The organism is Fodinibius sp. GM21 (genome assembly GCF_058386955.1).
In genome coordinates this window covers 575,416-633,086 of record NZ_JBYEIQ010000002.1, presented here as the reverse complement: position 1 = coordinate 633,086, position 57,671 = coordinate 575,416, and the positions used below count along the sequence as shown (strand labels likewise).

At 43.8% G+C, this 57,671-nt stretch carries 47 protein-coding genes, 1 tRNA gene and 1 riboswitch (2 of these 49 only partly in view); of the genes, 30 read left to right on the top strand and 18 right to left on the bottom strand.

Annotated elements, in window-relative coordinates:
- Positions 1–1,773 carry the 5' portion of a PP2C family protein-serine/threonine phosphatase gene (locus ACT3IB_RS06650; RefSeq protein WP_491538221.1) on the bottom strand. 840 nt of this gene lie to the left of the window's left edge, so 1,773 of the gene's 2,613 nt are visible here — the first part of the coding sequence; the start codon lies at positions 1,771–1,773; its stop codon lies beyond the left edge, outside the window.
- 95 nt (positions 1,774–1,868) lie between these two features.
- Between ACT3IB_RS06650 and ACT3IB_RS06645 the strand changes: the two genes are divergently transcribed.
- Both ACT3IB_RS06645 and ACT3IB_RS06640 read left to right on the top strand, forming a co-directional pair.
- Complete coding sequence (locus ACT3IB_RS06645; RefSeq protein WP_491538220.1) at positions 1,869–2,639, top strand: NRDE family protein; 771 nt, start codon at positions 1,869–1,871, stop codon at positions 2,637–2,639.
- Between the two features lie 50 nt (positions 2,640–2,689).
- On the top strand, positions 2,690–2,947 hold the full coding sequence (locus ACT3IB_RS06640; RefSeq protein ID WP_491538219.1) for a hypothetical protein: 258 nt from the start codon (positions 2,690–2,692) through the stop codon (positions 2,945–2,947).
- Between the two features lie 73 nt (positions 2,948–3,020).
- Here the strand turns inward: ACT3IB_RS06640 and ACT3IB_RS06635 are convergent, their stop codons facing one another.
- Together ACT3IB_RS06635 and gltX are read right to left on the bottom strand one after the other, a co-directional pair.
- A complete protein-coding gene (locus tag ACT3IB_RS06635; RefSeq protein ID WP_491538218.1) occupies positions 3,021–4,751 on the bottom strand; it encodes a Na+/H+ antiporter NhaC family protein in 1,731 nt (576 codons plus the stop codon).
- A 164-nt stretch (positions 4,752–4,915) separates the two neighbouring features.
- Complete coding sequence (gene gltX, locus ACT3IB_RS06630) at positions 4,916–6,400, bottom strand: glutamate--tRNA ligase (protein WP_491538217.1); 1,485 nt, start codon at positions 6,398–6,400, stop codon at positions 4,916–4,918.
- A 198-nt stretch (positions 6,401–6,598) separates the two neighbouring features.
- On the opposite strand from gltX, the gene ACT3IB_RS06625 reads away from it, so the two are divergent.
- From ACT3IB_RS06625 to ACT3IB_RS06615, 3 genes are all read left to right on the top strand, one after another.
- Positions 6,599–7,276, top strand: coding sequence for a WbqC family protein (locus ACT3IB_RS06625; RefSeq protein ID WP_491538216.1), 678 nt, complete (start codon positions 6,599–6,601; stop codon positions 7,274–7,276).
- Positions 7,277–7,336: 60 nt separating this feature from the next.
- Entirely contained in the window at positions 7,337–8,497 is a 1,161-nt protein-coding gene (locus ACT3IB_RS06620) for an aminotransferase class V-fold PLP-dependent enzyme (RefSeq protein WP_491538215.1), read from the top strand.
- A 148-nt stretch (positions 8,498–8,645) separates the two neighbouring features.
- Positions 8,646–10,379: a sodium:solute symporter family protein gene (locus ACT3IB_RS06615; protein ID WP_491538214.1), complete on the top strand. Its 1,734-nt coding sequence runs from the start codon at positions 8,646–8,648 to the stop codon at positions 10,377–10,379.
- A gap of 95 nt (positions 10,380–10,474) precedes the next feature.
- Here the strand turns inward: ACT3IB_RS06615 and ACT3IB_RS06610 are convergent, their stop codons facing one another.
- Positions 10,475–12,967, bottom strand: a complete 2,493-nt coding sequence (locus ACT3IB_RS06610) for a zinc-dependent metalloprotease (protein ID WP_491538213.1) — start codon at positions 12,965–12,967, stop codon at positions 10,475–10,477.
- Between the two features lie 230 nt (positions 12,968–13,197).
- Here ACT3IB_RS06610 and ACT3IB_RS06605 point away from each other — a divergent pair, with 230 nt between their 5' ends.
- Positions 13,198–13,815: a class I SAM-dependent methyltransferase gene (locus ACT3IB_RS06605; RefSeq protein ID WP_491538212.1), complete on the top strand. Its 618-nt coding sequence runs from the start codon at positions 13,198–13,200 to the stop codon at positions 13,813–13,815.
- On the opposite strand, the gene ACT3IB_RS06600 is transcribed toward ACT3IB_RS06605, so the two are convergent.
- The 5 genes from ACT3IB_RS06600 to glmS all read right to left on the bottom strand — a co-directional run bounded on the left by ACT3IB_RS06600 (position 13,816) and on the right by glmS (position 19,852).
- Positions 13,816–14,133: a phage holin family protein gene (locus ACT3IB_RS06600; protein ID WP_491538211.1), complete on the bottom strand. Its 318-nt coding sequence runs from the start codon at positions 14,131–14,133 to the stop codon at positions 13,816–13,818.
- A gap of 65 nt (positions 14,134–14,198) precedes the next feature.
- Positions 14,199–14,558 (bottom strand): Hpt domain-containing protein, encoded by a 360-nt coding sequence (locus ACT3IB_RS06595; RefSeq protein ID WP_491538210.1) that lies wholly within the window; start codon positions 14,556–14,558, stop codon positions 14,199–14,201.
- A 407-nt stretch (positions 14,559–14,965) separates the two neighbouring features.
- On the bottom strand, positions 14,966–17,224 hold the full coding sequence (locus ACT3IB_RS06590; protein WP_491538209.1) for a heavy metal translocating P-type ATPase: 2,259 nt from the start codon (positions 17,222–17,224) through the stop codon (positions 14,966–14,968).
- A 106-nt stretch (positions 17,225–17,330) separates the two neighbouring features.
- The gene (locus tag ACT3IB_RS06585; RefSeq protein ID WP_491538208.1) at positions 17,331–17,900 is read right to left on the bottom strand and encodes a helix-turn-helix domain-containing protein; all 570 of its coding nucleotides are present in this window, start codon (positions 17,898–17,900) and stop codon (positions 17,331–17,333) included.
- Between the two features lie 107 nt (positions 17,901–18,007).
- Complete coding sequence (gene glmS, locus ACT3IB_RS06580) at positions 18,008–19,852, bottom strand: glutamine--fructose-6-phosphate transaminase (isomerizing) (RefSeq protein ID WP_491538207.1); 1,845 nt, start codon at positions 19,850–19,852, stop codon at positions 18,008–18,010.
- 134 nt (positions 19,853–19,986) lie between these two features.
- On the opposite strand from glmS, the gene ACT3IB_RS06575 reads away from it, so the two are divergent.
- From ACT3IB_RS06575 to ACT3IB_RS06560, 4 genes are all read left to right on the top strand, one after another.
- Positions 19,987–21,192, top strand: coding sequence for a GlmU family protein (locus tag ACT3IB_RS06575; RefSeq protein ID WP_491538206.1), 1,206 nt, complete (start codon positions 19,987–19,989; stop codon positions 21,190–21,192).
- A 173-nt stretch (positions 21,193–21,365) separates the two neighbouring features.
- Entirely contained in the window at positions 21,366–21,581 is a 216-nt protein-coding gene (locus ACT3IB_RS06570) for a cold-shock protein (RefSeq protein WP_095606012.1), read from the top strand.
- A gap of 318 nt (positions 21,582–21,899) precedes the next feature.
- Positions 21,900–23,033, top strand: coding sequence for an Ig-like domain-containing domain (locus tag ACT3IB_RS06565; RefSeq protein ID WP_491538205.1), 1,134 nt, complete (start codon positions 21,900–21,902; stop codon positions 23,031–23,033).
- 121 nt (positions 23,034–23,154) lie between these two features.
- Positions 23,155–23,239, top strand: a tRNA-Leu gene (locus tag ACT3IB_RS06560).
- A 486-nt stretch (positions 23,240–23,725) separates the two neighbouring features.
- Here the strand turns inward: ACT3IB_RS06560 and ACT3IB_RS06555 are convergent.
- Positions 23,726–24,997, bottom strand: a complete 1,272-nt coding sequence (locus ACT3IB_RS06555; RefSeq protein WP_491538204.1) for a PKD domain-containing protein — start codon at positions 24,995–24,997, stop codon at positions 23,726–23,728.
- Between the two features lie 277 nt (positions 24,998–25,274).
- Between ACT3IB_RS06555 and ACT3IB_RS06550 the strand changes: the two genes are divergently transcribed.
- Positions 25,275–25,724 (top strand): hypothetical protein, encoded by a 450-nt coding sequence (locus ACT3IB_RS06550; protein WP_491538203.1) that lies wholly within the window; start codon positions 25,275–25,277, stop codon positions 25,722–25,724.
- 5 nt (positions 25,725–25,729) lie between these two features.
- On the opposite strand, the gene ACT3IB_RS06545 is transcribed toward ACT3IB_RS06550, so the two are convergent.
- The gene (locus ACT3IB_RS06545) at positions 25,730–27,319 is read right to left on the bottom strand and encodes a bifunctional aminoglycoside phosphotransferase/ATP-binding protein (RefSeq protein WP_491538202.1); all 1,590 of its coding nucleotides are present in this window, start codon (positions 27,317–27,319) and stop codon (positions 25,730–25,732) included.
- A 236-nt stretch (positions 27,320–27,555) separates the two neighbouring features.
- On the opposite strand from ACT3IB_RS06545, the gene ACT3IB_RS06540 reads away from it, so the two are divergent.
- Together ACT3IB_RS06540 and ACT3IB_RS06535 are read left to right on the top strand one after the other, a co-directional pair.
- A complete protein-coding gene (locus ACT3IB_RS06540) occupies positions 27,556–28,485 on the top strand; it encodes a DUF4412 domain-containing protein (protein WP_491538201.1) in 930 nt (309 codons plus the stop codon).
- Between the two features lie 80 nt (positions 28,486–28,565).
- A complete protein-coding gene (locus ACT3IB_RS06535) occupies positions 28,566–28,916 on the top strand; it encodes a DUF3127 domain-containing protein (protein ID WP_491538200.1) in 351 nt (116 codons plus the stop codon).
- 3 nt (positions 28,917–28,919) lie between these two features.
- Here ACT3IB_RS06535 and ACT3IB_RS06530 read toward each other — a convergent pair whose 3' ends face one another.
- On the bottom strand, positions 28,920–29,192 hold the full coding sequence (locus ACT3IB_RS06530) for a hypothetical protein (RefSeq protein WP_491538199.1): 273 nt from the start codon (positions 29,190–29,192) through the stop codon (positions 28,920–28,922).
- 83 nt (positions 29,193–29,275) lie between these two features.
- On the opposite strand from ACT3IB_RS06530, the gene ACT3IB_RS06525 reads away from it, so the two are divergent.
- A complete protein-coding gene (locus tag ACT3IB_RS06525; protein WP_491538198.1) occupies positions 29,276–29,668 on the top strand; it encodes a DUF805 domain-containing protein in 393 nt (130 codons plus the stop codon).
- A gap of 82 nt (positions 29,669–29,750) precedes the next feature.
- Here the strand turns inward: ACT3IB_RS06525 and ACT3IB_RS06520 are convergent, their stop codons facing one another.
- The 6 genes from ACT3IB_RS06520 to ACT3IB_RS06495 form a co-directional block, all read right to left on the bottom strand.
- Positions 29,751–31,199 (bottom strand): amidohydrolase family protein, encoded by a 1,449-nt coding sequence (locus ACT3IB_RS06520; protein ID WP_491538197.1) that lies wholly within the window; start codon positions 31,197–31,199, stop codon positions 29,751–29,753.
- A 91-nt stretch (positions 31,200–31,290) separates the two neighbouring features.
- Positions 31,291–32,679: a RagB/SusD family nutrient uptake outer membrane protein gene (locus tag ACT3IB_RS06515; RefSeq protein ID WP_491538196.1), complete on the bottom strand. Its 1,389-nt coding sequence runs from the start codon at positions 32,677–32,679 to the stop codon at positions 31,291–31,293.
- A gap of 18 nt (positions 32,680–32,697) precedes the next feature.
- The gene (locus tag ACT3IB_RS06510) at positions 32,698–35,985 is read right to left on the bottom strand and encodes a SusC/RagA family TonB-linked outer membrane protein (RefSeq protein WP_491538195.1); all 3,288 of its coding nucleotides are present in this window, start codon (positions 35,983–35,985) and stop codon (positions 32,698–32,700) included.
- A gap of 11 nt (positions 35,986–35,996) precedes the next feature.
- A complete protein-coding gene (locus tag ACT3IB_RS06505) occupies positions 35,997–37,109 on the bottom strand; it encodes a FecR family protein (RefSeq protein ID WP_491538194.1) in 1,113 nt (370 codons plus the stop codon).
- Between the two features lie 164 nt (positions 37,110–37,273).
- Complete coding sequence (locus ACT3IB_RS06500) at positions 37,274–37,876, bottom strand: RNA polymerase sigma factor (RefSeq protein WP_491538193.1); 603 nt, start codon at positions 37,874–37,876, stop codon at positions 37,274–37,276.
- A gap of 131 nt (positions 37,877–38,007) precedes the next feature.
- A complete protein-coding gene (locus ACT3IB_RS06495; protein WP_491538192.1) occupies positions 38,008–38,592 on the bottom strand; it encodes an NlpC/P60 family protein in 585 nt (194 codons plus the stop codon).
- 94 nt (positions 38,593–38,686) lie between these two features.
- Between ACT3IB_RS06495 and ACT3IB_RS06490 the strand changes: the two genes are divergently transcribed.
- The 16 genes from ACT3IB_RS06490 to murG all read left to right on the top strand — a co-directional run.
- The gene (locus ACT3IB_RS06490; RefSeq protein WP_491538191.1) at positions 38,687–39,415 is read left to right on the top strand and encodes a pyridoxine 5'-phosphate synthase; all 729 of its coding nucleotides are present in this window, start codon (positions 38,687–38,689) and stop codon (positions 39,413–39,415) included.
- Between the two features lie 43 nt (positions 39,416–39,458).
- Entirely contained in the window at positions 39,459–40,346 is an 888-nt protein-coding gene (gene era / locus ACT3IB_RS06485; RefSeq protein ID WP_491538190.1) for a GTPase Era, read from the top strand.
- Positions 40,347–40,358: 12 nt separating this feature from the next.
- Positions 40,359–42,074 (top strand): M1 family metallopeptidase, encoded by a 1,716-nt coding sequence (locus ACT3IB_RS06480; RefSeq protein WP_491538189.1) that lies wholly within the window; start codon positions 40,359–40,361, stop codon positions 42,072–42,074.
- Positions 42,075–42,311: 237 nt separating this feature from the next.
- A riboswitch (SAM riboswitch) is annotated at positions 42,312–42,428 on the top strand.
- Positions 42,429–42,566: 138 nt separating this feature from the next.
- Positions 42,567–43,898 (top strand): O-acetylhomoserine aminocarboxypropyltransferase/cysteine synthase family protein, encoded by a 1,332-nt coding sequence (locus ACT3IB_RS06475; protein ID WP_491538188.1) that lies wholly within the window; start codon positions 42,567–42,569, stop codon positions 43,896–43,898.
- A 17-nt stretch (positions 43,899–43,915) separates the two neighbouring features.
- Positions 43,916–45,019 (top strand): homoserine O-acetyltransferase MetX, encoded by a 1,104-nt coding sequence (gene metX / locus ACT3IB_RS06470; protein ID WP_491538187.1) that lies wholly within the window; start codon positions 43,916–43,918, stop codon positions 45,017–45,019.
- 6 nt (positions 45,020–45,025) lie between these two features.
- A complete protein-coding gene (locus tag ACT3IB_RS06465) occupies positions 45,026–47,437 on the top strand; it encodes an aspartate kinase (protein WP_491538186.1) in 2,412 nt (803 codons plus the stop codon).
- A gap of 144 nt (positions 47,438–47,581) precedes the next feature.
- Entirely contained in the window at positions 47,582–47,704 is a 123-nt protein-coding gene (locus ACT3IB_RS06460; RefSeq protein ID WP_491538185.1) for a hypothetical protein, read from the top strand.
- Positions 47,705–48,140: 436 nt separating this feature from the next.
- Positions 48,141–48,611 carry a division/cell wall cluster transcriptional repressor MraZ gene (mraZ, locus tag ACT3IB_RS06455; protein WP_095606035.1) on the top strand — a complete coding sequence of 157 codons (471 nt, stop codon included), beginning with the start codon at positions 48,141–48,143 and terminating at the stop codon, positions 48,609–48,611.
- Positions 48,586–49,536 carry a 16S rRNA (cytosine(1402)-N(4))-methyltransferase RsmH gene (gene rsmH, locus ACT3IB_RS06450; RefSeq protein WP_491538184.1) on the top strand — a complete coding sequence of 317 codons (951 nt, stop codon included), beginning with the start codon at positions 48,586–48,588 and terminating at the stop codon, positions 49,534–49,536. The genes mraZ and rsmH overlap by 26 nt, the downstream gene beginning before the upstream one ends.
- A gap of 19 nt (positions 49,537–49,555) precedes the next feature.
- Entirely contained in the window at positions 49,556–49,966 is a 411-nt protein-coding gene (locus ACT3IB_RS06445; RefSeq protein ID WP_491538183.1) for a hypothetical protein, read from the top strand.
- Positions 49,967–52,132 (top strand): penicillin-binding transpeptidase domain-containing protein, encoded by a 2,166-nt coding sequence (locus ACT3IB_RS06440; RefSeq protein ID WP_491538182.1) that lies wholly within the window; start codon positions 49,967–49,969, stop codon positions 52,130–52,132. It abuts the gene before it with no gap.
- Positions 52,129–53,610, top strand: coding sequence for a UDP-N-acetylmuramoyl-L-alanyl-D-glutamate--2,6-diaminopimelate ligase (locus ACT3IB_RS06435; RefSeq protein ID WP_491538181.1), 1,482 nt, complete (start codon positions 52,129–52,131; stop codon positions 53,608–53,610). The genes ACT3IB_RS06440 and ACT3IB_RS06435 overlap by 4 nt, the downstream gene beginning before the upstream one ends.
- Positions 53,610–54,746: a phospho-N-acetylmuramoyl-pentapeptide-transferase gene (mraY, locus tag ACT3IB_RS06430; RefSeq protein ID WP_491538180.1), complete on the top strand. Its 1,137-nt coding sequence runs from the start codon at positions 53,610–53,612 to the stop codon at positions 54,744–54,746. The genes ACT3IB_RS06435 and mraY overlap by 1 nt, the downstream gene beginning before the upstream one ends.
- Complete coding sequence (gene murD, locus ACT3IB_RS06425) at positions 54,743–56,110, top strand: UDP-N-acetylmuramoyl-L-alanine--D-glutamate ligase (protein WP_491538179.1); 1,368 nt, start codon at positions 54,743–54,745, stop codon at positions 56,108–56,110. The genes mraY and murD overlap by 4 nt, the downstream gene beginning before the upstream one ends.
- A gap of 72 nt (positions 56,111–56,182) precedes the next feature.
- A complete protein-coding gene (locus tag ACT3IB_RS06420) occupies positions 56,183–57,373 on the top strand; it encodes an FtsW/RodA/SpoVE family cell cycle protein (RefSeq protein ID WP_491538178.1) in 1,191 nt (396 codons plus the stop codon).
- 49 nt (positions 57,374–57,422) lie between these two features.
- On the top strand, positions 57,423–57,671 hold the beginning of the coding sequence (murG, locus tag ACT3IB_RS06415) for an undecaprenyldiphospho-muramoylpentapeptide beta-N-acetylglucosaminyltransferase (RefSeq protein ID WP_491538177.1). Its footprint extends 864 nt past the window's final position; the window shows 249 of its 1,113 coding nt (coding positions 1–249); it begins with the start codon at positions 57,423–57,425; its stop codon lies off the right edge, out of view.

Here is a 57,671-nt window from a genome sequence, read left to right as displayed (position 1 = left end):
TGCAACAATGTTTCCCAGAAGGAAGATTAACAGCAGAATAAATACAGGAAGATCAGGAGAACCATTTACAATCCAACCGCTTGAAGACTCAAGTAGTAAGACAAAAAGAAAATGGGTAAAAAAGACAGTCAGAATATCCCACTTCAGAAAAATAACAGTAAAAACGATACCTAAAATACCAAAAAGCACCACTTCGGGAATGACCGGGCCAATATTTTGGTATGTAGGTGCAATTAAAATAACACCAAGACCAATGGTTAGCGAAGCAAGCCACTTTCGCTTATTAGAACCATAGAGTTGCGTTGCTGCAACAGAAAAGATGCATAAAGCAAACAGTAAGCTAAACCAAAAACTATTTAGCAAGAGATAAATAGGCGCCCAAGCAGCTTCGTGGGAAAGAAAAGTGCGTTCGATTTCGAAAAACAAATTAGGAGCCAAAGAAAGAGCACCCGTCAAAATTCCACATAAAATAAATGCCAGTACCATTGACCGAAGAATCATTTCCCCTATAGGCTTGTTAAAAAACTTTCCCTGTCGTAGATAGTCATAACTATACAATTTTTGGGGCCAGTATTGACGCATAATTGAGTCCCCGACTGCAAATAGAGCAAACACTCCTACTGAAGTAAAAGCACCCGAAAATCCCATCTGAAGGGCCAACCCGAGCAAATCCATCGATTGCAGATTGCCCCCAACCAATGTACTTGTTCCCCATTCCCGCAAAAATATTGTAGCCGACACAACGATTCCTGTCAAAATACCGGCAATTAATGCTGATTGGGTATCAATGGCCCGTGAACGAATACGAAAGTAGAACAGGATGATCAGGGCAAGAGCGAAAATGGGCACCATTGATATCCTGCTAATATCTAACAGACCGGGCATATTTGATTCGGTGCTATCCGGATTATATGTCGCGTCAAGATTTACCAATGCCCCACTGGATAAAAGACGGGCATTAATCCGGAGGTCTTGTCCCATTATTGGAGCTGCAGCGTCTAACGTCACATCTGCAACAGCTTTGGAATGAATAGTTTCAATCTGAATTTCCGTTAATTCGAATTGCGTGGACTCCCAACCTCCGTTTTGCAAGTAGTAATTCATCAATCCCTCGATATTAGCGCGCCTAAAGGTATGTGACCGCTCGGTATCAGTAATATTCACTGAATCGGAAGCCGAACCACTGTTGTAATCTTCATCAAAATCAAACCGTAGGACATTGTCCCAGGCCGAATCAGGTAACGTTTTCCATAGGTCCAAATCGGCATTTGATTCAAAAGCATGAATTAGGGCCTTGCGTTGCACAGGACGTTCCGGCAGTCGATTCCCGTTATTTAATAATTCGATCAAGCGTCCCTGCTCATCGAGCCGGATAACAATATTTTGACTGGCATCCTCTTCAGCTTGAGCGCTATTACCGGTACTAAAAAAACGGACATCCCAATAATAAGGGTGTAATCCCGGTGGCATGGATTCTGATGCTGCCTGAATAAACGCCTGGCGACCGTTTTCGTACTGTAAGCTATCAAGTAAGTCGGTATTACTCTCCAGACTGATATCGGTCGCCTGCAGACCATCAAGAGAATACCCCAAATCACGAATAACTTGGTTCGCTGTTACAGCGACCGAATCTTCGGATATTGTTGTATTAATAAGACTGCGTGGTTCCTGTGATGGATAACTCAAGAAAAATCCAAATACACATAACAATCCCACTGCAACAAAAACAAAGTCCCCGACTCCAAACGCAGTATTTTTATGAATAATCGACATGCAGTTTTTTTGCGGTAAAAAATTCCTTTTGTGTTCACGCACGAATATGCCAAATTGTTACGTAAATTTCTGCTTTCTACTTTAGTCAGTTTAAAATGTGTCTGATTGTATTCTCATATAAGCAACATCCACAATATCCGCTAATTTTTGCTGCTAACCGGGATGAACACTATGAACGTCCGTCACGAGCAGCCCAGTTTTGGGATGATAATCCAAACATCTTAGCCGGCAAAGATTTAAAAGCAGGCGGAACCTGGATGGGAATTAACAAACGGGGAGAGTTTTCAGCCATAACCAATTATCGTGATCCTAATATCCAAAAAGAACATCCGCCCAGTAGGGGACAGTTAGTGTTCGATTTTTTACAAACCGATAAAAATGCTCAGGTTTACCTTTCAGAACTGCAATCCCAGGCTGACCAATATATGGGCTTTAACTTATTGGCGGGATCGTTAGATCAGCTGGGTTATTATTCCAACCAACAAGGCGATATTTTTTTCTTAGATTCGGGCCTATACGGACTCAGCAATCACCTTTTGGAAACATCATGGCCAAAAGTGAGGCGTGCAAAAAGAAAATTGCAGCGAATAATGCAGACTGATTCAGTCGCCCCGGAACCGCTTTTTGATCTATTATCTGACGACCGTGAGGCCCCCGAGGAAGAACTGCCCGACACCGGAATCCCAAAAGACATCGAAAAGAAAGTTTCCCCAATCTTTATAAAGAGTGATGGATACGGCACCCGCTGCTCTACAGTTTTACTGATTGATAGTAATGGGAAAGCAACCTTTGCCGAGCGACGATTTAAGCCTGGCACTATGGATATTGAAGAGGAAAATCGTTACCAGTTTTCTATTGCAAAATAACCGTTAACTCACCTTTAGTTCATATTTATACTAATAAGAAGTTTATCCTAATGGATTATAAAAAAATCGATCAGTTAACTGAATATGTAGTACTATTTTTTGTTGCCTTAGGTCTTCTTTTTCTTTACGCTCAACCTGAAAGTATTATGTTGGGTTTCTGGATTAGTGGAACAATTGCAGTCTTAACAGCAGGTATAGCTATCTATAATGACATTCGACATAAAAAATATAATAGGTTAATTCGACGTGGTGCTTCACTAAGTTTAGTTATCCTTTTAACAATTGCCTACTTTTTGTTTATCGGATAGATTAAAAAATAACAGAAGTCAGTAAAAAGCGGATCTATATTGGATTCGCTTTTGCTTTGTTGTGTCCAATCCATCAATCCAACGAAGTGCTGGCTGCTTCTTTACCCTCAGGAGTATACTCTTCGGGATCAGGAATTTTACCAAATTGAAAGATGATAGCCACGATAATCAACACGCCAGTTGGGTAGATAATCCATGCCGGAACACCAACCACCATAATTGCTATTAAGCTTATAACGCTAATTGTCCCAACTATCATTGCATAGGGCAATTGAGTATTCACGTGCTCCACGTGATCGCACTGGGTCGCAATGGAGCTTAGAATAGTCGTATCCGAAATAGGCGAACAGTGATCGCCCCAGACCGAACCAGCCAATACCGAACTGACGCTTGCATAAATTATCTCATGCGTCATTTCAAAAGGCAGGCCGGTATTATTGCCAATTTCCCAAGCCAGAGGCACAACAAGCGGCATCAAAATTCCCATGGTCCCCCAGCTGGACCCCGTTGCAAAAGCTGTTAATGCCGATAGTACAAAGACAATAGCAGGTAACCAGAAAGGGTTCAATGTTTCACCAAACACATTCATCAAATAATCAGCGGTGCCAAGCTCTACCGTTATAGCACTAAGGGCCCATGCCAAAACCAAAATAAGCAGTCCATCAAACATCGTATGCATGCCCTCCATCATGCCTTCGAGCATATCTTCTATATCGAGCAGATTTCGATATAACGTCATAATAATAGCGATGGTAATCGAAATGAGAGACCCCCAGAGCAATGCCTTATACGAATCTGCTGTTTCGATAATAGACTGTATGGTATCACCCGAACCCGTAATAAATAACCCACCAATAGTTCCGAAAATAAGCGTCACAATTGGAATAGCCGCATTCGTCCAGTGCGAAACCTTCTTTGTTTCCTCATCATCCTCGATCTTATCCTTCCACAAATTGTAGGTATCCAGCTTGGGATTATGCTTGGCTTTATAAAGGTTAATGCGGGCCTTAAGCATCGTTGAAAAATCACGTCCCGACCACGCGATTATAATCACAAATAGAATGGTAAAAAAGGCATAGAAGTTATACGGCAGCGAACCTATAAAAACGGCATAGGCCGACTCATTGAAATTGGGCATCTTTGATTCCGCATCAGCAATAAAGCCGACCATGGCCCCAATCCATGTACTCACCAAAGCTATGGTTGCCACCGGTGCTGCAGTGGCATCTACCAGGTAAGCAAGTTTAGCCCGAGAAATTCGAAGCCTATCCGTAAGTGGACGCATGGTATTGCCCACCACCATGGTGTTGGCATAATCATCAAAAAAAACAACGAAGCCCATTAAAGCGGTCATCAGTTGACCGTGTACTTTTGTACGAACAAATTTTGTAACCTTCGAAATTACTCCTCTCGTGCCGCCGTTATCGGTAATAATTCCAACCATCCCGCCTATCAGAATGGTAAAGATGATAATACTCATGTGACTTTCATCAGCTGTAGCAGGTACGATGTATCCATCAAGTGTCGCAAAAAAACTGGTGAAAACACCGCCAAACGACAGATCCCCAGCTAAAAAGGCACCGCACCAAATCCCCACAAACAAGGCAAAAAGCACCTGTCGAAAAATAAGCGCAATACCAATAGCTACGAGCGGAGGCAAAATGCTAAGCCAACTGCCTGTTTTGATGCCTGTATTAGCCGCTTCTTCAGCAGCTTGGGCGGCATCGGGGGAAGCGTATCCAAAATTGATTAACAGTAATACTGAAAATAGTCCGGCAATAACAAACAGTGCTTTCCGCTTCATCGAATCAATTTTTGATTAGCTTTTCTACTGACCACTACCAAACGCACAATTGAGCAATGAAAATACAATCTCTGTAATAATTTGCCAGATTTTTTTTCGCAATAAAAAAAGCCCTGAGAATTTTGACAATCCTCAGGACTTAAATTCTCAAAAAGAAAGTTGAGTTAACCCAACTTTTCAATGGCTGTATTAATACGACGGATAGTCGTCTCTTTGCCAAGTAATTCAATCGTTGGGGTTAAATCGGGTCCGTAACCCATTCCCGATACCGCAACCCGCAAGGGCATCATTACCGGCCCAAAACCAACATCATATTCGTCAATCACTTCTTTAATCTTGTCTTTCAAAGTCTTGGCCTCAAACTCATCCTCGTCAAGGTCTTCAATTTTATCGATATAAGCTTCCAGAAGCTCAGCGCTGTCATCTTTCCACTTCTTAACCGCTTTGTCTTCGTACTCTTCGGGATCCTCAAAAAAGAATCGCCCCATTGTTACGAAGTCCTCAACCTTGCTGACGCGTTCTTTCATCAGCGGAATAATCTGCTTCATGTATTCCTCATCGGGATCGAGACCGTGTTCTTTGGCAATCTCCTGTACGCGTGGCCAAAGTTTATCAGCCGGCTTTTCTCGCAGGTAGTGCTCATTATACCAGATCAGCTTCTGATAATCGAATACGGCCCCGCCTTTGCTTACGCGGTCAAGAGAAAATAGGTCGCAGAGTTCTTCCAGTGAGTGGAGCTCCGAATCGTCGCCCGGGCTCCATCCAAGATACGCCAAAAAGTTAACCAGCGCTTCCGGCTCAAAATCCTGATCGATATAGTCTTTGGTGTTGATGGGAATGCCCTCCGTTTCGGCTTTACGCTTGGAAAGCTTTCCACCACTTGGCGACATAATCAACGGCAAGTGCGCCATCTTGGGTGGCTCCCAGCCGAAATATTCATACATCAAAATGTGTTTGGGCGTACTGCTGAGCCATTCTTCCCCGCGAATAACGTGCGAAATCTTCATCAGGTGGTCATCCACTACATTCGCCAGATGGTAAGTCGGCATGCCGTCGGATTTGAGCAGCACCTGGTCGTCAAGCCCCTTGCTTTCGAAGGATACAAAGCCACGCACTTCATCTTCAAAACGAATGGTTTCGCGACGCGGTACTTTCAGTCGAATTACGTACTCTTCGCCTTCTTCCAGCTTGCGCTCGACTTCCTCTTCGGGAAGGGTGAGACTGTTTTTCATCGACATGCGGGTAATGGCGTCGTACTTGGGCGATGGATTTCCGGATTTTTTCAGCCGTTCCCGCATTTGGTCAAGTTCTTCGGTGGTATCAAAAGCATAATACGCATTGCCCTGCTCTACGAGCTGCTCGGCATAATCTTCATACATATCTTTACGCTCACTCTGTCGATAGGGTCCAACATCGCCGGGATTTTCAGGTCCTTCATCCACGTTCATACCCGCCCAGCTTAATGAGCGGTGAATATCTTCTTCAGCCCCTTCTACGTAGCGAGCCTGATCAGTGTCTTCAATACGGAGCACAAACGTTCCGTCGTTGCCCTTCGCAAATAAATAATTATAAAGTGCCGTCCGAAGTCCACCAATATGCAGCAAACCTGTGGGGGACGGCGCAAAACGTACACGTACACTACCTTCCATAATCTGGGTAATTGGTTTAAAATAATTTCTGTTCAATGCGTCGAAAAATAAGGCTTATGGTGCACTTGTGCTAATTGTTAACGAGTGATTAGTAATGAGTAAAAAGTAATTTTAAATTCTTAATTTTTAATTCTTAATTCCATCCACGTCATAAACAAATTGTTAGCGTCCTAAGTAACTTAGTGGTAAATAAAAAAAATGAAGCTTGGTCTTTTAACTCCGCAATTTGCACCCAATCTCTATGATTTGGCCGCCATGCTGCAGGCCGACCAAATTATTTTGCAGGATGTGGAGCGCTGGTCGCGCAAGAGTCGCATTCACCGCGCTCAAATTCGCACCCCCAAAGGCACGCAGTGGATTAATATTCCGATCCGTACCGAAGACCGAAAAAAGGCTATCAAAGATGTTCGCATGGATCATTCCGAGGACTGGATTACTCCACTATTACGTACGCTGGAATACAATTACCGCAACAGTATCTACTACGACTTTTATGAACCTGAAATTGAAGCGGACTGGCAATCGGCTTACGACTATACCTACCTGATGGATTTTATTCTCTACATCCAAAAGCGGCTTTTTCGTTTTATGAATATCAGCATTGATTATCAGCTGGCCAGTGAACTTCCGGCCTATGATTCCAATCCCGATTTGCTTGCACAACAGTTAGATGCCGATGTGCTTTTTCAAGAACATGACAGCCGCCACTATCAGCGACAGGCCGAGCAAAAAATAGATCCTGACTTTGATCACCCCGAGTACCACCAACATTTTGAGGGATTTGAACCCTGGTGCTGTATTTTAGATGTGCTCTTTCAATTTGGACCGGAAAGTTTTCGAATTACCGATCAGCTTGTTGAAAAAGTTGAAGGTTGAACACGAAAAGTTTACCCTTAAAAACCTTCAACATTTAATTATGTCATAATGAACTTTAACATGGACTGTCAGAAACATCTGTTTTCATTGCCCGACAATCATCATTACCTCAACTGTTCATACTTGTCACCATTGTTAAAAAGTGTACAAGAAGCGGGTATTCAGGGAATGAAAGGGAAAAATCGCCCCTGGCGAACAACTCCTGACCACTTTTTTGAAGACAGCAAGGTATTACGATCGTATTTTGCCAAACTCGTCAATGCACCACATGATCAAGATATTGCTATCATACCTGCCGTTTCATATGGTCTGGCTACAGTAGCAAAAAATATCGATCCGGCAAAGGGGAATTCGATTGTCATAAGCGGGGAGCAATTTCCCAGCAATGTGTATGCCTGGAAACGGTTTTGCAAGGAACACGACTGTCAGCTAACGGTTGTTGATCCACCAGAAAAATTTAAAAATCGCGGTCAACAGTGGAATGAAAAAATATTAAATGCTATCGACTCAGATACATTATTAGTTGCCCTTGGCAATGTTCACTGGACTGACGGAACGCTATTTGACCTAAAAACCATTGGTGCGAAGACCCGAAATAACGATGCCTATTTTGCAATTGACGGTACACAATCGGTTGGTGCTATGCCGATCGACGTACAAGAAATCAAGGCCGATGCCCTGATCTGTGCGGGTTATAAATGGCTGATGGGTCCCTATGCCATAACGCTCGGCTATTTGGGATCACGACTGCAAGACGGCATTCCTCTTGAAGAGGGCTGGATCGTCCGCAAAAACAGTGAGGATTTTAGCGGCCTTGTGGATTACGAAGAGGAGTACCAGCCGGGTGCTGTACGATTTGACATGGGAGAACGGAGCAATTTTATTTTGGTGCCCATGATGATTGAAGCACTTAAACAGATTTTGGACTGGGAACCCCAAAACATCCAAGTGTATTGCGAGCAATTGACAAGCGATCTGGAGAAAGATTTACCCGACTACGGATATCAAATTGAAGACTCTGACTGGCGGGCCGGGCATATGTTTGGCATCCGGCTGCCGGCATCTGTATCCCTCCAAAAACTACAGCACCAACTTGACGAACATAACATCCATGTTTCGGTGCGGGGCTCGGCAGTGCGTATTTCGCCCAATGTTTATAATGATGAGCAAGATATTGCTATGTTATATGATGTCCTTAAAAAGGTAGCAAGAGATGCATAACGAACAATGTTAAGCCGGAGTTGAGTATGACAGAACAAAAATCAGACAAACCACAACCAAACTATTTGCGTGTCTTCTGGATTGGCCTTGCTTATATCTTACTGCTCGGCCTGTTCACCTATTTTTTTAACTTTCCCATTTAACTGTTATGCACTGGATTGACTGGCTTGTTCTGATCGCATTTTTGGGATACACCATCTGGGATGGTACGCGACACGGCAAGGAAAGTGAAAATATTGAGGGATTTTTCCTTGCCAATCGATCGATGCCCTGGTGGGCCATGGGCCTTTCTGTGATGGCAACCCAGGCCTCGGCTATTACCTTTATCGGCACAACGGGCCAAGCATATGTTGAGGATATGCGGTTTGTACAGATCTACCTGGCGGTACCTTTTGCCATGATTATTCTGTGCATGACGCTGGTTCCCTTTTTTAATAAGCTGCAAAATTTTAGCGCTTATGAAGTGTTGGAAGAACGCTTCGGCCTTTCTACCCGACTTTTTACCAGTTTTCTTTTCCTAATGTCTCGCGGACTGGGTTTGGGGATTATTATTGCGGCACCGTCGTATGTGCTTGCCATTTTACTTAACCTGCCGCTCTCAACGACCATCCTTATTATCGGAATTACCGCAACTCTTTATACGATGGTTGGCGGCATCAGTGGGGTTATTCGCACGGATGTAAAACAGATGGCGGTGATGATGTTTGGGCTTGGATTTTGCTTTTACTGGATCCACTACCAGTTGCCCCCCGATGTGGATTTCAGCGACTCGCTATACCTTGCCGGTACGCTGGGCAAGCTGGATGCCCTTGATATAAGCTTCGATATCAGCGAAAAGTACAATATCTGGACGGGCGTTTTTGCCGCGCTCTTTTTGATGCTCTCCTATTTTGGTACGGATCAAAGTCAGGTACAGCGCTATCTTACGGCAAAATCACTGAATGATGCCCGGAAATCACTGCTGCTTTCTGCTTATGCCAAAGTGCCGATGCAGTTTTTTATCCTCTTGCTGGGCGTAATGCTCTATGTATTCTACATTTTTGGGTCAGCACCCATAACTTTTCACAGTACCGATCCGGTAGCCCAGACAGAGCAAACCGAAGTTGCCCGAGAGATGTTGCAACAGGAATATCAGGCCACCCATATGCAGCGCCGGCAAGCTGCTTTAGATCTGCTTGACAACAAAACGCAGGAAAACGCCGAGGCTTTTCGGGCGGCGGATCGCCATCTCAACGAAGTGCGCGAATCTGAACTTGAACGGCAGGAAAAGATTACCGAATCCAGCCGAAACGATACAAACTATATTCTGCCCTATTTTATTCTACATGAGATTCCCATTGGTATTATTGGGCTCATTGTAGCCGGAATTTTTGCGGCCGCCCTCTCAAGCATCGACAGTGAGCTCAATGCCCTTGCCACCATCTCCATTGTAGATTGGTATAAGCGACTAGACTCCAAAGATCGTAGTGCGGCATGGTATCTGAAGTCGTCGCGATTCACAACCGTGCTCTGGGGATTGCTGGCAACCGGGGCTGCCCTGGCTCTGGGCGAAACCCGATCTATTATTGAACTGGTTAACAAAATAGGTAGTTATTTCTACGGATCTATTCTGGGCGTTTTTGTTCTGCTGCTCTGGGTGAAACGCGCCAACGGAGTCGGAGCATTGACGGGCCTTATTTCGGGAATGGTGACCGTCTTTTTCTTTGATCGCTTCTTTGAACATCCTGAAACAGGCAGCTGGCAGTTAATTTTTCCTTGGCAAGAAACCCCGGAAGGATTTACCAAAGCCATTGAATATTTATGGCTAAATCCGGTGGGGACGGTAGTCGTTGTTATTGTGGGGGTGTCTGTAAGTATGCTTTGGGATCAGGTGAGCGACTAATCCATACGTTGACAATTCCAACTTGGCAATATGATCCCAATAAAAAAGCCCCGGCTATAAACCGAGGCTTTCTAATTAATTAGATGCTAGCGCTTTTAGTCATCTGGATTAAGGATATTCTCAATCCGTACTTCTACGTCAGCCAAGTGTGCACCTGTCGCACGATCTTGCACACGATTTTGTGTATTCTGAACATCGTCTAACAGTATCTGCAGCTGGTTTCGAACAATCGGACGAATATCAGACTGGCTGACATCCACATCAGTCCAGCCTAAAAATTCTTTGAATGCTGATGGAATATCGGGAAGCTCTTCAGTCATCAGATACTCCATGCGTTCGAGGTATGCACGCTGCAGGTTGCGGCGGTGCACTCCAATTTCACTGTTATTATCGAGCTCCGACCAGATACCGTTTCTAACATCATCCATCATTTCAAAAGCATCGTATGTATCTTCTGATGATCGGGCATCAAATTCAATAAGCCGAGCAATGCGCTGCGGATCGGTGAGATCGTTAAGGACACGCACCTGGGTGCTTCGCATATTATCAACAACCGTCGATTGATTGATGCGGCTCAGAACATCTTCATTTAATAACCAATCAGGGGTCATAAAGCCATAGTCAACCAGAAAGTCCATCGCTCGCTGCTGTGTTTTCTGGGGAACAAATGTGTAAACCGGGCCATCCTGGTTATAGGTTTTATGATTTTCGTACACTCCACCTACGTTTTTGGTAACGTGTCCCATATAACGGTTCCACTGCCCAACAACATTGTTGTAAAGCTCTTCGAGCTCAGCAAAGTTTGCGCCGTCGCGTTCTGTCCACTCAACCAGGTTCGAGGTAATACGCTTCAAGTTTGCAATACCAAGCTCACTGGCTTTCATTGCGTCATTTCCGAGGTCTTCGTTTTGCGAACGCGGATCAATTTTGTTACCGGTTTGCTGCCCATAGAAGTAACGGGGATCATCGGCTCGTTCTCTTGTCCACTCGTTAAGTTTGGCAACCTTTTCCTCTTCACTCATATCCTCGGGAAACCAGGTATAGCCCCATTTTATTGACCATTTATCATATTCACCGACAGCGGGATGGAAATCTTCTACGCCGTCACCGGGCTGTGCAATGTAATTGAAACGGGCGTAATCCATAATTGAAGGAGCCGTGCCGTGTTTCTCGGTAAATGTTGGAGACCGAAGTGAATCGACCGGATACGCATAGCTTGATCCATAGTTGTGGGGCAAGCCAATGGTGTGTCCAACCTCGTGGGCAGCAACAAATCGAATAAGTTCGCCCATTACTTCGTCCTTAAACTGTACAGCTCGTGCATCAGGATTGGCCGCAGCGGTTTGTACAAAGTACCAATTACGAAGCAGGTTCATCACGTTGTGATACCAACCAATATCGCTCTCCAAAATTTGTCCTGTACGTGGATCGTGCACATGAGGCCCATATGCATTCTGGATATCTGAAGCGAAGTATCGGATTACTGAGTAACGCACGTCCTCAGGACTCCATTCGGGATTTTCTTCCTTAGAGGGCGGATCTTTTGCAATAATTGCATTCTTAAATCCAGCGGCTTCAAATGCTTTCTGCCAATCTTCAACGCCCTGCTTTAAATAGGGGCGCCACTTTTTAGGAGTAGCAGGATCAATATAGTAGACGATCGGATTTTCCGGCTCTACAAGCTCCCCATCTAGATAAGCTTCTTTATCACTGGGCACCAGTTTATACCGTGTAATGTACTGTTGCTCATTGGCCTTGTGCCGCTCAGTACCATAGTCGGTTTGCTGTATGCTAAAATATCCTACCCGCTGATCATAAGAACGAGTCTCCCATTTCTTCTTAGGCAACAACACCATGCTATGGTTTATCTCCAGTGAGATTGTTCCTGTAGAAGAGTTTGAAGGAGGATTTGAAGCATCATATGTCATCCAGTTACGTGCCTCAATATTCTCGGGATAACTATTGATATGATCAATAAAAGAACGATCAGTATCTAATCGACGTACACGATATTCTTCCCGTTCATCGCTCTGTAATCCAAGTGCCGGGATGTCGCTGGCATATAACTTTGTAATATCAATCACAACTCCGGAGGAATCTTTTCCAAGTGATTTTATATCGAAAGATGCAATGATGGGTTCAAAGTTTGAGTTTTGAACCGCTTCGTATACCGGCAGTGAATCGCTGGCCACATTTTCGTAGGAAACATGTCGTAGCAGAATTTTATCGTCCTTTTTCTGCCAACGAACGACCTGGGTATTAAGCTTTTCTCCGCCATAACCAATTTCATCTTGCGTTTCCGCAATGCGGGAAACAAGTAACATTTCGCGGCTCAGCAAAGAGTCGGGAATTTCATAAAAATAATCCTTATCAATCTTATGGACATCGAATAATCCTGTATCGGTCTCAGCCTTGTCAGTGATTACTTCACTATACGGCTTCATACCGTTATCTGATTCCTTAGATGATGGGCCACCGCCTTTTGATTGGTCTTGAGCGCTTTGAGTAGTAGCGCATGCCCCTAATAAGCCGACGCATAACACCATAATACTCAATCGCTTCAATTCCTTGAAGATAGAATAACTCATAGATGGTTTTTTAATTTAACGTTAGTTTGTAAGAACTCTTAAAGTGAGGGCTGTAACGAAATGAATCAACTATAAATAGCCAAATAGATGTAAAAAAATATTTCAGTTACAATCTTCGGAACTCTTTCTTGTTTACAAGATGTAACTTAAAGTAATTCCATACGCTCCGATTAGTCAATTTGCTTTAGCTTTATTACCTTAAACAACCATTAGTAACCAAAGAAATATCGTTGGAACACTTACTTTACTTTTTAAAAGACTTAAAACGGGTTGGAGCCGTTGCTCCCAGTTCTAAGTTTTTGGCCAAAGATCTTGTGGCCCAGCTCCAAACCAAGATTACAGATACAGACTGCAAACCGTTAAATATACTGGAAGTTGGAGCCGGTACCGGCTCGCTGACCAAACAGATAGCAAAGCATCTGCGACCCCAAGATTCTTTGGACATCGTTGAGATCCACAAAAAGTTTTATCAAATCATAGGTTCAAAGTATCGCCTTGATGATAATATCCGTATCCATCATGCCGATATTTTAAACTTTCATCCCCAAAAAAAGTACGATTTTATATTTTCAAGCCTGCCTTACGAAAATATGCCTGAGGGTATAACCAAACAGATTTGGGAGAAGAAACTTAATCTCTGCTTACAAAAGGCGTATATCAGCTATTTCAAATATTTGAAATTCGGTGATTTTAAGAGCGACTTTGAAGAAAAAATTGTAAATACCTACAAGTATAACAAGAAGATTGTCTTTCTAAATATACCCCCTGCCAAGATTTATACTCTCGAAATAAGTCAAACTGAAACGGATAAAGAGCAGGAAACCCTCAAAAGCTCCAACGTGGCGTAATTAGAAAAACCCCAGATTTAGTACGGCTAACAGCAAGCTAAATAAGAACGCCCATCCGAAACTCTTTATCTTCATCCCTTCTATAAGCTCATCCACCAGCAATAGCATTAGAGCATTAATTACAAGGATAAATAGTCCAAATGTCAGTATTGTTATGGGTAGGGTCAGAAAAACCAAAATTGGCTTAACCAGACTATTTATAATTGCCAAAAGTATTGCCACCCCAATAGCTGTGAAAAAGCTTTTTATCTGTACCCCTTTTAGGATATAACCTATTAGAAAAATCCCGATACTGTTTACTAATAATGACCAAATCATATGAGTTATCCGTTTTGGTGAGAATTTGTGTACCATACGGATAATTCTTCCAAAGGTTATGGGCCTTATGCTCTCAATTTTTCAATTTTATCAGATAACTCATCCAGGGCCTTCCGGCACAAGGAACAAAACTCTGAAACTTGTTCTCCTAAATCCTCAGATATCTGCTCTGAATTAGCCTGTTCCTCAATAGTTAGAACAAGTTCGTGGGCCCGATCCATGCCCATATATTTTAGATTGGGCTTAATTTTATGGGCTTGCTTGGAGAGCTGTTGCCATTCCTCGCTTTCATAGTGTTTCTGGATATTTTCTAAGGCCGCAGGAGTATCTTCAAGAAAAGCTTCAGTGGTTTCAATAACAATGGTATCATCACCCATTGCAATCTCACGCAAATAAGACAGGTCTGTTACTGATTTATTATCCACAGAAAAACGCTTTTAAATTAACCATTTTAGTATGCAGATGTACTACACACCAAATACGCATTTCTGCTATTGCAATACAAATTAAAGTTTGTAATTAAGCCGTCTTACTTTCTTATCCTGTCAACATTACAATGCCTACAAGCACCAAGAATGTAATTTTCAAGATTAATGCCTTCCAATCTTTCATAGTAATAGCCGATAGCTTCTTGTTATTTTTTGTCGGAAAAGCAACTAAGTAATAATAAATCCTTCCATTAATATCAAGTTATCAACATTGATATTTTTACCTTTCACTGCTATTTGCTTCCCGATTGTGCTTTCAAGAGAGATAAGAAGACATTTTGTTACAAATTTTTTGTATTGGCCACATGGCTCAAGTTTTCCACATAGTTATCCACAAGTATTTCTCATCTTGTGGATAGGTCGGCCTTTTGCAGTCTTCTTGAATTAAACACAACATTTACAGAGCTAAATGCCATAGCAGCTTCGGCCAGAACCGGATGCATCATTCCCATTACCGCGAGTGGTATCATAACTACATTGTAAAAGAAAGCCCAAAAGAGATTTTGTTTTATCTTTTTGAAGGTAGCTTCACTTAGCTTTATGGCTTGCACTACCGATTGTAATTCTCCTTTCACAAGCACAATGTCACCCGATTCTATTGCCACGTCGGTACCCGTACCGATAGCGATACCAACATCGGCCTGCGTTAATGCCGGGGCATCGTTGATACCGTCACCCACCATAATAACTTTGTTGCCTTTTGACTGGATACGCTTAATCTCATTGGATTTTTGATCAGGAAGTACGCCGGCAATTACCTGCTCAATGCCTACTTCTTTTGCCACTGCGCGCGCCGTTCGTTCATTATCCCCGGTAATCATAACCGGCGTGAATCCCATCTGCTTGATGGCAGATATTGCTTTTTTACTGTCTTCTTTGATAGGATCAGCTATAGCTATAAGTCCAACCAGCTCTCCCTCTATTCCAACTAAAACAGTCGTTTTAGCTTCTTCTTCATACCGTTCAATATTAGCTTTTGCACCATTACTGACTGCAATATCACGTTCTTCAAATAATGATGTATTACCAACCACAACTTCTTTTCCTTCGACCTCTGCTCGAATTCCTTTCCCGGTAACAGCTTCAAAGCCGGAGGCCTCCCAAAAATCAATTTCTTGCACCTTGGCATGATCAACAATTGCGGCTCCGAGAGGATGTTCAGACCCCCTTTCAGCAGTTGCGGCGTATTTGAGCATCGTTGATTCATCCCAACCGGATAATACCTCTACATCTGTTACAGAAGGCTCTCCCTTAGTAATGGTTCCGGTCTTATCAAATACGATTGCATCCGTTTCACGCAAAAGCTCCACGGCTTTACCCTTGCGAATTAAAATACCGTTTTCGGCTCCAAGGCCGGTTCCTACCATCAAGGCCGTGGGAGTCGCCAATCCTAGTGCACAGGGACAGGCAATGACCAATACTGCAATAGCTGCATAAAAAGCCAGAGCTATCGAGCCCATATTCGGATTTATCCACGGAATAAATCCTGAGGCCCAGACTGCAACCTGCCCAAAAAATTCCGGAAAGATCATCCAAGCTGCCCATGTAGAAAGTGCTAAACCAATGATCACCGGCACAAAAACCGCGGTAATGCGATCGGCAAATTCCTGTATAGGCACCTTGGAACTCTGGGCTTCTTCAACCATCCGAATAATCTGGTTGAGAAAAGTTTCGCTCCCCACCTTGGTCGCCTGCACCTTAAGCGTACCATTCTTATTGATGGTCGATCCGATTACTTCATCGCCTTTCTCTTTCCGAACCGGCATCGATTCGCCGGTGGCAAGGGATTCATCCACGCTGCTTTCACCGTCGATAACCGTGCCATCAGTTGGTATCTTTTCGCCCGGACGGACAACCATTACATCATCTACCTCCAACTCTTTTATCGGGATGGTCATCTCCTTGCCATTACGCATAATGGTTGCCTCTTTGGCCTCCAACGTCATTAGATTTTTGATCGCTTCAGAAGCACGACCTTTGGCCTTGGTTTCGACGTAGCGCCCCGTAAGATGAAAGGCCATAATCATGCCGGCAATACCCGCGAAGCTGTGGAAGGGCGGAGCCATCCCAAAAGTATGCAACAAGGCTACAAACCCCGTTCCCAGTGCTGCCAGCGACCCCATAGCAATAAGCACATCCATATTGGGTGACCCGTTGATTGCTGATCTCCACGCACCTTTCAGCGTTTCCCAACCGGGATAAAAGATCACAATCGAAGAAAGTCCTATCATCAGCAACTGATACACCATTTCCCCGCCGAGCGCGTAGCCGGCAAACATTTCGGGGATCATCAGCAAAATAATGGGGATGGTCAGTGCCCATGACCACCACATCTTATGATAAGCTACGTCAAGTTTTTTTTTACCGGTTACATCCGGATCTTCATTTTCTTCAGCTTCTTCTTTAATATCGTAACCGGCATTTTGGACGGCCTCTTTTAACTTTTTACGAGTAACCTCGCCATTTTCAAATTCAACCAACGCTTTTTCCGTAGCTAGGTTGACGGACGCCTCGCTCACCCCTTCTACTTGGGAAAGTGCTTTTTCTACGCTGTTAGCACATCCGGCACAGTGCATACCTTCGATTTGCAGTGATTCTTTCATAGCCTTTTCTCTAAATTTCAAATTACACCTAAGTATAACAGCTCTAAGCAAAGCATCCCTTACAATCTGTTAAAAGAAATGTGTAAAATTTTTGGGTGATGGAATATTATACAGCATCCAGCGATTGACGACTGTTCTTATCAGAGTGGCTGCGAAAAGAACTGACTGTCTCTCCGGTTACATTTTTAAACTGGTTGGAAAGATACTGCACGCTGCTGTAATTCAACTTCCATGCGATCTCACTGAGGGTAAGCTCTCCGTACGTGAGCAACTCTTTTACGCGCTCAATTTTCAAATTGATGAGATATTTTTTAATGGTCATTCCCATATGCTTCGAAAAATAATTACTCAGGTAGCTGTAATTATAATTTAAGTCCTGCTGTAGATAGGACGACAATTTTTGTGGATCGTCGGTATCCTCGAGGTAGCGCAAGTAGGAAAGTAACTGTACTTTAAGTTCTTCGAGCAGTTCGTCATTGCGATCGGTAATCAGCTCAAATCCCTTTTCACTTAGCTCCTGACTTATTTGGTCAAACTCATCACGGTCAGGATCGCCGAAAATAACAGCATTACCCAATGAAACCTCCCGGACATCAAAGCCGAGATCGTCAAGAACCGCTTCTACTGTCATAATACAGCGGTCGCATACCATATTTTTAATCTTCAGGGTCGTCATAATAGATATTAAAACGACTGTTAAAAAGATTTCGTTTATTCCAGTAAATACAAAACCCCGACAGGATACATCATCTGCCGGAGTTTAAAAATAGAAAAGTTATGGGATTATTCTACCGTAACACTTTTGGCCAGATTCCGAGGCTGATCCACATTACAGCCACGATTTACAGCAATATAATACGAAAGCAGCTGTAGCGGAATGGTTGTCAGCATTGGGGAAAGACAATCTTCGGTCTCAGGAATCGGACAGGAAAACTCAGAAAGGTCGATAACCTCATCATTATCTTCGCCCGTTATCGAAATAATGCGTCCTTCACGCGCTTTCACCTCTTCGATATTACTGATCATCTTCTCGTTGGTATGCTCCGTTGCCGCAATAACCACTACCGGCATCATTTCATCAATAAGAGCAATAGGGCCGTGCTTCATCTCTGCAGCCGGATACCCCTCGGCGTGGATATATGAAATCTCTTTGAGCTTCAATGCCCCTTCTAAAGCCACCGGAAAGTTGTACGTTCGTCCCAGATACAAGAAGTTAGGAGCGTAGCTAAACAGCCGGGCCATATCTTTAAGGTCATCGCTGTTATCCAGAATCTTCTGCACCTTCTCAGGGATACGATCCAACTCTTCAATCAGTCGCGCCGCATAATCTTCGTCAAGCACGCCTCGTTTTTGTCCCAGCATAATAGCCATCATCGCCAGTACGGAAACCTGTGTCGTAAATGCTTTGGTGGATGCCACTCCAATTTCCGGTCCGGCATGGGTATAAACGCCGGCATCGGTATCGCGAGCAATAGTAGATCCCACCACATTACAAACGCCCAGCGTAAGTGCTCCACGTTCTTTTGCCGTGCGCAAGGCCGCCAGTGTATCCGCTGTTTCACCGCTTTGTGAAATAACCAGCATCACGTCCTCTTCATCGATGAGAGCTTCGCGATAGCGGAATTCTGAAGCATATTCCACTTCCACAGACAGCTTGGCCAGATGCTCAAACAGGTACTCGGCAACCAGACCGGCATGCCAACTGGTACCGCAAGCCGCAATGATCAATCGCTTGGCATTCACCAGCTTATCCAGCACATCAGCAATACCGCCCAATTGTATAGAGTGATTTTCCACGTCGAGACGACCACGAAGACAATCCGAAATAGCACGCGGCTGCTCAAAAATCTCCTTGAGCATAAAGTGCGGATAACCGCCTTTCTCAATCTCGTCAATACTCATCGCCAACTCGTGAACCTTCTTTGTAAGCGGCTCATCTTTGATGGTTTTAACCTCATATCCATCCTTTGTGACCACAGCCATTTCCCCGTCATCCAGGTAAACAACCTTTTTGGTGTGTTCAACGATGGGCGAAGCATCCGAGGCAACAAACATTTCATCATCGCCGATACCCAGCAGCAACGGCGACCCTTTTCGAGCTACGATAATGCGATTGGGTTCTTCAACATTCAAAATGGCCAACCCATAGGTTCCTACCACCTGCTGCAGGGCCATCTGCACAGCCTGTTCGAATGTAACATCTTCACCGTTGCTATCTTCATAAATTTCTTCGATCAGCTGAGCGATCACTTCGGTATCGGTATCGGTATGAAATGTCCGTCCCTTATTTTTCAGCTCTTTCTTTAAGGTATTGTAATTCTCGATAATGCCGTTGTGAACCAGCGCAATTTTTCCGGATTCGCTCACATGGGGATGAGAATTAATATCATTGGGCGCTCCGTGCGTAGCCCAACGCGTATGTCCGATGCCTACAAAACCCTCGCTGGGGTTGGCATTTATTTTCTTCTTGAGGTTCTGGACTTTTCCTTTTCCCTTCTTTATGTCCAGCTGACCATTAAGCAAAGCGATACCGGCAGAGTCATATCCGCGATATTCGAGCCGCTCAAGCCCTTTTACAATGATATCGCTTGCCTGCTTATTTCCTATATATCCTACAATTCCGCACATAGATGTCTTTTATTATTGTATTTGTTTCCTGATTCTTATACTGTCTCTCTCAGACTGAGAATTGAACAATAGTAAAGTTATCATTCTGGCTGATATTTTGAAACAATTATAATTAATCATTTATAGGTATAATCATGCAGCTGTGTTTCTTTGAAGATGAAAAGCTGACCACCTTTCATCCCCTTACGTTAACTCGTCCCACTGACGAGCTGCGCATCGGCATATTAACAATATCTGAGAAGTGGGAACAAGCCCTGGATCCTTCAAATATTGATCGAATTGTTCGTCCGGAGTTCACAGGGGTATTTGATGACGGTGATATATCAACAGATGACCATTGTATCTGGATAAATAGCAGATACCTGCCGACCGAACAACTGGTTACACAAATCAATAATTTGAGTGAAGGCCAATACCTTACTTATGGCGACACCATCATTGCCGCCAAAGTGGATGGGCAAACCTCCACGCAATGGCTTGATAACGGTGAACCTGACTTCAACACCCTTTTTGTGCTGGAGTCCAATGATTTCTTATCCATCAACAACCTGTGGGATCTGTTCCAGCTGAACGGCCGGGAAATTGTTCGGGATATTGAATTACTGGAAATAAATAATACTGTTAGCGGCACCGTTTCAGATCACGCCGTACTCGAAAAAAAGGACAAAATATATATCCAGGAAGGAGCCACCATCGAAGCGGGCTGCGTACTTAATGCCTCAAAGGGACCGATTTTCATCGGTAAAAATGCGACTATTATGTCCGGATCTCATATCCGGGGACCGGTGGCCGTCTGCGAAAACGCAACTATCAAAATGGGCGCAAAAATTTATGAGGATACCACCATCGGTCCGGTATGCAAAGTAGGAGGAGAAGTCAATAATTCCATATTCCATTCCTATTCCAATAAAGGTCATGACGGATTTGTAGGCAACTCCCTCGTTGGCCAATGGTGCAATTTGGGAGCTGATACCAACACCTCAAACCTAAAGAATAACTACAGTACCATTCGTATTCCCGATTGGTCTGATGGGCAGGAGCTTGAAACAAAGCAGCAGTTTTTTGGAACAGTAATGGGCGATCATTCCAAAACAGCCATCAACACCCAGCTCAATACCGGTACCATTTGTGGGGTCAGCTGTAATATTTTTTCAAATGATTTCCCTCCCAAATTAATCCCATCATTCAGCTGGGTCGGCTCCAATGTTATTCAAACATATCGGCTTGATAAGGCCCTTGAAGCGATGGAGGCCATGATGGCGCGCCGAGATGTATTCCTTACAAAAGAATACAAACGAATGATGAGAGCAATTTTTGACAACAAAAATCACCCTCAATAAACACCGGTTATAAAATATCTGAGTAATAAATAGGTATTGTCCCCAAATAGCACTACCTTGGAATGTTATATTTAATTACCCACCTAGTAAGTTACTTCTTTGAAACGACGCGTTAATTCAACTCTTTTCATCAGACAGAGCCGACAGGTGTACACAAAGACACAGTTATAGTTATGAAACAAGGAAAAATAAAGTTTTTCGACACTAAAAAAGGATTTGGATTTATTGCACCTGACGAGGGCGGCGATGACATTTTTGTCCACAGAAACAATGTCGAGAACCTCGATTACAACCAAGGACTTGAAGACGGCGAAGCCGTTGAGTTTGAGGTAGAAGAAACTCCCAAAGGCTTAAGCGCTACGAACGTAACCAGCCTGGATTACAAATAGATCCGAGATTTTTTATTGGATTTTAAAAGCCCGCTTTGTAGCGGGCTTTTTTATTTCACTCCTCCTTTCTTCTGGTCGGTCTCTTACTCATAGTTTTTGCATTATTTTTCTTGGATAGGCTAATTTATCTGCAAAACCCCCATCCATACAAAAATTGGTAGGCCTTCATCCACCATTGTCAGTACCCAAATAACTGTAATACATTCATCTACGGACATTCACTACAAAACCCTATCCCGCCGGATGAAAATCAAACGTATTTTCCTGTTTGAAGTATCATTAAAGCTTGGCCGGAAATTAACCTAAGGGGATATAGGTATGCACCAAAGAAAAGGAGCCGCTAAAGCTGTCCGCTATTATATCAAAAGATCAGCCTTCGCATTGGTTATGCTTGTAATCGTCATCACAGCAGGCTGTAAGGAACAAAAGTTACCCAGCTTTTCAGAATCGCTGGATAAAAGCCCTGTCCCTGTACAAATACAGGTTATCGAAACACAGCCCCTTGATGACGCTCAGGACATCGAGCTTGATACTCCCATTCAAGCGAGCTTTAACACCGTCATTGACTCGGCCACCGTGAATGAAAACACTTTTATCATCCGTGAAGACACCACTGTTGTAGCCGGGACATTCTCGATCAGTGACAGCATTATTACCTTTATACCGTCACAAGAATATGACAGAAGCAAAGTGATTACCTCTACCTTATCCTCCCAAATTGCTGATACGCAGGGCAACAGCATGGGCCAAGAGTATGTATGGAATTTTACCACCCGTCCCCTAACCGAAGAAGAGCGCACGCCGCCCTCAGTTACTGCCACCACCCCACAAAGGGGTGACACTGATGTTCCTCTCAACACAAATATCTTGGCTCAGTTCAGTAAAAAACTGAATCCCGAAACCATCAACAACAACACATTCTATGTACAAAACGATAACGGCAGCATCATTTCCGGTTCGGTAAGCTATGCCGACACTACCGCAACCGCCAAATTTAATCCCTCCGGTTTACTGCAGGACGGGTCCGAATTTACTGCAACAATTACCGCTGACATTGAAGACCAATTCGGGCATTCGCCCAATCAAAAATACAGCTGGACCTTTACCACCAAAATAATTGATCGAACGCCACCCCGTGTGCTTTCAACAAATCCCCGAGATAATGAAATTAACGTCGACGATGATATCCAAATTACAGCCACCTTCAATGAACCGATGGATCCGGCTACGATCAATAAAGAAACATTTGTACTGTACGAATACCGCAGCGCAGGATTTCAACAGATATCGGGATCGGTAGAATACGCAAATAATACCGCCCGGTTTACGCCGAGTAAAGACCTGCAAGACAGAGAGTACTACATCGCTATCATCAGTGCTTCCGTTACGGATCTGGCCGGCAATGAACTCGGTGAGCGATATCGCTGGAATTTTATAACCGAAGATAACTGATAGCCCCACCACTCCAACAAGGTTGAAGAGCAGCACACATATCTAATAAAAAACCGCAAGGGGGTTTCAAATTAGTGATGAAAACTCCTATATTTGTCACGCTGAAAATCTGGCGACATTTGCCCAAGTGGCGGAATTGGTAGACGCGCATGCTTCAGGAGCATGTGGGGATCTTCCCCGTGAAGGTTCGAGTCCTTTCTTGGGCACTTTAATCCCTGTAAGTTATTGGCTTGCAGGGGTTTGCTATTTTAGGGTGTAATATAGGCCTAACAATAGGCCCTTTTAATTAACTAAATATTGAATTATATCTTGGCAGGCGTACTATTGACAAAATAAGTATACCAGTAACAGTAGTTTATAAGCATTGCCATAACATAGGTAGTGCTAATATCAGAAAATTATTTAAAACGGTGAATTATAGGACTATAAACAAGGTCCTAGTCCCATAACAGCCTACACCTCCCGCCCATTCTCTCATAAAGAATAGGACTACCCTGCTAATATTTTCTCATTGTTCTACATGGTTCTTTAATGCACAAAAGGAATGCACGTGAGTACACTTCATTCTTAATTGGATAGTTATATGATAGGCTATGTTGATCAATTATCGGAAATCGATTGCTGTCATGTCCAATGATGAAAAGGAGCAAGACGTGTCTTAGCTGCTACATAAAATAAACCAACCCTTGTTGTTAGGTCCCGACCGAGATCGTTTTCGTTACGGTATCCTCAACCTCATTGTCATCAATTATTTTAAGTTTCACATCATAACTGCCAGCCTCAGAATATGAAGTGACTGTTGTCGGGTTTTCAGAGGTACGATCATAATTGCCATCACCGTCAAAATCCCAACTATAATTAACTACGGTACCGTCCGGATCATAGGAAGCAGAAGCATCCAATGTTACATCCTCACCAACAGAAGGACTCGACGGAGTGTACTCAAAGTCTGCCGACGGGGCACTATTTCCCGCAACGGAAATGGTCTTGGTAACTTGATTGCTTGCCTGCTCATCGTCAACCACTTTCAGGGTCACATCGTAATTGCCCCCACTGGAATATGATTTGTTCACCGTGGCCGACTGGGTGGTCTGATCAAAATTTCCATCTCCGTCATAGTCCCACATGTAACTGCTGATAACCCCGTCGGGATCACTAGATCCGGAAGCATCGAAGGTGACGGTTTCACCGGCCTGGGGACCTGACGGACTGTATGTAAAGTCTGCCGATGGAGCACTATTTCCCACAACGGAAATGGTCTTGGTAATTTGATTGCTTGCCTGCTCATCGTCAACCACTTTCAGGGTCACATCGTAATTGCCCCCACTGGAATATGATTTGTTCACCGTGGCCGTCTGGGTGGTCTGATCAAAATTTCCATCCCCGTCATAGTCCCACATGTAACTGCTGATAATCCCGTCGGGATCACTAGATCCGGAAGCATCGAAGGTGACGGTTTCGCCTGCCTGGGGACTCGACGGACTGTATGTAAAGTCTGCCGACGGGGCGGAGTTAGAGCTGGAGACTGATACCGTAACAGTGTCTTCATTGCTCGCCTCATTGTCATCAACCACCTCAAGAGAAACAGTAAATTCTCCGGTATTGGAATAAACATGAGTAGTTGTTGGAGATGAGGAAGATTCATCCATATTTCCGTCACCGTTGAGATCCCACCGGTAAATAGTAATTTCACCGTCTGCATCGCTGGAAGAAGAGCCATCGAATGTGACAGTATCACCGGTAGCGGGATTTGAGGGACTATAGGAGAGTTCAGCTACCGGAGAGGTATTTTTATCCGATGGCGGTTTTTCGCTATCACTGCCTGATACATTGCAGGAATATAAAAAAGCACATAAACTAGTTATCAGGAGAAATATTCCTACAAAATTTTTAGGCGCTTTTCTGGAACTTTTTTGCAACCAATTTGAAGAGATGTGGAATTTTTCTTTTCTATCAATTGTCATGGCTGAATAAATTATTCTTCGAATGCCGGTAACCTATGTCTGAACTGTATATTTGAACCCCGAATAGTATTTTTTACAAAACTCTTCGAAAAAATAGTAATAGAATAGTTTTATACAAATTATGAAGTGTTTTCCTTCTATTATTGATCAAAATGATAGAAGATTTCAGCTAGCCAAGGGCAAGTAGAGCATGTAAAAGTAAAACCCTTACATGCCTTATTTCCAACTTCCCAAAATTGTAGTACCTTATCACGTTATTTGAAACCAACTCTGGGCTATGAGAAATATCGCTGTCAGTCTTCTCACAATTTTGTTTTTATCCTGCGCTTCTTCACTTCCGCCCGCGGAGCCTTCAGTAAATATGATGGATAAGGCTGATACCATCATCCTTACGTTAAAGGAGCCGCCATCCCAAGCCTATCACAATTTTGAAACCTATTTGGGCAATCAGGGATTTACTGTATTGCGGTCTAATGAACAACCGCTCACACTCGAAACGCGGTATAAAAGGTTTGACCCAACCATCCTAAGACTCTTTGGAAGTTACTCAATGAAGGTAAATGCCACGATAGAAGATTCAATCCTTCAAATAACAGGCACCTTAGCAAGCGGCACCCAAGTGGAAAATGCAGGTGGAAAAAACAGCCCCGTCAAAGATGGATGGAATAAGTTGGTACAACTGACTAAAGAATTTCCCCATCAACAAATCTACTACAGCAGAAACTAATTGTTTTATGCCGATATATTTCTATCGGCCAACGCAAAATATAACGTTCGAATGGTCTGTTCTACCTGCTGATCGGTTTGCACGGTGATAAGATGTTCATCGGCTATTTCGCTCGGTGGGTCGTACCGGCGGCTAAGAATTTCAAAATCCTCCAGTCGGGCATCCGAGACCACATCATTCTGCTCGCTGCGCTGTTGCAACCGTGATTTTATAACCTGCTCCGTAGCTTGGGCTTCAACAAAAAGAAAGCGAATATCCAGCTCCTTGAATTCCCCGGCAAGCTCTTCCCGGGCTGCCCTATTGCTGAATGTGGCATCCAAAATCACGCTTTTTCCCCCTTGAATACACGCCTCCATCTTCTCCAGCAGTCTTTGATACGTTTGCTCCGACATCGTTTTGGTATACAGCTGGTTGCGCTGTTTTGCCGGCGTTCGTTTTTGGAGGGGGACGCCGGCCATGGATTTTCGGATGCGATCCGAGGAGAAGCGTTCGATAGCAAGTTTTTGCTCAAAGTGTTTGGCAAGGGTCGTCTTGCCTGTCCCCACCCCGCCCATAAATATCAACACGATGGGCTTTGATCCCAGCAGCGCATACCTCAGGGAGAGATCAAAATACCGGGAAGCGGCCTGTGCCGCTTTTTCACGATCGGACTGCGGCACCTCCCCTTCTATACTCTGCAAACTTTTCACCTTCCCCTTTACGTAGGCCCGGTAACATTTGTAGAAATCGGTAATCTCCGGCAAATCGGGATCGTCCAGCTTTTCGGCCATCCGATCTATAAAATAGCGCTCCTCCTGCCAGCAATTATTGAAATCCAGGTCCATGGCAAGAAATGCTAAATCCGCGGCAAGGTCTCCATAGCGAAACCGATTATTAAACTCAATACAGTCATAAATCTGCACTTTGCCGGGCGTAATATGAATATGCTCAAGGTGCAGATCGCCATGACCGTCCACAATGCGTTGTTGGTTGATCCGACGCTCAAAAAGTTCCTTGCGACGTTCAAAATATTGATTTGTAAAATACCGTACGGTTCGGTACGTGTTATCCTCAATCGTTTCACCGATAAAGGATCGGGTCTGCTCAAAATTTTCATCGGTGTTTACCTTGATACTCTCAATCTTTCCATATTCTAAAATCTGTTCATCGGGCTGCTGCCTATTATAAAAGTCAGCCAGCTTATCCGCCACGCGATCGAGTTGGGTGTTTGTGAGTGTTCCGCTTTCAAGATAGCTGTGCAAAAAATATTCCTCGGGCAGCTGTTTCATCTTCACCGCATATTCGACGACTGAATCTGTTTCCAGCACCTCATCAACTATATGAAAAGTGTCGTCTTCTTTAATGACCGATACTACCCCGAGATAAATATCATCCGAAAGCCTGCGATTCAACTCAACCTCCCGGTGACAGAATTTCTTTCGTTTATTAAGCGAGCTATAATCCAAAAAGCCAAAATCTACCGACTTCTTAAACTTATAGACGTATGGAGATGCCAAAAATACGTGCGAAATATGGGTTTGCACATGCTCAACCTTTTCGGGCTGATGAGGATAAGCGCTCTTCTTTTGAAGAAATGTTATAAGCTGCGAGTCCATTTTATACCTTTAAAACTTGGGATCTTTTATTACCAATTATTACCTATGGAACTATATTTTAAATGTAAGAAATCACCTTCCTAAAAGTCAGCATTCTTACTCATTTTATGTTAATAATACTTTTTTACAGGAACTAATTTATCGCTGTCAAACTATAATTAATAGCGTATGATTACTTTTTAACGTAGATTAGATATCTAGTCGTATAACGACCAAAAACCAAGGACGAGAGAGTCATGAAATATGCAATATCTATATTAGCAACCATCTTTTTATCAGGTATTTTTAGCGTCACTGCTGAAGCCCAACTCCTGAACCGGCTCAAGAAAAAAGCAAAAGAAGCAGCCGAACAAAAGGCCGAAGAGAAACTTGCCGAACAAGTAGAGCAAGCAGCGCAACGTGCTGTTGAGCGTTCATGGAACTCCATTTTTGGAGAATTTACTGCCGACAGCAGCAACGGCATGCAATTACCGTTTACCATAGGCAACAACGTCAAAACAGAGGACGCCTATCACTTCAACACCATTACCACCATGGAAATACAATCGATTAGAACCGATGGAGAGGCCGAACCGCCGGTAATTATGGCTATGCATTTCGGTGATGATGCAATGTACACCGGCACGCAATTTGAATCCGAAGAGATGAAAAAACAAGAGGGTGACCTTTTCATTATCTATGATTTTAAGAATGCCGCCATGCTGATGCTTATGAGCAATGAAAATGACCGATTTTCTTTTGCTTATGACTGGGAGCAAGATTTTGGATCAGCAGAATCAGATTCGCTTTACCAGGAGGAAATCAATTGGGATGAAGTGGATGAATGGCAGAACTATAAAAAAATTGGCAGCAAGAATATTCTGGGATACAACTGCGACGGCTACCGATCGGAAACGGACCGTGAACGCATTGAAGTATGGGTAAGCCGTGATACCGAATTCGGAATAAATAATCTTTTCCAAGCGAATGCCAATACCAAACAGTTAAAAGGCAAAATCCCCGAAGACTATCCCCAGGGCATGATCATGGAGATGCTTAATGAAGACCTTGCAAATGGCAGAAAAACAACGATGAAAGTTATTGCCATTGATAAGAACGCCAATATCAGCTATTCCATGGCTGACTATCCGGCTATGAGCTTTGCCGCTAAATCACCCGACAAATAAGTCATATTAATATTGATATAATCGACAGTCATCCCTATCCTCATCTATCAAATATGAAAATGAATGTGTGACAAGTTATTATGGATGAGCTGAAAGTGAAAGGCGAAGTGGTCAAAATTCTGGAAGAACAATCCGGACAGGGTAAAAATGGTCCGTGGAAGAAACAGGATTTTATTCTTGAGACCCCCGGCAAATATCCTAAGAAAATTTGCATCACACAGTGGGGCGATAAAATTGATCAGTTCAACGTACAAGAGGGAGAGGAGGTAACGGTTTACGTTGATATCCAAAGCCGGGAGTACAAAGGGAACTGGTATACGGATGTAAAGGCGTGGAAAGTGGAACGCGGTGACGAAGCCGGCTCACAAGAAAATGATCCCGACGAAAACGTCATTGATATGTCTGATATGGATCACGACGTACCTTTTTAACTGTTAAACGACTTGGGCAATCATATATACCGTACCGGTCATTAATAGTAACAGTATTACCACAACGCTGTAGGCTTCAACAGCACTGCTGCCATTCTTTTTCATTGCGCTTACCGTTTTTTTGATGGGCACTTTCCATATCCAAACGAGAGCAGCTATAGCTAAAACAATACTCAGAATAACAATGACCATAGGGTGTATTCGTGCATTTACGCTTTGTGTAAGACCAAAGTACAAATCATATTCTTGGTTTGCATCACCCCGGAACTTGCACATTTAGTCTTTTCTTCTATTATTGGTTTATAATTTATTGTACCGGGATACAAATAATACATAAACAAAATAAATAAGGGGAACATATGGAATGGTATATTAAAGTACTTAAAAATTACGCCGAATTTGAGGGACGCGCACGACGCAAAGAGTACTGGATGTTTACGTTAATCAACTTCCTTATTGTTATGGGTTTGCAGGCCGTATTATTTTCGGTTGCAGGAATGAATCCTGAGTCAAGCTTGGGACTTCTTCTCTCGGGCATACTGGCCATTTATTCATTGGGCGTTTTCATCCCCAGTTTAGCCGTAGGTGTTCGCAGGCTACATGATACGGGACGTAGCGGATGGTGGCTACTTATCAGCCTTGTACCTGTAATTGGATTTATTGTCTTGCTTGTCTTTTTGGTTCAAGACAGTCAAGCCGGATCAAATCAATACGGGGCAAATCCAAAAGGGATTGAAACAGCTGTTGTTTAAGCGATCAACTTTTAATTGATAGAAATCCGAGCTTGCCACATTATTAGGCAGCTCGGATTTTATGTTTTTGATCAGATTACATCTAATTTTTAATCTTTTCAGCTTCCTCTACCAGTTCCGGATACTTAAACCAGTTTTCTGTCTCCTCTTCACTTTTGGGACCGATATTCCCTTTCACTTGCTCTAACAGTTTTTGGGGATGATATACTGCTCCTGATTTTATCACCAGCTCTACATTGCGGGTATTGGTGATATCGTCCAGTGGATTGCCTTTCACCACGTATAGATCTGCCAGCTTGCCCGTTTCTATAGATCCCAATATACTGCTCTTGCCAAGCGCTTTAGCACTATTTAACGTCCCCGCCTTAAGCGCTGCATGCTCAGGTAATCCGGCCATAACCATGGTATGCATCTCGCGGTGTGCGCTAAAACCAGCCAGAAAATAACCATGGCTGGGAGCATCGGTTCCCAAAGTAATAAGCTCTCCTCCACCCGCCTCGTAGAATGCTTTAGTGGATCGCTTCATAGCCTCATAAAGATCGTCCATCAACTCACTGGCTTCCTGTTCTTCACGAGGTGGAAGCTGCTCCCGAACGTAGTTTGTAAACAGTGATCGTTCATCCTGCCAATAATCAAAGCCATCTTTGAGCGTAGTAAAAAAGACCGGGGCAATAATAGTCCCGTCAAAGTATACATTATGGTCGATAAAGTACTGCACCGTTTTTTTGAAGCTGCTCGATGTAGTATCAACCTTATTCCAAACAGGATAGGCATATGTCGTTGAATCGAGCACAAAACCACCTAAAATATGCTCCACCCGGTCGATACCATAATCAATAGCCGTAATGGAATTGGTTGTATTCCGATAGCCCGACCCAAGATGCCCGGCCACTTTTAAACCGTGCCGGTGCGCGCGTTCAACAAGGTGCTTAATGGTTTCCGGGTTGCCGCCTTTGGTCTTGAATCCATCAACCCCAAGTTCTGCCCAGTAATCAACCTGCTCGTAAATTTCTTCTTTTGAATAGTCCTCCCAATCAGGACGCGCCGTACCAAAATACGGTCCCGAAGCCCAAATGCGTGGGCCAGTCCACTCCCGAGAGTTTATCAAGCGTTTGGCAGCCAATTCTAAGTAGGGATAATAAACTCCGTTGGCAAAGGTCGAGGTCACCCCATTAGCCAGGTAGACCAGTGCATTGTACTTAAATTCATCAATCTCTTCTAACTTATCCGAGCCAAATGCGTCAATGCGATAATGGGCATGGATATCAACAATGCCGGGTAGCACATACTCTTCTTCGGAAAGTTCAATAGTTTCATATTCACCCGCTTTTTCTTGCGATGGCTCCTCTCCTACTCGATAGAATCGTCCTCCGCGGACCAAAATCCCTTCATTATTGACCATCTGCTCGGTGTGCACATCAAAATAGGAACCGCCCTTTATATATACCGGGTCTGTTTGAGCTTTTGCCAACGAAGTGAGCATTAAAAAAATAATGGTGGCAATTAACAGGATATATTTAAAACCATTCATAGCTATTTAAATTGATATCAAAATTCTATTGTAAAAATGAGAAAACCCGGTTCATTATTGAACCGGGTTTTCAGCGTTGAAGGTACAACAATCAGAAATTCTCGAAATTGATTTCCGACTGAGGTTGTGCCATCTGTTCAAAAATAGTTCCCACAAGTTTATCGTTTTGATCGATTTCATCAAGGCGATCGTATCGACGCATATCAATCCAGCGGTGGCCAAATTCTGCCCACAGCGAGTAACGTCGTTGTAAGAGAATCTCATCAATTAGCGAAGCTTCATCCAAGGTGCCGCCGTAATCGGCCAGATTCCAGGTATTGCGCACATAATTTATTGCCTCAGCGGCATTGGAATAATTTGCAGCCGTTGCTCCTGGCAGATTGGTCTGGGCTTCGGCATAAATAAGAATGAGCTCTTCGTTACGGATCATCGAAAGTGGGGCCCCCACTCCGCCAAAGCGATTATCTTGATAGTTAGCTTCTACCGGCACGTTGGCGTTATTGAGAGGGGAGTCTCGCAAGAAGAACTTTCGATCGATCCGCAAATCACCGGCCAGGGTATCTTCAATGACAGATGGATGTACAACTGCGATGGCATCGGTAGAAGCATTCCGCGGTACGTATAACGGATTAAAGGTATCAGGCGGATCCCCATAGGAAAGGTAAGCTCCTTTGTTCATTACCCCTTCTCCCTCAGCTAACTCAAAAAACGGCTTTGCATCCGACAATGCGTCTAACGCCCCTTGCCAATCTTCGGCATATACAGCAGCCCTAGCGGCAATAGCACGATTTAGTTGCGCCATTGTCGACGGACTCTCGAAATCAGCAAATCCATCCGAAAGGTCAAAAAAGAAGCTTCCTCCTGCGTTTTGCAGATCCTGGTAGCCTTCATTCAACAACCCGCGAATGCTTGACAATGCATCAGCATAGCTCTCGAAAGGACCTAAGTTCTGCGTATCGGAAACATCGACACGAATTCCATTTTGATACTGTGTCAGAAGAGGTATCAGATACTGGTACGCCTGAATCGTTTTAGCATATCCCCGTACCCCATTCTTTTCTTCTTCACTTAGCAAGTCGGTATTACTTAGAGTTTGCATCAAAAGATTCGCCTGCTGAATAGCTGCATAAGGAGTATCATAGCTGGCGGCAGATCCGAAGAAGGCAGGATCGGTTTCTGCATTGCCATCGATACCCAGCCATTCCGTTATAAAACGGCCATCAATACTATCAAACTGCCAAACCTCACGGCCGAATGAGCCCAACAATGGAATAAGTCCGCCTGCATACTGGCGATTTCTGATTTCCAACCCTGAAACAAGATTTTGCACTTCGGGTTTAGTGGCATTTTGCAATACCTGTTGCACAGATGGATTGTTGGGATCTGTTACATTTTCTGACCCAACTAGTGATCCATCACAATTCACCACAAAAAATATCAAGGTGACGCTAATAACTGTTATGTAGATTAATCGTTTCATGAGTAAAAAATATGTGGATTAAAAATCGAGTTTGAGATGGAACATGATTTTGCGAGCACTCGGATAAGCCGCAACTTCAACACCGGTCCCAATAGCCGAAGATCCAAACTCCGATACCTCTGGATCGTAACTTGGGTAATCAGAAAATAGTAATACGTTATTTCCTGATGCTCCAAGGCGAATATTTTTGACTGCACTCCCAGTAAAACTCTCAAGGAAGCTGGACGGGACCAAATAATATAAACTGACCTCTCTGAGTTTCAGGTAGCCGGCATCTGCTACAAAGCGTCCCGCTCCTTCGCCCGGTCGATCAAGCCCATCGGGAGTACCATCTCCATTGCTGTCGTCATTCCAATCCGGTGTGGTACCCGCATTATCAGCTAAAAATTGGCGCAGGTTAATAACCTTTTGTCCGTGACTGTAATGCCACATAAAATTGAACTCCCAATTATTCAAAAAGCTTATGGTGTTCATCCACGACATCTGATAGTCGGGCTGAGAATTACCATACGTGGTAAATCGACCTGCCTCGGCATCAAAAGGGGTACCCACAATAGTAGTAGGTGAAAATCCCTCCGCGATATAAAACGTGCCGAGTGCAGCCCCAAATCCACCGGTGGTAAACGAAGGCACTTTCAGGTCAGTAATTTCAGCAGTGTTCTTCCACCAGTTAACCGTAGAGTTCCAGTTGAATTTATTTGTCTGTACGGGTACCGTTCGCAGCGCCAGCTCAATACCTTTATTTTGCAAGTCGGCGGCATTCGTGGCCATCACCTGTAATCCTGAAGAGCCCGGAAGCTCCTGATCAAGGATCAAATCACTCACATTTTTGCGATAATATGTTGCCTCAAGCGAAACCCGACCACCCCGTAGTCCTATATCAACACCAAGCTCCAACTCTTGGGCCGTTTCTGGTTCAAGGTTGGGATCAATAGTCCGGGTAGAACGAAATGTGCCGAGGTTGCCGGAAATCAATCCACTGTTCAGGGCTTCGAATGTTACCCCAAAGTTGGGTAATCCGCCTGTTTCTCCGTAGGCCGCCCGCAACTTAAACTGGTCCAGAATATCCGCATTCCAAAAATCGAAATTCGTAATATTTACAGCCATTGAGGCTTTGGGAAAGAAATAATATTGATCCTGATCGGCATTGAGCGTCGACTTATCAAAGCGAGCACCTACTGTACCGATGACCTTATCATCCCAATTAACTTCCTGCTGGGCAACATATCCTACGTCGGTAACATCTACAAAATACTGATTGTAGATTTCTTGAAGACTGGCATTTTCAACGTTAGTCTGTCCGGGTACCAGTCCGCGACCGCGAACCTGCTGCAGCTGTCGCTCGTTATGATAAGTAGTATAGCCGGCCTGTGTTGTTAAATTCCACGGTGACTCTTCGTTACCTACCGTTGTATTATAGACCAAGAAAGCCTGCAAGTTTATGTTTAGCACTTTTTCGGCTGAATGTATAACATCACCCGGGTTTGCCTGTGACTGTTGATACTGCAAAAACGGAGGCATGTACGCCATCGTATTGGAATTCATAAAATCAACACCGCCATCCAGACTAAAATTAACCGAATGTGCTCCTGAGTTGTATAATTCAAAATTCGCTGACAGCGACTGTAAAAAACGATTCACTTCCTGTTCATTCTCACCATACTCAATAAGTTCAAGCGGGTTCATCTGGAAGAATGGGTTATCAGGGTAGTCCCCACTTTCATTAGGTAGCAGTTGTGCAAAGGGTGGCGTAAAAGCTACAGCCTGTACTACCGAACCAACTCCGCCATTCCCGGTCCATCCCCGATTTGTTTTTGTATTGATGTAGTTCGTACTCGACGATATATCTATACGCTCGTTGAGCTGATGATCAATATTGGCACGCAGCGAATAACGATCAAAACCAGTGTTTTCGATAATTCCATTTTCATCCTTAAAAGCACCCGATACATAAAATTGCGTTCTGGCATCACCGCCCGAAACACTAATTTGTGTATTTACTTGTGCCCCCTCACGTCCAAAGACGAGCTCCTCATAGTCCCGGAGCGTTCCATTAGCCACAGCGTCATTATACATTTGCTTGGCAGCTTGTGCCGTAGAAGAGCCGGCGCCATAAACTTGGTCAATTTTGTCTTCGCTCCAAGACGCAGCACCAATTTTATTTAGAATACTTGAATAACCCACATCCTGTCTAAAGCTGACCTGGGTTTCTCCACCGCTTCCTCGTTTGGTCTCAATAATGACAACCCCTGCATTTGCTCGAGCACCATAAATAGCTGCAGCCGATGGTCCTTTTAGTATTTCTATGGATTCAATTTCATCGGGATTTAAATCCGCAAGTCGGTTGGCTCCGTCATCCTGATTGGGATCAGTCTGGGCACTTACCGCCGAAACGCCGGTTTCAAGCTCATCATTATTTATATAAACGCCATCAACAATGATAAGCGGTTGCGAACTCCCGGCCCCCAAGGTACTGATACCTCGTAACTTGATATCAACACCTCCGCCCGGTGCTCCACCCGAAGAGGTCATATTGGTACCCACAACCTTGCCCTGTAGCGCACCATCAACGGTAGCCGGACTCGTATTACCGGCCAGCTCGTCAGCACTAACTTTCGTCACCGAATTAGCAAGATTTTCTCGCTTTACGGATGATGCCAATCCTGATACCACGACTTCATCGAGTTGCAGCGCAGAGGGCGCCATCATAATCTCAATGCTATTTTCGCCATCTGCAATTTCAATTTCTTCTTCAAACGTTTCATATCCCACAAAAGTCGCGCGAATCACATACGTCCCTTCCGGAATTCCGGGAATCTCAAACACACCCTCTGCATCTGTAGCAGCCCCAACGTTCAATTCAGGAACAAATACGTTGACGCCTGGCATGGGTTCGCCCGTCGATTCATCGAACACGGTTCCCTGCAATGTTCCTTCGAGCATTTGCTCAGAATCATCGCGGGGAACAATGGCATACGATCGGTCACCTTCCAACTGATATTTTAAATTAAAGGGACGTAGAATTTGGGCAAGCTGTGCACCCAAATCGCCCTCGGCACTATCAACAATTGATTTTTCTACCTTTTTCCCCTCCAACAGTTTTACATCGTACAGAAATACGATATTTCTTTGTTGCTCAATGTCATCCAGGATATTCTCCAGGGATATCAATTGCGATGACGTATTTTGTTGTACTTCAGTTAACGACAAAATCTCATTGCCGCTTGACTGCGCAATACTACCCTGCGCTACCATTCCAATAACAAGGAATAGCGACAGAAAAAAAGTGTATCGTTTGTTCTTCATTACAATCCCATTTAATTAGCATTTGGTTTTAGAAGCCCATTTACAACGTCATCCCTGAAAATGATGGTATCCTGATCCTGTTCGACTGAAATTTGGAGGGTCTGGCTCAAAGCTGACAACAAAACCTCCAAATTATCGTTTTCTATCGCTCCTGATACGTGCTCTGTAAGTAACTCTTGATCCGCGATGTGCACCTCTTTTCCGAAAATCTTTTCGATACGATCGGCAACCACTGGCAACGGAGCCCGTTCAAACACAAAAAGTCCTTTAGTCCACGAGGTATAAATATTGGCATTCACATTTTTGATACTGATATCGGAGTGCGAGCGGCTGAACTCTGCAAGCTCATCTGGCTGTAGCAGCGTTTTCTTGACAGATTGAGACTCTCCTTTTCGTTCTATGGCCACCTGTCCCTCTTCAAGAACCACCTTAGTTTTCTGATTCCAGGTACTGACTACAAACCGGGTTCCCAGTACATGGATATTTCCATCGGAGGTTTGAACCTGAAATACAGGACCTTCATCAGCTGACCGAGGTACCACATCAAAAAACGCTTCTCCCTGCAATGCCACCTGTACCGTATCCTCAAATATCCATCCATCATGATAGGTAACCGAAGAATTGGCATTAAGTGTTATCCGGGTTCCACTATCAAGTGTAATAACCTTTTGCTGACCAAATTCGGTGCTGCTCGTCAATATTGCTGGCGCTTTCTGCTGTTCAACATCTGATCCCGAATGTGGAAACAAGTCAGTATATTCGATGGCCAGAAACGTGGTCAGCACCAACACCAGTGATGCAGCTGCAGTCATAATCCATCCCAATTGTGAATAAGAAGGAGGGCCTGAAAATAATCTCACTTTGGACTGCTGAGCAGAAGCTATTTGCTTATTAAGTTTCTCCCAGCTCTCAAATTTTTGGTGGATGGGAATATCACTTTCCAAATCGTGCAATTCGAGCACAATATTCTTTGCTGTTACCACATCTTGAATATTCCCATCGTGTTTTGCTATCCACTGCTTCCAATAGCAATTATCTGTTGAAGATGTTCTCTCCAAACACCACTTCCGAAATGATGGGTCGGTAACAAGCCGCGCAATTATGTCATTTGATTTTTGAGCCATAAACTGATTTCGATCACCTTGGTTGATAAAGAGGAGCGAAAACAGCTGCTGTACCCAAAGAAATTACTGCCCTTAAATACCCTTAGACAGACTTGAAAGGCATTTTTAACATTTTAAGTCAAAAAAAATCTTGAATAGCCAAAAATTGTGCGCATAAAATATGCTTATCCCAGAAAGGCCAACAGCAAAAATAGGGCAATTTTAATGCCTTCTCTCTCGAATATTTTGCGCAATCGCTCAATAGCCCGATACATATAATTGCGCACTGTTTGGTATTCGAGGTCTAAAATTTGTTCGATTTCAGAATAACTCATTCCTTCATAATATTTAAGAAAAAGAACCTCCCGCTCTCGTTGTGTTAGTTCAGCACAGATTTGCGCAAGCTTTTTATGGATATAGGAGGTTTGTTCGTCAGTGATAAAAGCTTTTTCAACGCTGATGCCTTTTTTCATGCTATCCCTTAACGAAACGACACTGCGATTTTTGTGATTCCGCTTTTTGAGCTTTTTCATTAATCGGCGTCGAAAGCTTATCCACAAATATCCCTTCACCTTCTGTACTTGTGAAAGATTATCCCGTTGATCCCAAAGCTGATAAAACAGTTCTTGGAGACAGTCCTCAATTACTTCCTCTTTTGATGTTACGGTTAACCCGTACGAAAAAAGAGAATCATAATAACGAAGAAACAGTGTGCGAAGTGATTGTTTATGTCCACCTTTTAATTCCGCCCACAGCTCCTCATCCGATATACAGCGAGTGCTGTCCACTTATTCTTATAGCCCTGAAGTCAATATTTCACCCAAATGTCCTTTTTCACTTGGATATGCTATTCAAGTATAACATCCACAGGCTAATAGTCAACTCTTTTTTAACAAAAACACGTATTTAGAGTTAACTATTAAAGAACTCGGCGGGCTGCTAAAAAGCGGTTGCGCCAGTAGCTTTTTCCAAGTTTACTAATCATTACCCCATTTGAGGTTGAGGCATGAAGAAACTCACCGCTATTTACCGCAATGCCTACATGAAGGGTTTTCCGCCCGGTTCTGAAAAAAACCAAGTCGCCGGTTCGTACCGCAGCCCGCCGGATCCCCTTCCCGACATTTAACTGTTCTTTAGTATTCGTAGGCAAGTCCATTCCGAAGTAATCATCAAAAACAATATTAACCAAGCGAGAACAGTCTACTCCTTTTGGGGAAGTTCCTCCCAGTACATACGGTGTGCCCTTCCAGTCGCGGTACGCTTGCATTAATGATGCTTTGGCCTCATTTAATGATGATACAGCCATAGCCGGCCTCGAAGTCGGCAAATCCTGATCGGATGATGCGGTATCATCCTCTACATTGGTCGAGGAAGTCGCTTGTCCTGTCTGTCCAGAATTGTTATCTGCTACAGTACCAGCAGGATATGAAGAGCGCGGGACAACCCCGCAAGCAGAAACCAATCCTCCAATTATGACAATTACAAAAACCTTCCGTAGATGCATGCCCTGTGGGTTCTAAATTTTGAACTTACAATCTCCTTTAAATGATCTATATTTAAGGGTTTAAAGACAACCTTAAATTAAGTGTTTTACAACGATGCAACTCTTGGTAAATGTTGATCACGTTGCTACCCTCCGCAATGCGCGTGGGGAAGGCTATCCCGATCCTGCTGAAGCGGCCAAAGTTTGTGAACAGGCAGGTGCCTCCGGTATCGTCTTTCACCTGCGCAAAGATCGACGTCATATTAAAACAGAGGATGTGTATAGACTAAAAGAAACGGTCACCGGCGATCTCGATTTTGAGATGGCTGCCACCGATGAAATGCTGACCATCAGCAAGGATGTAAATCCAGAACTGGTAACACTTGTTCCCGAAAGTCGAGAGGAACTCACTACAGAAGGTGGTCTCAATATGAGAATGGTGTTCGAGGATTTTCGCGATCGAGTGTTCCCGGCTTATGCCGATACCGATATTGCCACAAGCTTATTTGTGGATCCCAACAAAGAAGATATTGAACTGGCAGCCGAGCTGGGCAGCGATGCTATCGAACTGCATACCGGCACCTATGCCAATACAACTACAGAATCCGATAAAAATTCCGAGTTGCAGCGACTGAAGAAAGGAGCAGAACTTGCTCATAATCTTGGCATGAAAGTAAACGCGGGACATGGGTTAAACCTGAATAATCTGCATTCCCTAGTTACAACGGTCCCTTATCTGAATGACGTCAGTATCGGACATGCTTTAGTTTCTTCAGCTTTATTTTATGGCCTTGACGAGACCGTGAGAAAGTTTTTGGATATTATGAACAAGGCAAATAATTAACAGTTTTAACTACGGGAACCACTCCCATTACTGATAACGTACTATGGAAAACTTTGAAGGACATCGCTCGGGCTACGTAGCAATTTTGGGCAAACCCAATGCCGGCAAATCTACTTTGATGAATCGTCTGTTAGGTAACAAGATTTCGATTACCACGCACAAACCACAGACCACCCGTCATCAAATTATCGGGATTCACTCCGAAGAAGATATGCAGATCATTTTCCTGGATACCCCCGGAGTCATCGATCCAAAGTATGAACTCCAGAAAGCGATGATGAAAACGGTTGATCGTGCACGGACCGATGCCGATATCCTGCTTTTAATTGTTGATGTAAAGGATCACAACATCCCGGGACGTATTTACAAGATGTTCTCCTCCATGAAGAACAAGCAAATATTTCTGATCATCAATAAAATTGACAAAGTCACCGATCAGGAAGCTGAAGGTGTTGCTCGTAAAATCGAGGATGAATTCGATTTTGACGATACCTTTTTTGTCTCGGCTCTTAACGGAAAAGGGCTTCAAAACCTTATGGATAATATCGAAGATAATATTAAACCGGGGCCTCCCTTCTATCCCAAGGATATGCTAAGCGAGCAGCCGGTGCGCTTTTTTGTGGCTGAAATGGTTCGCGAACAATTGTTTTTACTTTACCACCAGGAAATCCCGTATTCCTCTACTATTGATATCGTCCAGTATGATGAACGCGATGACCTTGATTACATTAGTGCCGATATTATTGTGAATCGCAATTCGCAAAAAGGAATACTAATTGGCAAAGGCGGAAAGGCCATAAAAAAACTGGGAAAAAATGCACGAGAGGTAATCGAGGATTTTGTAGGCAAAAAGGTATACTTGGATCTCCATGTAAAAGTGCGTGAAAAGTGGCGTGAAGATCCCAGCCGCGTGCGGCATTACGGGTATTGATCAATACCTAATATGTCACCCAGAATAGCCGTTGAAATTATATCTACTACTATGTCTTATTTCTTAAAAATATCATTCCTTCTTTTTACCGTCTTGACCCTATCTTTTTCTTCTCCGGCATTTGCTCAAGACTCCGGCGTACTCGCTACGAAGAAAGATTCTCTTCGCGGTTCAATCACCGCCGAACGCGGCTGGTGGGATGTCGTCTATTACGATTTAAATGTCACGATCCAGCCGGAGGACTCTTCCATAACTGGATATAACAATATCACCTATCGCGTTACCAAAGAACCAAAGCGTATGCAAATTGACCTGCAAGATCCGCTTAGCATCGACCAGATAAAACAAAACGGTCAAAGCCTCGACTTTAACCGTGTTAAAAATAGTTACGTTTATATGGTGGACATGCCCGATAACCTATCAAAAGATTCGCTTTATACCATCTCAGTTTATTATCAGGGCAAGCCAAAAGTAGCTATAAATGCGCCCTGGGATGGTGGTTTTGTTTGGGAACAGGATTCACTCGGTAACCCATGGATCGCAACAGCCAACCAGGGACTGGGTGCAAGTGTCTGGTGGCCCACCAGGGATCATCAGTCGGCAGAACCCGACAGCATGAGCATTAATATTACCGTACCCAGTGAAATTAAAAATGTCTCAAACGGACGTCTGCGTGACACTACCCGCCATAATAATGGCATGACCACTTGGAGCTGGTTCGTATCCAATCCAATAAACAACTACAATGTAGCCGTAAATGCCGGCAATTATGTAAATTTTAAAGATACTTATGAGGGAAAAAACGGCGAACTCGATCTAAGCTACTGGGTATTGGAACACAACCTGGAAAAAGCAAAAGAACAATTTCAACAAGTCAAACCAATGATGCAGTGTTTTGAAGATTGGTTTGGACCTTACCCCTTTTATGAAGACAGTTTTAAATTAGTGGAAACCCCGCACTTGGGAATGGAACACCAAAGTGCGGTGGCCTATGGCAATAACTATCAACGTGGATACAAAGGGACCGATCTTTCCGGCACCGGATGGGGACTCAAATGGGACTTCATCATCATTCACGAAGCCGCTCATGAGTGGTGGGGCAACAACATCACCACTAACGATGTGGCTGACATGTGGGTTCACGAAGGCTTCACCAGCTATGCCGAATCCATTTATACCGAATGTCGATTTGGAGAGGAAGCGGCCGCCGAATACAGCCGGGGATTGCGGGATCGCATTAAAAATAAAAGCCCGATGACCGGGAAATATGGCTTAAATAACGAAGGGTCCGGAGATATGTACTACAAAGGACACAACATGCTGCACATGATTCGTCAGATTGTGGATAATGATTCAACCTGGAAAAACATTCTCCGCGGTATTCAAAAAGAATTTCGTCATCAAATTGTGACTGCCGACCAAATCGAGCGTTATGTCATCGAACAATCGGGCGAAGATCTGGATGACGTTTTCGATCAATACGTACACTATGCCGACATCCCCACCTTCCAATATTACATCAAAAATGATGTACTGTATTACCGGTGGAAAGCCGATGTCACTCATTTTGATATGCCCCTGAAAGTCACTTTAACCAATGGGAGCTATACATTTATATATCCCTCATCAGATCGATGGAAACGGAGTAATCTTGCTCTTAAAAATATTGGAGACTTTAAAATCGATAAGGACTTTTATGTGAATGTTGATTCAGTATCCGTACGATAAATTGATACTTGTATCAAAACTGATAATCGATTATGTTATAATTTGAAATTTAAAAACCAAGATATGAAACGAATCGAAAACCATATTTGTCGTCTCTGTTGTATGTGCATGTGTATGCCGCACCTGCAACCGGAGGACTGATTCGTTTTACTCTTGTGAAACAGATTCAAAGCCCTTCGGCAGATCCCGAAGGGTTTTTCTAGTTTCTATACGATTGTTCTTTTGATTTAGTGAGCACTCTTATCCAGAAAAGCTGAGGGATCAGGCCCGAAGACGCTTTGGCAACCGTCCTGCATTTAACAGTGCGGGAAAAAGGTGCCACTTCCTGCTCCGGTTTACGGGGAAAGATGAGAGAAAAGGCCATACTCATGGTGAGTATGTACAAGCCTCTTCTGAGATCTTTGCCCAACCGGTGCAAGATCCTGGAAGAGGCTTTTTTATTTGAAATAGGATATTAATTACAAAATCACATAACCATAAATAACGAACACCATGAGTACTAACGGAAAAGAAGAACGCAATCTAAAATTTGAAACACTGCAACTCCACGCCGGCCAGGAACCCGATCCTACTACCGGGTCACGCGCCGTTCCTATTTATCAAACCACCTCGTACGAGTTTGATGATACCGATCACGCGGCTGATCTCTTTGGTTTAAAAGAATTCGGCAATATTTATACCCGGATTATGAATCCCACCAGCGATGTCTTTGAAAAAAGAATTGCAGCACTGGAAGGGGGTGCAGCAGCTGTTGCTACGGCTTCAGGGCAATCGGCCCAATTTATGACCATCGCTACAATCGCCCAAGCCGGCGATAATATTGTTTCCACCAGCTTCCTGTATGGAGGGACCTATAACCAGTTCAAAGTTACCCTCCCGCGGCTGGGTATTGACGTCAATTTTGTTGAAGATGACAAGATAGAAAGTTACGCTGCAGAAATAGACGAAAATACCAAGGCTATTTATGTGGAATCAATTGGTAATCCCCGAGGAAATGTACCGGATTTTAAGGGACTTTCGGCCCTGGCTCAAAAACACGGCATCCCCCTTATCGTCGACAACACCTTTGGTGCAGGAGGATCTATTGTACGTCCCATTGAACATGGAGCAAATATTGTAACCGAGTCGGCCACTAAATGGATCGGCGGACATGGTACCAGTATTGGAGGCGTTATTGTCGATGCCGGAAACTTTAACTGGGGCAATGGCAATTTTCCGGTGTTTACGGAACCTTCCCCTGCTTATCACGGCCTTAATTTCTGGGAAACATTTGGCCCCGATAGTCCCTTTGGAAACATCGCTTTTGCTATTCGTGCCCGCGTAGAAGCATTGCGTGATTTCGGATCTGCACCCTCCCCATTCAACAGCTTCTTATTGTTACAAGGTCTCGAAACTCTATCGCTGCGCACCGAACGTCACTGCGAAAATGCGCTTGCGCTGGCCAAGTGGCTTCGTAAGCAAGATGTTGTGGATTGGGTAAACTACACCGGACTCAAAGATCATCCCTATCACGAACGAGCTAAAAAATATCTGAATGATGGTAAATTTGGGGCTGTTCTAACCTTCGGCGTCAAAGGCGGATTTGAGTCTGCCCGAACATTCATCGAAAACGTTGAGGTTGCTAGTCACCTGGCCAATGTGGGGGATGCAAAAACCCTCGTCATCCATCCCGCATCCACTACACATCAACAGCTTAGCGCAGAAGAACAGGCGTCCAGTGGTGTAGAACCGGACCTGATTCGGGTTTCAGTGGGCATCGAGCATATCGATGATATTAAAGAAGACTTCGAAATCGCATTTAGCAAAATCAAGCAAACGGCATAAATAACGATACCCATCGGATGGCTGAATTTACCATCCGGTGGATTTTTGAAAACAATCCCAGGATGACACTTTTTAACATGAGCAACAAGCAATCACATACTTTTAAAAAACCGTTTGTCATCGAGGGCGGGGATACGATTCCCAATCCGACGATAGCATATCAAACGTGGGGCGAGCTGAATGCTGAACGTGACAATGCTATTCTGATTTGTCACGCCCTTACCGGAAATACTTCCGCTGACATTTGGTTTGATGGAATTTTCGGCCCGAACAAAGCGCTCGACCCGGAGGAGTATTTCATTATCTGTCCCAATGTATTGGGCAGCTGCTATGGGTCAAGTGGTCCTACTTCCATCCATCCCAATACCGGTAAACCATATCGGGCTGATTTTCCACAAGTAACTATTCGTGACATCGTAAGACTCCAGCAGCAACTTCTCAACGAACTCGGAATCACTGGCGTGGAATTGGTTATTGGTGGGTCGATGGGCGGTATGCAAGCGCTGGAGTGGTCCATTACAGATGATCGTCCGCAATCAGCTGTTCTTATTGGAATGGGTGAAAAGCATCGTCCCTGGGCAATTGGAATCAGTCATACTCAACGGCAGGCTATTTACAATGATCCTAACTGGAATAATGGATTTTATTCCGAAGAACATCCTCCCAAGAAAGGGTTGGCACTGGCACGTATGATTGCAATGAATAGTTACCGGCATCCTTCTGATTTTGATGAAAAATTCGGGCGGCAATTACAAGATGGAAAATCCCAATACGAAGTAGAATCGTATCTCAACTATCAGGGAGAAAAACTCGTTGATCGGTTTGATGCGGTCTCTTATGTACGACTAACTCAGGCCATGGATTCTCATGATATCCGGCGAAGCCGGCCCCGGATTCAAGAAACACTTGCGGCATTGACCATCCCAATTATTGTGGTCGGCATTGACAGCGACATGCTTTATCCGGCAGAAGAATGCAGGCAATTGGCCAACCTATTACCAAACGGACGTTACCAGGAGATTTCTTCTCCGCACGGTCATGATGCTTTTTTAATCGAGTTCGGGCAATTAAATCCCATTGTAAAATCATTGCAAACAGAACTTTCAGAACAATCAGTTTAAATGGAAATGTCATATCAAAAAACACTTACTCTCAAATTCGGCGGTTCTTCGTTAAAGAATGCAACATTGATCCGGCAATCAGTCCAAATTGTAAGTGAACGAATGCAGAAAGCACATCCTGTTGTAGTTGTGTCAGCTATGGGCGGCGTTACAAATAAACTGATTGAACTGGCCGACCGGTATCACAAGAACAATCATGTGTCATACCGAATCTTGAATGAGCTTGAAACTCATCACCGACGCATATTTGACGAATTGGCATCTCCGGGACATCCCAAGCGGACGGAGTTGCAGGACCTTTTCGGGGAACTAAGAATGACGCTTGAAAACACTGATTTACAAAACAATAACCATAATGCGTGGAAAGATCGCATCTTGTCGATTGGTGAACGTGCATCCGCACTAATTTTTGCAGCTGCACTATCTGAAGGCAACATTGATTCAGTATCGTACGAAGCCTCCCACTTTATTAAAACCGATTCTACATTCGGTAAAGCTAAAGTACAACGCGATGCCACCCGTAAACGGATTCAAAAATTTCTTCGGCATTCAAAAACAGTACCTGTAATTACCGGTTTTATTGGCTCCAACAATCAGCAAGAAATTACTACGCTCGGTCGGTCAGGCTCCGACTACTCGGCCGGACTTATTGCTGATGCTCTTGATGCCGAACATCTTGAAATTTGGACTGATGTAGACGGTGTTCTCACAGCCGATCCAAAGTGGGTGCCGGATGCAGAATCCATTGAACAGCTCAGCTTTGGTGATATTGCTGAGCTCTCATCTCACGGCGCTCGCGTCATCCATCCCAAAACAATTGAACCTCTCCAAAACAAAAAAACTACTGTGTTAGTAAAAAATAGCTACAATCCCGAACATCCCGGAACCCTCATTACCTCCGATTTTAACACCAATGGATCGCTCAAGACGATCACCATTACCGGCCCGTTTGTAAGATTACAAATTGACCAAAAGCACGCATATGATCTTTTTGTGAAGTTACATGAATGGAGCGCCGGAAATCCCGATGCCAAACCCATAGCGTTTTCTCAAAAAACCGAATTTGAGGCTGCTCGATTTTTACTTAAGCAATCTTTTTTTGCAACTATTAAAGAGCAGCTTTCTACATGGGCAGCAAATCAAAATACGCTCTTTAACCTTGATGACAATCTATATAAGCTAAAAAAGTTCAGCAATCAGTTTAATAAAGGTAAGAACCTATCCGGACACATCATTTCACTACTCGATAAAAATAACATCCAACCATTACACACCGAACGGAACCATGATGAGCGATTCATTTCCTTTTTATTGCCTGAAGATGACGCCCGCAAGGCAGCACGTTTAATTAACAATGCAATTTCCAAATCAAAGCCCGTTGTTGATCTTTTTATAGCAGGCACCGGAGCAGTCGGAAAAACACTTTTGGACCAACTTAATGAATTGGACACCACCGATATTCAATTTCAATTGATAGGTACATGCAACAGTCGCAAAATGCTATGGAATATGGATGGAATCGACTTGGGTACAGCGTTTAACTGGGATGATGCCAGGCAAACAAAATGGGATGTTCTACTGAAGCAACTCATAAAAAATAAACATAGAAACCTAATTTTTGTAGATGCCACTGGCAGTGAAGAAGTAGCCCGACTATACCCAAAGCTACTTGCCAACGGAATCCACGTTGTTACTCCCAGTAAATTGGCCAACACCTTTGAGCAATCATTCTTTGATGAGCTGCAAAATATATCACAAAAACACAACAACTCTTTTAGATATGAAACAACCGTCGGTGCCGGATTGCCCGTTATTTCCACCATCAATAATATGCAATCCACGGGTGAGCAGATTTCTAAAATATCGGGAGTTGTTTCCGGTACGATGACTTACCTGTTTAGTCAGCTTGAAAAGGGTGTACCATTTAGCAAAGCCATTATTGATGCCCGCGAAAAAGGCTATGCCGAACCTGATCCGCGCGATGACTTATCCGGAGAAGATGTGGCGCGCAAATTCTTGACGCTGGCACGTACACTGGGCATCACCATAGAGCGAGAAGAGCTGCAAGTGGAATCGCTAATTCCAAAAGGGTTAAAAAACGTTGCTGGGAAAACCTTTTTAGAAAAATTACCGGATTACGACAGCGAATGGAAACAACGTATTCAGGCAGCAAAAGATCGGAAGGAAACCCTGCGATACACAGGCACACTAAAAAATGGAAATATTTCGATCGGTATTGAATCTGTCCCAAAAGATTCTCCACTCGGACAGCTAAAGGGAACCGATAACCTTATTCAGATCTTTTCAGATTTTTATAATGAAACCCCTCTCGTTATTCAAGGCCCGGGTGCCGGCAAAGAAGTTACCGCGTCGGGTGTTCTGAGCGACATTATCAAAACTGCAAATCAAATAACCTAATACTAATCAACATTTTATAAGAGTTTTTAACCAAGGTTAGATTGCTCTTAAATACCTGTTTTTTATCCACGCATTCAATAACATGGTCACAGACACAAGACAGAATGTTCTTAACAACCAACTTTCACAGAGAAAATACACATTATGGAAAAGCAAAATAATAAGACCGTTCTCAAACAAGAGTTGAAGACCATTTGCCAAGAATTGCAAGAGAAGATGAACCTTATTAATAACGCTACGGACGAAGGACATTCAAATACCCGCTAAGGGAGAAATTATACATCTACATACAGCGAGTTACCACATGATAGAGTGGCTATTGGGGTAGTCAACTCTGTTAACAAGGGGACCGGTCGGAAGATCGGTCCCTTTTTATTTTTTTGGCTGTCATCATAACAAACCCACCGGCCGATATCTTGATAATCCCTACCACACTCTACCACACCTTCCCCATTTTATAATACTTCGATATTTTTTGCCTAAACAATCAACCAAAAGTGCTTTTAAATAAATAGAACAACACTTTTCCTTAGGATTGTGCGCTATCTAATAGTCAGCCGAGCTAATTTCTATACCTTTCTTTAATAAGTGCTTGACAAATTACATCCTTTAGGGGTACATTGTGGGGTGAAGTGGGAGAATGTGGGAGTTCTAAATCCACTTGTCGAATTCGATAATATTTGCTGTTAATTCTGGGGTTCATATGCCAAGTTTCAAGGGTCAATACGAACATAGTGTTGATAATAAAGGACGCGTTAGCTTCCCGGCTAAACTGCGTAAAGCCCTCAACCCCCAGGCACAAGAGCGCTTTACTATTTTAAGAGGTCTTGAACCCTGCCTTTATCTCTACCCAGAGGATGAATGGCAGAAAGTAGAGAATCAACTCTCCCAGATCAACAGCTTTACAAAAGAGGGTCGCACAGTTAAGCGTAATTTCCTGCGTTTTGCAGAAGATGTTAACCTCGATAATCAGAATCGCATTCCTCTCCCTTCACAATTAACAGACTGGGCCGGCATTGATGGCAAAGCCATTTTTATCGGTAGCGGCGAACGTATCGAGATATGGTCGCCCGAAAAACTGGATGAAATTGATTCCGGCCTCGATTTCGAATCGTACCAAGAACTTTTTGAGCGCGTGATGGGTGACGATGACAACCATAATGACGAACAATGATACATATCATGAGCATCAACCGGTACTGCTGGAAGAATCCGTAGAGTATTTGATAACGGATTCCAGCGGGATCTATATCGATGCTACGCTTGGCGGTGGTGGACACAGCCTGGCATTGTTATCTCACCTAAATAACGACGCTCAGCTTATTGGCATTGATCAGGATGACGAAGCTCTTGCAGCAGCAAGTGCACGTATTGGCGACGACAAACGATTTTCTTCCATAAAAGGCAATTTCGGTTATCTCTCCAGGCTATTACCCCCAGAACTTCATGGGGAGGTAGCCGGAATCCTTCTTGATCTAGGACTCTCAACACATCAAATAAAAGAAGCCGAGCGCGGATTTACATTCCAAGAAGAAGGTCCGCTCGATATGCGCATGAGTAATCTCCGCGGTATTACAGCATACCAGGTGGTAAACGAATACTCCTATGAAGATCTGCGCGATGTCATTTATCACTATGGCGAAGAACGCAATAGCCGTAAGATCGCAAGTGAAATTATTGACCGGCGCCCCATCGAAACCACGACTGAACTCCGCAATGCCGTGGAGGCCGTAGTTAAGGGGCAATATCAGATCAAAAGTGTGGCCCGCGTTTTTCAGGGAATTCGAATTGAAGTTAACCGCGAGCTCGATATGCTGCGTAAAGTACTCGAGCAATCGCTTGACGTACTTAAAATGGATGGACGCATTGTTGCCATCAGTTATCACTCGCTGGAAGACCGTATCGTTAAGAGGTTTTTTAAAGCCGGCAATCATGAGGGCAAAATTGAGAAAGACTTCTACGGCAACCCGCTAACTCCCATTGAAGAAATTTCTGGCGGAATTATACGTCCCAGCGAAGAAGAAATTGAAAAAAATCCTGCAGCAAGAAGTGCAAAGATGCGTGTTGCCCAGAAAATAGAAGTACAGGAGGTGAATTGATATGCTTATAAAATCTCCGATGAAAAAAGATAAGGTTAAAAAGAATCGGCGATCTAATGACAAAAATTCATCTCGTTCGTCCAACCGTATCCTTGTAAACGGACCAAAAAAGAATAAGCGAATTAATGGATCAGCCAAAAAGAAAAAGGGAGTATCCTTTCCCAAACTTAAACCCTGGAAAGTAATCGTTGGGGCTATCCTGCTGGGAGGATTGGGCATTCTTTATCTCAATCACGTATTCGCTACTCAGCAACTGCTCCGTGAAGTCAATCAGCTTGAGGCCGAATATAATCGCGTTCATCGAATGCATACCGACTATAAACTTATTTATGATCGGATGATTGGTCCGGCCGAAATTTATGAAAATGCTCAAGAAGCAGGTTTCATTAATGGGGGACCAGCTGAAAAAGTAATCGAGGTGGAAAAATAGATGCAAAATACTCGTTCTGCCATATTAAACCGTATGTTTATGGCCTTTGGCTTGGTACTATTGATACCGTTCGCCATAGGACTGCAGCTTTTCCGCGTCAATTTTGTGGAAGGGGATGAGCTACGTAACCTTTGGAATGAACAGGCTATTGACTATATCTCCATACCGGCACAACGAGGCAATATATACGACCAGGATGGCAGTTTACTTGCCACCAACAGTGTAGTCTATAAAGCGGCTATCGATCCTAAAGTAGATGGACTGACCAATGCGCAAGTCGGTCAAACCTGCGATACGCTTGCCAAATATACTAGTAGATCCTCAAGATTTTATCAGCAAAAAATTAAGCAAGCCCCCAAAAGATCACGATATGTAGTTTTAAATAAAAGTATTGATACTGAAGCACATCAAGCTCTCCGTCAACTAAATATTCGGGGCGTCATCCTTGAAGAGGAATACAAGCGAAAGTACAATTTTGGGACATTGGCAGCCCATACCCTTGGGTTTGTAAATTATGACCTCGACGGCATGACGGGTCTTGAAAAAGAGTATGACGACCAGCTTAGAGGTGAAGACGGAGTACAACAGGTCCGTCGGGACCGAAACGGAAATATTTATGCTTACTTGGGAGCGCCTCGAAAGCAACCGCAACAAGGGCATTCGCTGCACACCACCATTGATTCACACATCCAAGCCATTTTAGAAGAAGAACTTAAAGCCGGGATTGACAAAACCAGATCCGCCAGCGGTTCCGCTATTGTTATGGATCCCAAAACAGGAGCCATTAAAGCGATGGCTAATTATCCCACATTCAATCCCAATAATCCTGCCTCCCTTAACAGCAAGAACCGCAGGAACTTTGCGATCTCGGATATGATCGAGCCCGGCTCTACTTTTAAACTCGTTACATCCATAGCTGCTGTCGAACAAGACAAGGTGCAGTTTGATGAGCAGTTTGAGACACCCGAAAACGGAAAAACCCTAATACACGGGCAATGGATGCGCGACCATGAACCGATGGGAACCCTTTCGTTCCCCGAAGTGATTCAAAAATCATCAAATGTGGCCACAGCCCGAATCGCAATGCGCCTGTCAAAAGATGCGTTTTACCAATATGCGCGTAATCTTGGCTTTGGTACCCTTACAAATATTGATCTTCCCAACGAAGAGAGCGGACGGCTTCCGAAACCGTACGAATGGAGTCAGGTTACCCTTCCCTGGATGTCAATTGGATACGAAGTTCAAGCTACTCCCATCCAGCTTGCACAAGCATATGCTGCTTTTGCAAATGAAGGAACAATGATGCGTCCCTATTTAGTAGAAAAGATTACCAACGGCCAAGACCAAGTCGTTCAGAAACAAAATCCGGTACCCGTACGAAAAATTGCCGAGGAGTCAACCATTAAAAAGCTGTATCCTATTTTCAAAGAAGTGGTGAGTGATTCGGGTACTGCTGAATATGCCCAGGTTGACGGGCTTTCTATCGTAGGCAAAACCGGTACGGCACAGAAATATATCGACGGACGATACCGCAACGAATATCGCTCTTCGTTCGTAGGCGTATTTCCCGCTGAAGATCCCAAATACGTCTGCCTAATCGTGCTTGATGATCCCGATACCTATCCGCCATACGGTGGCGTAACTGCGGGACCTATTTTCAGAAAAACAGCCAAGCGTATTGCGGGACTGGATAATGAAATTGAAAAACATATTCTGCAAAAGGAGCAAGAAGATGAGGTATGGGCACTTGCTCCTAACCTTAAAGGATTAACAAAAAAAGATGCCAAGGCGCTGTTACAGAAACAACAGGTGTCGTACAAACTGCAGGGCAATGGCGATTGGATCACAGAACAACAGCCAGAAAGTGGTACAGAATTAAAAGCGAGTGACAAGATAATATTGACGCTATCCAACACCATTGCTGAAACAAAAGTGCAAGAGTTGCCAGATGGATATTCTCTAATTCCTGATGTAGGTGGAATGAGCATGCGAAAAGCAATGGTACTTTTAAATAACCGCGGTTTTGATACTGAAATAATAGGATCAGGAACAATATATACGCAATTCCCACGTCCCGGGGATATGATGAAACAGGGACGAACCGTTACGATCCGCGGCAAAGCAAAACCACTTGAATCACTGACAGCAAATAAGTCAACCGAGTGACATTAGATAATCTCATATCACTTTGTAAACCTACTGAGGTCTCCGGTCCGGAACCGAATAGCATCGGTATGCTTCGCCAGGATTCCCGAAAGGTTGATCCCGGTGACGTATTTATTGCCATTAAGGGGTTTCAGGTTGACGGTCACTCCTTTATTGATGATGCCATTTCCAATGGCGCTTCCCTAATTATTTGCGAAGATCAGTTTTATTCTGATGAAGAGATCTGCGTTGTTGAAGTCCCGGATACCCGTTCACTGATTGGGCCACTCGCACAGGCATTTTATGACAATCCTGCCAATAAATTGACGCTCATTGGCATAACGGGAACCAACGGTAAAACAACGGTTGCCAACCTTGTTTACCAGACACTGAAAAAACTTGGGGCCAAGCCCTCTCTATTGGGAACGATTGCAAAACGCATCGGCGACCAAGAGAAGGAAAGTAACCTTACCACATCAGATCCCATAGAATTAGCCGGCGATACGGCTCAAATGGTCAAAACCGGAACAACCCACTTGGTGATGGAAGTTTCATCACATGCACTTGATCAACAACGGGTTAATGGCGTTGATTTCCAGGTTGCCGCATTCACCAACCTGAGCCACGATCACCTTGATTATCACGTTGATCTGAAATCATATGCAAAATCAAAAAAGATACTATTTGATAATCTTGATCCCGATGCAACGGCTGTTATTAACGGGGACGACGATTATGCCAATTTTATTGCAATGGACTGCACTGCCCGTATCATTGATTTCAGTTTTAATAAGGCTCTTGAAGTTGATTGCCAGGTACTTTCAAATACGATGGATGGCCTGGTCGTCCGTATCGGAAAAATCATTATTGAAAGTCCATTAATAGGTACTTTCAACGCTTATAACTTAAGTCAGGCGTTTTTGATATGTCGCTCAATGGGGTATGAAAATGATGAAGTAAAAAAGGCATTGGAAGCTTCTTCCGGAGCTGCCGGCAGGTTGGAACGGGTTGAAGATTCCGGTAAAGATAAAAATCCCGTAGTACTGGTGGATTATGCCCATACCCCCGATGCATTGGAAAATGTGGCCTCCACACTGGCCGACATCAAAACCGAAGGCCATGTACTGCATATTATTTTTGGATGCGGAGGCAATCGCGATAAAACAAAACGGCCAAAAATGGCAGCAATCGCTGAAACATATGGCGATAAAATCACGGTCACTTCCGATAATCCTCGCAACGAAGATCCCGATGCCATTATTGACGAAATAATGAAAGGGTTTAATAACCCTGAATCCATTACCCGCATTACTGATCGTAAAAAAGCTATCGAACAAGCTATTACGAATGCAGATGCAAATACTATGATTTTAATTGCCGGCAAAGGGCACGAAACCTATCAGGAAGTTGCAGGTGAACGTCAAGATTTTGATGATCGCGCTATTGCCCGGACAGCATTAGGCAACAGGAACATGAATCCTAAAAATGAGGATACCTGATGCTATACGAACTTTTACATTGGTTAGAAATGAACTATCAGCCGCCGGGTTTCGGTGCATTTGAATTTATTACAACCCGGGCCGCTATTGCTGCAGCTATGGCCTTATTTATCAGCGTTATGATTGGCCGACGCATTATCGAATGGCTCGAAAAAATGCAGTTGCGCGAAGTGATCCGCGAAGATATTGGGCTGGACACGCATCTTGGCAAGGCACATACCCCTACGATGGGAGGTTTGATTATCTTGTTGGCGATCCTTATTCCGGCTGCTTTCTGGATGAAGATGGACAGTATTTATACCTGGATGATTATCCTAGTTACGCTCATTCTGGGGGTCGTTGGCTTTGCTGATGACTATATAAAAGTCGTCAAGAAAGATAAGTCAGGTTTAAGTGGCAGGCTCAAAGTGGCAGGACAAATTACCGTGGGCTTATTGCTCGGTCTCACCCTTTATTTTTGGCCGGAGTTTCAGGATTTCAATACGCTGTCTACGGTACCATTCCTAAAGAATGTCAATATCGATTACGCTGTGTTGGGTGAAGCACTCGGCTGGGTTATCTACATTCCCATGGTCATTTTTGTGATAACAGCTGTAAGCAATGCCGTGAACCTGACAGACGGTCTTGATGGTCTTGCAGCAGGCACATCTGCCATTGCGGGACTAATACTTGGTATTTTTGCCTATGTATCCGGTCGAACCGACTTCTCGGACTTCCTTGATATCATGTACTTACCGGGAGCCGGAGAGCTAACCATATTCGCCGCATCATTAGTTGGTGCCTGCATGGGATTTCTGTGGTACAATGCTCATCCCGCCTCTGTGTTTATGGGGGATACCGGGTCGCTGGCGCTGGGCGGATCTTTTGGAGCTTTAGCCCTCATGCTACATAAAGAACTGTTATTACCAATAATTTGTGGAATATTTTTTGTCGAAACCGTTTCTGTAATTATCCAAACAACCTATTTCAAATATACGAAACGAAAATTCGGTGAGGGGAAACGGGTCTTCTTAATGACGCCGATCCACCATCACTTTGAGAAAAAGGGACTACCTGAATCTAAAATTGTAATTCGCTTTTGGATTATTGCTGTACTCCTTGGAATTCTTAGCCTTTTAACCCTCAAGCTGCGATGAAAGAAATTGCAAACAAACATATCGTCGTTGTGGGAGCCGCCCGTAGCGGCCTGGCTGTGGCATCGCTGCTAAAGCGAAAGGGAGCGAATGTATTTGTGACTGATCACGGGGCTATTGCCGATTCTGTGAAGGAAAAACTGAACAAACTGAATATCGATTTTGAAGAAAACGGACATACGCACAAAGCTGAAGGAGGGGCTTTTTTAGCTATCAGTCCCGGTGTACCTACAGAAGCTCCTTTAGTGCAGAAGTATCTAAATGATGGAAGAGAAGTTTTTTCCGAGATCGAAATAGCCAGCTGGTTTAACAAGAGTTCGATTGTGGCGGTCACCGGCAGCAATGGTAAAACAACGGTAACGAATTGGCTGGATCATACCTGGGAAATAGCCGGTCGTGAACATGTTACTGCCGGTAATATTGGATATGCATTCTCGGACAAGGTTGATCAATCATCAGAGAAAAACGAGGCCTTGCTGGAGGTTAGCAGTTTTCAGCTAGACCATATAGATAGTTTCCATCCACATGTAAGTGTGTTGTTAAATATTACGGCTGATCATCTGGATCGATATGATTATGATTTTTCGAGCTATACAAAATCAAAATTTCGAATTATTGAAAACCAAACCGGGGACGACTGGTTTATTTATAACCATGATGATCCAACCATTGCCGGACATGTAGATTCACTTAAAAAAAAAGAAGATGCACCAAGGCTTCTACCCTTTTCAACCAGCAAAGATCTTTCAGAAACAGATGGAGCTTTTGTACGAAATCAGAACATCATATTAAAAATAAACAAAGAAGAAGAGGTACTAATGCCAACTCGTGAAGTTAAACTTTCTGGTAAGCATAACTTGAGCAATGGACTTGCTACGGCACTAGCCGCTCGTGCTTCCGAGATTAAAAGTGATGTTATCCGTGAAAGCCTTCGCACTTTTGAAGGCGTGGAACATCGTCTTGAATTAGTACGGACCGTTAACGGGGTAAAATACATCAACGACAGCAAGGCTACCAATATCAATGCCGTATGGTATGCCCTTGACAGCTTTGATGTCCCCATGACTATCATTCTAGGCGGACGTGACAAAGGGAATGATTACTCCGAGTTGGCTGAACAGATCCGCGAAAAAGTACACACTATTATTGCGATAGGCGAAGCCCGGCCAATGATTGAGGAACAACTGAAATCCGTCGTTCCCAATTTTAAAACCGTTGAAAATATGAACAGCGCAGTTCGATCAGCCAAGGAGGTAGCAAAGCGCGGTGAAGTTGTTCTTCTAAGTCCGGCATGCTCCTCTTTTGATATGTACGACAACTATGAACACCGAGGTAACGAATTTAAAAAAGCCGTTAATCGACTTTAACAACTCAGCCTTGAGTTTTCAGCTATCTATATCATCCGATAGCTGAAAGCTGAAGACTGAAAAACAGAAAATATGCTATATACAACGCCAAATAAAAATATATCATCCATACTGGGCACCAGTGCAGATGACATTGACACACCCAAGCAAGGGAGTGATCGTGTCTTACTGATATCGGTGATTCTACTGATGATATTCGGTGTTCTGGCTGTGTATTCATCTATCGCCTTTTTTGCAGAGACTAAACATACCACAGCCGGCAGTCTTGTGATAGGTCATACCGTTAAAATAGGTATCGCTTTTCTGGCTATGCTCATCGTTTCAAAGATTGACTATCACCTATTGGCCAAATTTAGCCGGCTGGCGGTCGTATTTAGCTGGATTCTTCTAATTGCAGTCATGGTTTTTGGGGATGAAGTTTTTGGAGCCAAAAGGTCGCTAACAATCGGTGGGGTTTCATTCCAGCCAGCATCCTTTGCAATACCTGCTCTCTTGATTCATATATCAGTTTTATTAGAGCAAAAGCAAGATTACATCAAAGATTTTAAACGCGCATTTCTACCCATCATGTTTTGGGTTATCATTACCTGCGGCCTTATTGGAGTCCAAGATTTTAGTACTGCCGCCTTACTATTTTCTCTGTCGTTATTGGTCATGTTTGTCGGCCGTATTAGCCTGATGCAGATAAGTACGCTGATTTTAATCGGTATTATGGGTGCCAGTGTTTTAATTTGGCAATCTCCCGAGCGACAGAGCCGCATCGATCAGTATGTGGATCAAGTTGTAGAAATTAACAGTACAAATTTTAATATCGAAAACGGTTACCAAGCACAACAGGCGCATATAGCCATTGCAAAAGGCGAGCTGTTTGGTGTGGGCATAGGCAAAAGCACCCAGCGTAATTTCCTCCCGGCCCCCTATAACGATTTTATCTTTGCGATCATCGCGGAGGAATACGGACTATTTGGTTCGGGATTGGTCATACTGATATTTACGGTCATCCTATTCCGGGGCATTGCAAAAATTGCTAAAAATGCGCCTGATATAATGGGAATGCTTGTTGCCGTGGGTTGTACCCTTACGATTGTGCTTTATGGATTTATTAATGCCGGGGTTGCCAGCGGATTGCTTCCGGTTACAGGCCTGCCCATGCCTTTTGTGAGCTACGGAGGAACGAACATTCTTTTTGCCGGCATCATGGTTGGTATTCTTATGAATATTTCGAAATACGACAGCAGTAAAAAAGCAGTGTTTTATGCATAGTGCTGTAACAAAGAACATATCATCACAGGACAAACCAGACTCCGCTGCTATGGGCAAAATAAAAGTGCTCATAGCAGCCGGGGGTACTGGTGGTCATGTGTATCCGGCCATTACCATTGCCGATGCACTTCGCGATTCCTCTGCCAATACCGAAATCCTTTTTGCCGGTACAAAAAATCACATGGAATGGGATACCGTCTCCAAAGCGGGGTATAATATTACCAGCATCTGGATTAGTGGGTTTCACCGGCGTTTTACCATCAAAAACTTACTGTTTCCAATAAAATTGACGTCCAGC

Excerpts from the sequence above, each read along its gene's own strand:
- ACT3IB_RS06645 (WP_491538220.1), top strand. The coding sequence starts at position 1,869 with ATGTGTCTGATTGTATTCTCATATAAGCAACATCCACAATATCCGCTA.
- ACT3IB_RS06640 (WP_491538219.1), top strand. The coding sequence starts at position 2,690 with ATGGATTATAAAAAAATCGATCAGTTAACTGAATATGTAGTACTATTT.
- ACT3IB_RS06635 (WP_491538218.1), bottom strand. The coding sequence starts at position 4,751 with ATGAAGCGGAAAGCACTGTTTGTTATTGCCGGACTATTTTCAGTATTA.
- gltX (WP_491538217.1), bottom strand. The coding sequence starts at position 6,400 with ATGGAAGGTAGTGTACGTGTACGTTTTGCGCCGTCCCCCACAGGTTTG.
- ACT3IB_RS06625 (WP_491538216.1), top strand. The coding sequence starts at position 6,599 with ATGAAGCTTGGTCTTTTAACTCCGCAATTTGCACCCAATCTCTATGAT.
- ACT3IB_RS06620 (WP_491538215.1), top strand. The coding sequence starts at position 7,337 with ATGGACTGTCAGAAACATCTGTTTTCATTGCCCGACAATCATCATTAC.
- ACT3IB_RS06615 (WP_491538214.1), top strand. The coding sequence starts at position 8,646 with ATGCACTGGATTGACTGGCTTGTTCTGATCGCATTTTTGGGATACACC.
- ACT3IB_RS06610 (WP_491538213.1), bottom strand. The coding sequence starts at position 12,967 with ATGAGTTATTCTATCTTCAAGGAATTGAAGCGATTGAGTATTATGGTG.
- ACT3IB_RS06600 (WP_491538211.1), bottom strand. The coding sequence starts at position 14,133 with ATGATTTGGTCATTATTAGTAAACAGTATCGGGATTTTTCTAATAGGT.
- ACT3IB_RS06590 (WP_491538209.1), bottom strand. The coding sequence starts at position 17,224 with ATGAAAGAATCACTGCAAATCGAAGGTATGCACTGTGCCGGATGTGCT.
- ACT3IB_RS06585 (WP_491538208.1), bottom strand. The coding sequence starts at position 17,900 with ATGACGACCCTGAAGATTAAAAATATGGTATGCGACCGCTGTATTATG.
- glmS (WP_491538207.1), bottom strand. The coding sequence starts at position 19,852 with ATGTGCGGAATTGTAGGATATATAGGAAATAAGCAGGCAAGCGATATC.
- ACT3IB_RS06575 (WP_491538206.1), top strand. The coding sequence starts at position 19,987 with ATGCAGCTGTGTTTCTTTGAAGATGAAAAGCTGACCACCTTTCATCCC.
- ACT3IB_RS06570 (WP_095606012.1), top strand. The coding sequence starts at position 21,366 with ATGAAACAAGGAAAAATAAAGTTTTTCGACACTAAAAAAGGATTTGGA.
- ACT3IB_RS06565 (WP_491538205.1), top strand. The coding sequence starts at position 21,900 with ATGCACCAAAGAAAAGGAGCCGCTAAAGCTGTCCGCTATTATATCAAA.
- ACT3IB_RS06555 (WP_491538204.1), bottom strand. The coding sequence starts at position 24,997 with ATGACAATTGATAGAAAAGAAAAATTCCACATCTCTTCAAATTGGTTG.
- ACT3IB_RS06550 (WP_491538203.1), top strand. The coding sequence starts at position 25,275 with ATGAGAAATATCGCTGTCAGTCTTCTCACAATTTTGTTTTTATCCTGC.
- ACT3IB_RS06545 (WP_491538202.1), bottom strand. The coding sequence starts at position 27,319 with ATGGACTCGCAGCTTATAACATTTCTTCAAAAGAAGAGCGCTTATCCT.
- ACT3IB_RS06540 (WP_491538201.1), top strand. The coding sequence starts at position 27,556 with ATGAAATATGCAATATCTATATTAGCAACCATCTTTTTATCAGGTATT.
- ACT3IB_RS06535 (WP_491538200.1), top strand. The coding sequence starts at position 28,566 with ATGGATGAGCTGAAAGTGAAAGGCGAAGTGGTCAAAATTCTGGAAGAA.
- ACT3IB_RS06530 (WP_491538199.1), bottom strand. The coding sequence starts at position 29,192 with ATGTGCAAGTTCCGGGGTGATGCAAACCAAGAATATGATTTGTACTTT.
- ACT3IB_RS06525 (WP_491538198.1), top strand. The coding sequence starts at position 29,276 with ATGGAATGGTATATTAAAGTACTTAAAAATTACGCCGAATTTGAGGGA.
- ACT3IB_RS06520 (WP_491538197.1), bottom strand. The coding sequence starts at position 31,199 with ATGAATGGTTTTAAATATATCCTGTTAATTGCCACCATTATTTTTTTA.
- ACT3IB_RS06515 (WP_491538196.1), bottom strand. The coding sequence starts at position 32,679 with ATGAAACGATTAATCTACATAACAGTTATTAGCGTCACCTTGATATTT.
- ACT3IB_RS06510 (WP_491538195.1), bottom strand. The coding sequence starts at position 35,985 with ATGAAGAACAAACGATACACTTTTTTTCTGTCGCTATTCCTTGTTATT.
- ACT3IB_RS06505 (WP_491538194.1), bottom strand. The coding sequence starts at position 37,109 with ATGGCTCAAAAATCAAATGACATAATTGCGCGGCTTGTTACCGACCCA.
- ACT3IB_RS06495 (WP_491538192.1), bottom strand. The coding sequence starts at position 38,592 with ATGCATCTACGGAAGGTTTTTGTAATTGTCATAATTGGAGGATTGGTT.
- ACT3IB_RS06490 (WP_491538191.1), top strand. The coding sequence starts at position 38,687 with ATGCAACTCTTGGTAAATGTTGATCACGTTGCTACCCTCCGCAATGCG.
- era (WP_491538190.1), top strand. The coding sequence starts at position 39,459 with ATGGAAAACTTTGAAGGACATCGCTCGGGCTACGTAGCAATTTTGGGC.
- ACT3IB_RS06480 (WP_491538189.1), top strand. The coding sequence starts at position 40,359 with ATGTCACCCAGAATAGCCGTTGAAATTATATCTACTACTATGTCTTAT.
- ACT3IB_RS06475 (WP_491538188.1), top strand. The coding sequence starts at position 42,567 with ATGAGTACTAACGGAAAAGAAGAACGCAATCTAAAATTTGAAACACTG.
- metX (WP_491538187.1), top strand. The coding sequence starts at position 43,916 with ATGGCTGAATTTACCATCCGGTGGATTTTTGAAAACAATCCCAGGATG.
- ACT3IB_RS06465 (WP_491538186.1), top strand. The coding sequence starts at position 45,026 with ATGTCATATCAAAAAACACTTACTCTCAAATTCGGCGGTTCTTCGTTA.
- ACT3IB_RS06460 (WP_491538185.1), top strand. The coding sequence starts at position 47,582 with ATGGAAAAGCAAAATAATAAGACCGTTCTCAAACAAGAGTTGAAGACC.
- mraZ (WP_095606035.1), top strand. The coding sequence starts at position 48,141 with ATGCCAAGTTTCAAGGGTCAATACGAACATAGTGTTGATAATAAAGGA.
- rsmH (WP_491538184.1), top strand. The coding sequence starts at position 48,586 with ATGACAACCATAATGACGAACAATGATACATATCATGAGCATCAACCG.
- ACT3IB_RS06445 (WP_491538183.1), top strand. The coding sequence starts at position 49,556 with ATGAAAAAAGATAAGGTTAAAAAGAATCGGCGATCTAATGACAAAAAT.
- ACT3IB_RS06440 (WP_491538182.1), top strand. The coding sequence starts at position 49,967 with ATGCAAAATACTCGTTCTGCCATATTAAACCGTATGTTTATGGCCTTT.
- mraY (WP_491538180.1), top strand. The coding sequence starts at position 53,610 with ATGCTATACGAACTTTTACATTGGTTAGAAATGAACTATCAGCCGCCG.
- murD (WP_491538179.1), top strand. The coding sequence starts at position 54,743 with ATGAAAGAAATTGCAAACAAACATATCGTCGTTGTGGGAGCCGCCCGT.
- ACT3IB_RS06420 (WP_491538178.1), top strand. The coding sequence starts at position 56,183 with ATGCTATATACAACGCCAAATAAAAATATATCATCCATACTGGGCACC.